The 57,671-nt window shown below is 60.4% G+C and carries 42 protein-coding genes and 1 pseudogene (1 of these 43 running past the window's edge); 37 read left to right on the forward strand and 6 right to left on the reverse strand.

The annotated features are described in order from the left end of the window. Window positions 1–106: 106 nt before the first annotated feature. Complete coding sequence (serB, locus tag DXD94_RS06640) at window positions 107–742, reverse strand: phosphoserine phosphatase SerB (RefSeq protein WP_117763591.1); 636 nt, start codon at window positions 740–742, stop codon at window positions 107–109. A gap of 256 nt (window positions 743–998) precedes the next feature. Between serB and aspS the strand changes: the two genes are divergently transcribed. Next, window positions 999–2,786, forward strand: a complete 1,788-nt coding sequence (gene aspS / locus DXD94_RS06645) for an aspartate--tRNA ligase (RefSeq protein ID WP_117763592.1) — start codon at window positions 999–1,001, stop codon at window positions 2,784–2,786. Window positions 2,787–2,905: 119 nt separating this feature from the next. Here aspS and DXD94_RS06650 read toward each other — a convergent pair whose 3' ends face one another. Beyond that, the gene (locus tag DXD94_RS06650; protein ID WP_117743182.1) at window positions 2,906–3,922 is read right to left on the reverse strand and encodes a LacI family DNA-binding transcriptional regulator; all 1,017 of its coding nucleotides are present in this window, start codon (window positions 3,920–3,922) and stop codon (window positions 2,906–2,908) included. A gap of 375 nt (window positions 3,923–4,297) precedes the next feature. Between DXD94_RS06650 and DXD94_RS06655 the strand changes: the two genes are divergently transcribed. The 8 genes from DXD94_RS06655 to DXD94_RS06690 all read left to right on the forward strand — a co-directional run bounded on the left by DXD94_RS06655 (window position 4,298) and on the right by DXD94_RS06690 (window position 13,629). Then, a complete protein-coding gene (locus DXD94_RS06655; RefSeq protein ID WP_117763593.1) occupies window positions 4,298–7,306 on the forward strand; it encodes a glycoside hydrolase family 2 TIM barrel-domain containing protein in 3,009 nt (1,002 codons plus the stop codon). A 3-nt stretch (window positions 7,307–7,309) separates the two neighbouring features. After that, window positions 7,310–7,765 carry a hypothetical protein gene (locus tag DXD94_RS06660; RefSeq protein ID WP_117743184.1) on the forward strand — a complete coding sequence of 152 codons (456 nt, stop codon included), beginning with the start codon at window positions 7,310–7,312 and terminating at the stop codon, window positions 7,763–7,765. 153 nt (window positions 7,766–7,918) lie between these two features. Beyond that, entirely contained in the window at window positions 7,919–9,382 is a 1,464-nt protein-coding gene (locus DXD94_RS06665; protein WP_117743185.1) for an amino acid permease, read from the forward strand. Window positions 9,383–9,803: 421 nt separating this feature from the next. Continuing rightward, on the forward strand, window positions 9,804–10,052 hold the full coding sequence (locus DXD94_RS06670; protein ID WP_035136856.1) for an HPr family phosphocarrier protein: 249 nt from the start codon (window positions 9,804–9,806) through the stop codon (window positions 10,050–10,052). Between the two features lie 213 nt (window positions 10,053–10,265). Further along, a complete protein-coding gene (locus DXD94_RS06675) occupies window positions 10,266–10,508 on the forward strand; it encodes a FeoA family protein (RefSeq protein ID WP_040358815.1) in 243 nt (80 codons plus the stop codon). Window positions 10,509–10,547: 39 nt separating this feature from the next. Then, complete coding sequence (locus DXD94_RS06680; protein ID WP_006234774.1) at window positions 10,548–10,769, forward strand: FeoA family protein; 222 nt, start codon at window positions 10,548–10,550, stop codon at window positions 10,767–10,769. Between the two features lie 123 nt (window positions 10,770–10,892). Then, window positions 10,893–13,223, forward strand: coding sequence for a ferrous iron transporter B (locus tag DXD94_RS06685; RefSeq protein ID WP_117763594.1), 2,331 nt, complete (start codon window positions 10,893–10,895; stop codon window positions 13,221–13,223). Window positions 13,224–13,428: 205 nt separating this feature from the next. After that, window positions 13,429–13,629, forward strand: coding sequence for a hypothetical protein (locus DXD94_RS06690; protein WP_117637971.1), 201 nt, complete (start codon window positions 13,429–13,431; stop codon window positions 13,627–13,629). 298 nt (window positions 13,630–13,927) lie between these two features. On the opposite strand, the gene DXD94_RS06695 is transcribed toward DXD94_RS06690, so the two are convergent. Together DXD94_RS06695 and DXD94_RS06700 are read right to left on the reverse strand one after the other, a co-directional pair. After that, window positions 13,928–14,632, reverse strand: a complete 705-nt coding sequence (locus tag DXD94_RS06695; protein ID WP_117583373.1) for a response regulator — start codon at window positions 14,630–14,632, stop codon at window positions 13,928–13,930. Beyond that, window positions 14,625–17,360, reverse strand: coding sequence for a sensor histidine kinase KdpD (locus DXD94_RS06700; protein WP_117734670.1), 2,736 nt, complete (start codon window positions 17,358–17,360; stop codon window positions 14,625–14,627). Before DXD94_RS06700 ends, DXD94_RS06695 begins: the two co-directional genes overlap by 8 nt. Before the next feature lie 333 nt (window positions 17,361–17,693). Here DXD94_RS06700 and kdpA point away from each other — a divergent pair, with 333 nt between their 5' ends. The 10 genes from kdpA (at window position 17,694) to ligA (ending at window position 32,970) form a co-directional block, all read left to right on the forward strand. Next, the gene (gene kdpA, locus DXD94_RS06705; protein ID WP_117763595.1) at window positions 17,694–19,517 is read left to right on the forward strand and encodes a potassium-transporting ATPase subunit KdpA; all 1,824 of its coding nucleotides are present in this window, start codon (window positions 17,694–17,696) and stop codon (window positions 19,515–19,517) included. Between the two features lie 15 nt (window positions 19,518–19,532). Then, window positions 19,533–21,593 (forward strand): potassium-transporting ATPase subunit KdpB, encoded by a 2,061-nt coding sequence (kdpB, locus tag DXD94_RS06710; protein WP_117763596.1) that lies wholly within the window; start codon window positions 19,533–19,535, stop codon window positions 21,591–21,593. A gap of 12 nt (window positions 21,594–21,605) precedes the next feature. Then, window positions 21,606–22,196 (forward strand): potassium-transporting ATPase subunit KdpC, encoded by a 591-nt coding sequence (kdpC, locus tag DXD94_RS06715; RefSeq protein WP_117763597.1) that lies wholly within the window; start codon window positions 21,606–21,608, stop codon window positions 22,194–22,196. Between the two features lie 248 nt (window positions 22,197–22,444). Next, window positions 22,445–24,394, forward strand: a complete 1,950-nt coding sequence (locus DXD94_RS06720; RefSeq protein WP_117763598.1) for an NAD(P)/FAD-dependent oxidoreductase — start codon at window positions 22,445–22,447, stop codon at window positions 24,392–24,394. 205 nt (window positions 24,395–24,599) lie between these two features. Continuing rightward, window positions 24,600–25,292, forward strand: a complete 693-nt coding sequence (locus DXD94_RS06725; protein ID WP_117763599.1) for a GntR family transcriptional regulator — start codon at window positions 24,600–24,602, stop codon at window positions 25,290–25,292. Between the two features lie 120 nt (window positions 25,293–25,412). Beyond that, window positions 25,413–26,435, forward strand: a complete 1,023-nt coding sequence (locus DXD94_RS06730; RefSeq protein WP_158564799.1) for a LacI family DNA-binding transcriptional regulator — start codon at window positions 25,413–25,415, stop codon at window positions 26,433–26,435. A gap of 141 nt (window positions 26,436–26,576) precedes the next feature. Continuing rightward, the gene (locus DXD94_RS06735) at window positions 26,577–27,914 is read left to right on the forward strand and encodes a glutamine synthetase family protein (protein ID WP_117763601.1); all 1,338 of its coding nucleotides are present in this window, start codon (window positions 26,577–26,579) and stop codon (window positions 27,912–27,914) included. 50 nt (window positions 27,915–27,964) lie between these two features. Further along, the gene (locus DXD94_RS06740; protein ID WP_006234733.1) at window positions 27,965–28,627 is read left to right on the forward strand and encodes a response regulator transcription factor; all 663 of its coding nucleotides are present in this window, start codon (window positions 27,965–27,967) and stop codon (window positions 28,625–28,627) included. A gap of 207 nt (window positions 28,628–28,834) precedes the next feature. Next, window positions 28,835–30,292, forward strand: coding sequence for a S1C family serine protease (locus DXD94_RS06745; protein WP_117763602.1), 1,458 nt, complete (start codon window positions 28,835–28,837; stop codon window positions 30,290–30,292). A 449-nt stretch (window positions 30,293–30,741) separates the two neighbouring features. Further along, entirely contained in the window at window positions 30,742–32,970 is a 2,229-nt protein-coding gene (gene ligA, locus DXD94_RS06750; RefSeq protein WP_117763603.1) for an NAD-dependent DNA ligase LigA, read from the forward strand. Window positions 32,971–33,037: 67 nt separating this feature from the next. Here the strand turns inward: ligA and DXD94_RS06755 are convergent, their stop codons facing one another. Further along, window positions 33,038–33,886, reverse strand: a complete 849-nt coding sequence (locus DXD94_RS06755) for a MerR family transcriptional regulator (RefSeq protein WP_117763604.1) — start codon at window positions 33,884–33,886, stop codon at window positions 33,038–33,040. Window positions 33,887–33,960: 74 nt separating this feature from the next. Then, complete coding sequence (locus DXD94_RS06760; protein WP_117734659.1) at window positions 33,961–35,307, reverse strand: MATE family efflux transporter; 1,347 nt, start codon at window positions 35,305–35,307, stop codon at window positions 33,961–33,963. A 267-nt stretch (window positions 35,308–35,574) separates the two neighbouring features. Here DXD94_RS06760 and DXD94_RS09830 point away from each other — a divergent pair, with 267 nt between their 5' ends. The 18 genes and pseudogenes from DXD94_RS09830 to gatA form a co-directional block, all read left to right on the forward strand. Continuing rightward, window positions 35,575–35,781 (forward strand): hypothetical protein, encoded by a 207-nt coding sequence (locus DXD94_RS09830; RefSeq protein ID WP_233505222.1) that lies wholly within the window; start codon window positions 35,575–35,577, stop codon window positions 35,779–35,781. Further along, window positions 35,772–36,110 (forward strand): radical SAM protein, encoded by a 339-nt coding sequence (locus DXD94_RS09835; RefSeq protein WP_233540337.1) that lies wholly within the window; start codon window positions 35,772–35,774, stop codon window positions 36,108–36,110. The genes DXD94_RS09830 and DXD94_RS09835 overlap by 10 nt, the downstream gene beginning before the upstream one ends. 112 nt (window positions 36,111–36,222) lie before the next feature. Then, the gene (locus tag DXD94_RS09840; RefSeq protein WP_233540342.1) at window positions 36,223–36,444 is read left to right on the forward strand and encodes a hypothetical protein; all 222 of its coding nucleotides are present in this window, start codon (window positions 36,223–36,225) and stop codon (window positions 36,442–36,444) included. Continuing rightward, a pseudogene (locus DXD94_RS09845) lies at window positions 36,441–36,521 on the forward strand (hypothetical protein); the annotation flags it as partial. The gene DXD94_RS09840 and the pseudogene DXD94_RS09845, both read left to right, overlap by 4 nt. A gap of 109 nt (window positions 36,522–36,630) precedes the next feature. After that, a complete protein-coding gene (gene mobB, locus DXD94_RS09935) occupies window positions 36,631–37,932 on the forward strand; it encodes a molybdopterin-guanine dinucleotide biosynthesis protein B (RefSeq protein WP_117763605.1) in 1,302 nt (433 codons plus the stop codon). Between the two features lie 242 nt (window positions 37,933–38,174). Beyond that, on the forward strand, window positions 38,175–38,759 hold the full coding sequence (locus DXD94_RS06775) for a histidine phosphatase family protein (protein WP_117563640.1): 585 nt from the start codon (window positions 38,175–38,177) through the stop codon (window positions 38,757–38,759). Between the two features lie 248 nt (window positions 38,760–39,007). Then, on the forward strand, window positions 39,008–39,853 hold the full coding sequence (locus DXD94_RS06780) for a PRD domain-containing protein (protein WP_117563639.1): 846 nt from the start codon (window positions 39,008–39,010) through the stop codon (window positions 39,851–39,853). A gap of 118 nt (window positions 39,854–39,971) precedes the next feature. Beyond that, complete coding sequence (locus tag DXD94_RS06785; protein ID WP_117763606.1) at window positions 39,972–41,411, forward strand: PTS transporter subunit EIIC; 1,440 nt, start codon at window positions 39,972–39,974, stop codon at window positions 41,409–41,411. A 654-nt stretch (window positions 41,412–42,065) separates the two neighbouring features. Continuing rightward, window positions 42,066–43,514, forward strand: coding sequence for a family 1 glycosylhydrolase (locus DXD94_RS06790; protein ID WP_117734657.1), 1,449 nt, complete (start codon window positions 42,066–42,068; stop codon window positions 43,512–43,514). Window positions 43,515–43,750: 236 nt separating this feature from the next. Next, window positions 43,751–45,031, forward strand: a complete 1,281-nt coding sequence (locus DXD94_RS06795) for an MFS transporter (protein ID WP_158564800.1) — start codon at window positions 43,751–43,753, stop codon at window positions 45,029–45,031. Window positions 45,032–45,241: 210 nt separating this feature from the next. Continuing rightward, complete coding sequence (locus tag DXD94_RS06800) at window positions 45,242–46,063, forward strand: HAD family hydrolase (protein ID WP_117763608.1); 822 nt, start codon at window positions 45,242–45,244, stop codon at window positions 46,061–46,063. A gap of 680 nt (window positions 46,064–46,743) precedes the next feature. After that, window positions 46,744–49,854 (forward strand): SpaA isopeptide-forming pilin-related protein, encoded by a 3,111-nt coding sequence (locus DXD94_RS06810; protein ID WP_158564801.1) that lies wholly within the window; start codon window positions 46,744–46,746, stop codon window positions 49,852–49,854. Then, window positions 49,847–51,511 (forward strand): isopeptide-forming domain-containing fimbrial protein, encoded by a 1,665-nt coding sequence (locus tag DXD94_RS06815; protein ID WP_158564802.1) that lies wholly within the window; start codon window positions 49,847–49,849, stop codon window positions 51,509–51,511. Before DXD94_RS06810 ends, DXD94_RS06815 begins: the two co-directional genes overlap by 8 nt. A gap of 114 nt (window positions 51,512–51,625) precedes the next feature. Continuing rightward, window positions 51,626–53,263, forward strand: a complete 1,638-nt coding sequence (locus DXD94_RS06820; RefSeq protein WP_158564803.1) for an isopeptide-forming domain-containing fimbrial protein — start codon at window positions 51,626–51,628, stop codon at window positions 53,261–53,263. Window positions 53,264–53,778: 515 nt separating this feature from the next. After that, window positions 53,779–54,747: a MarR family transcriptional regulator gene (locus DXD94_RS09580; RefSeq protein WP_158564804.1), complete on the forward strand. Its 969-nt coding sequence runs from the start codon at window positions 53,779–53,781 to the stop codon at window positions 54,745–54,747. 143 nt (window positions 54,748–54,890) lie between these two features. Continuing rightward, entirely contained in the window at window positions 54,891–55,808 is a 918-nt protein-coding gene (locus DXD94_RS06835; RefSeq protein ID WP_158550207.1) for a class C sortase, read from the forward strand. A gap of 319 nt (window positions 55,809–56,127) precedes the next feature. Then, complete coding sequence (gene gatC, locus DXD94_RS06840; RefSeq protein ID WP_055250987.1) at window positions 56,128–56,439, forward strand: Asp-tRNA(Asn)/Glu-tRNA(Gln) amidotransferase subunit GatC; 312 nt, start codon at window positions 56,128–56,130, stop codon at window positions 56,437–56,439. Further along, window positions 56,439–57,671, forward strand: the 5' portion of a protein-coding gene (gene gatA, locus DXD94_RS06845; RefSeq protein ID WP_117763614.1) for an Asp-tRNA(Asn)/Glu-tRNA(Gln) amidotransferase subunit GatA. It continues 282 nt past the right edge of the window; 1,233 of the gene's 1,515 nt are visible here — the first part of the coding sequence; the start codon lies at window positions 56,439–56,441; the stop codon falls past the right edge of the window. The genes gatC and gatA overlap by 1 nt, the downstream gene beginning before the upstream one ends.

The following is a 57,671-nucleotide window of genomic DNA, read 5'->3' on the forward strand; positions in this document are numbered from 1 at the left end:
CCTTCGACGGCGCAAAGTCTAGCACTCAAAGGGTATATTTCCGAACACTAAGATAAAATTGTTCGGAAACTATAGGACAGACTGATTCAATTGTTAGACGAATCGGCTAGTCACGCAGGATGATGTCCATGGCGAGCATCAGGTTGCGCTCGTCGATGGCAAACGGGGCGGCCTCGCGCGTCTTGGGCTTGGCGCAAAACGCGATGCCCGTGCCCGCGGCCTGAATCATGGGGATGTCGTTGGCGCCGTCGCCAATAGCGACCGTGTGGGCCATATCGACGCCGCACTCAACTGCCCAATCCAGCATCTGGATAAGCTTGGACTCCTTGGTCACGATGTCTGCCGCCAGTCTTCCGGTGAGCTTGCCGTCTACGACCTCCAGACGGTTGGCCAGGCAAAAGTCGATGCCCGCGGCAGCCACGATCTTATCGGCAACCTCGTGGAAACCGCCGCTTACCACGCCGACCTTCCAGCCCTTGCTGTGCGCCGAGCGCACAAGCTCCAACGCGCCGGGGGTAAACGTCACACGCTCAAAGGTGCGCTCGAACACGCTCTCGTCCAGGCCCGCAAGCAGCCCCACGCGCTCCTCGAGCGCTTGCTTAAAGTCGAGCTCGCCGCGCATGGCGCGCTCGGTAATTTGCGCTACCTGCTCGCCCACGCCTGCCTCCTCACCCAAAAGATCGATGACCTCCTGGTTGATGAGGGTGGAGTCGATATCCATAACGATGAGGCGTGCAGACATGTTGGGCCTTTCCGGGTGCAGTTGTATTGGGGCACATTGTCGCACGCGGCGCGCCTCGGCGACAGTCGCGGTGCGCCAATTGTTTCGTCTCCGTCAAGTCTTTGGGCAGGAGCTACTTTTTCGCGGCACATCGACGCGGGTGCGATAAGATAGAACGCCATGTCCGGCTGCGCGGTTTACGCAGGCCGGGCGAATCTGTACGACGCCGCCCGGAACGACACGGGGCGGCACAGATCCATAAAGGAGGATCACTGGTATGAGCCAGACCCGTCCCATCGACGAGCATTCCATGCACACCCGTACCTGCGGCGAGCTTCGCCGCGAGAACGTGGGCGAAGAGGTCACCCTCACCGGTTGGGTGAGCCGTCGCCGCGACCACGGTGGCCTTATTTTCTGCGACCTTCGCGACCGTGAGGGCATTACGCAACTCACCTTCGACCCCGAGCATTCTGACGGCGATGCCTTTAAGATCGCCGAGACCATGCGTCCCGAGTGGCCCATCAAGATTCACGGCGTCGTGCGCGCCCGTGGCGACGAGACCACCAACACCAAGCTCGCCACCGGCGAGATCGAGGTCCTGACCGACCATGCCGAGGTGCTCAATACGTCCGTCACCCCGCCGTTCCAGATCGAGGATGGCATCGAGACCAGCGAGGACACCCGTCTGCGCTATCGCTATCTGGACCTCCGTCGTCCCGAGATGATGGCCAACCTCAAGCTGCGCTCCGACTTCACCTTTGCCATTCGCGAGGCACTGCACAACCGTGAGTTCATGGAGGTTGAGACGCCCTCCCTGTTTAAGTCCACGCCCGAGGGCGCCCGCGACTTCATCGTTCCCAGCCGCATCCAGCCGGGCAACTTCTACGCTCTGCCGCAGTCCCCGCAGCTTCTGAAGCAGCTGCTCATGGTCGGCGGCGTCGAGCGCTACTACCAGGTTGCCAAGTGCTTCCGCGACGAGGACCTGCGCGCCGACCGTCAGCCCGAGTTCACCCAGGTCGATATCGAGATGTCTTTCGTGGACCAGAACGATGTCATGAGCGCGCTCGAAGAGGTCCTGTCCGATGCCTTCGGCCGCATGGGTGTCGAGATGCCCACGCCGCTGCGCCGCATGGATTACTGGGAGGCCATGGACACCTATGGCTCCGACAAGCCCGATACCCGCTATGGCATGCACCTGGTCGACCTGACCGACATCTTTGCCAACTCCAAGTTCAAGGTCTTTGCGACCGCCGCAAACGAGGAGGGTTCCGTCGTCAAGGCCATCAACGCCAAGGGCGCCGGTGCCTGGGCCCGCGCCAAGATCGATAAACTCGCCGGCGTGGCCTCCACGTTTGGCGCCAAGGGCTTGGCCTGGATCGCCTTCCGCGAGGACGGTTCCATCAACAGCCCCATCGTCAAGTTCTTCTCGGACGAGGAGATGGCGGCTCTGCGCGAGCGCATGGACGTCGAGCCCGGCGACCTCGTGATGTTCGCCGCCGGCCCGCGCCTGCTTTCCGACGAGATCCTGGGCGGCATGCGCTCCCACATGGCCAACGCGCTCGAGATCAAGCGCGAGGGTCACGACTTCCTGTGGATCGTCAACTTCCCGCTGTTCCACTGGGACGAGGACCGCAAGGCCTATGCAGCCGAGCATCAGCCCTTTACCCTGCCGACCGAGACCGACATCGCCAAGATTGAGGCTGACCCGCTGGCAGCCGGCTCCTGCACCTACGACTTTGTCATGGACGGCTTTGAGGCCGGTGGCGGCGGTATGCGTATCCACAACGCCGAGATGCAGATGTCCATGCTCAAGCTCCTGGGCTTTACCGAGGAGCGTGCCGAGTCGCAGTTTGGCTTCCTCATGGAGGCGCTCAAGTTTGGTGCGCCCCCGATGGGCGGCTTCGCCCTGGGCCTGGACCGCGTGTGCATGCTGCTCACCGGCTCCGACTCCATTCGCGACGTCATGGCGTTCCCCAAGACGGCCAGTGGCTCCGATCTCATGTCGGGCGCCCCGAGTGCCGTTTCCGGCGCCCAGCTCAAGGACGTCAGCCTGCGCCTGATGTAGGCGAGCGGCTACATATTGCCCGTAACGAGGGGAGGACGCGTGCCTTCCCTCGTTTTTTATACGCCGATGTTGCGAGGGTATGGGTTGACCGGGCATCGCGGAAAGCCCGGCCCAGTTTCCTACAGTGAGTCTCTCTGAACGAGCTGCATGTGCATGACGGTGGTGGTGGGCGCGGCACCGTTAATCATATCGAGCGCAATGCCTGCGGCCTTGCGGCCTTCCTCACAAAGCGGCTGACGAATGGTCGTCAACGCGGGGACGCTGCGAGCTGCGACCTCGTGGTCATCGAAGCCCACGACCGAAACGTCTTTGGGTACGCTAATTCCCGCTTCGTTGAATGCGGCGATAACGCCGGTTGCGATACGGTCCGATCCGCATAGCACGCCGTCGGCATGTATTTCGCGCGCGAGCAGCCGCCGCGTGGCTTGGTAGCCGTCTCCGCTGCTCCATCCGGTATAGATGACATTTTCATCTGGAAGGCTTTCGCCCAAAATTGCACGGTAGCCGCGAAGGCGGTCGACGACGGCGGGGTTATCCTGCGGCCCCAGCACGGCAACGATGTCCTTGCGCCCGCGATCTTTCATAGCGAGCGCCGCAAAGCGTCCGCCCTCTTCGTCGTCGGAGTAGACCGTCGAGAACACATCGCGATAGGGGTGGCCCTCGAGCTGGCCGCACAACACGGTGGGTACGCCCAGCTCACGCAGCACCTCGAGCAGCTCACTGCCCTTGTAGGGCGAGACGTCGATGACGGCGTCAAACGAGCGACGCTCAAAATGCTCGCGTGCGCGATTGCGCTCATGCGAGGAAGATGCCTGCAGGATCACGGGTAGGTAAGACGACTCCGAAAGTTCCTCGGTAATGCCGCTTAAAAACTCACTGTAGGTGGGATCGCTAAACAGCTCGCTCAAAGGCTCGGTAACCAGTACGGCGATAATTTCCGTGCGTCCGACGGCGAGCGCCCGGCCGCGTGCGTTGGGTACAAAATTGACTTCCTTGGCAGCCGCGCGGACGCGCTTTTTAGTTTCCTCGCTAATGCGGGGGGAGTCGTTGAGGGCACGCGATGCCGTGGAGCGCGAAACACCGGCAGCTGCAGCAACCTCGGCAAGCGTCGGTGCGGTGCGAACTGGTTGGGTCATGGTGTCTCCTGGAAAAAGCGGTCGATGTTGTCACTGATACGGGCTGGTGCGGATACAGCTTACTATAGTGCGCCTGAACAGCGTTCATGATATCCGGCCACTGGTGGCATTTCACGTTCAAGCTGCTGTTGAACATGGCTTGCAAGGGTGGGGCATAGATGGGCGCGGCCGTTGTCCGCCGCCTGGGAATGCTGTTTTGCGCTGAGTTTCGATACGCAGGGTGACATAAGTTCCGCGGTTGTACAACCGGTTGCACCGTTAATCCGGCGAAATCGACCGTTCAGCGGACAACCGGTTGCACAGGTTTTTGCATCGCCCGTAAGATAAGGACAACCGGTTGCACAAGAATCACTACGATGACGAAGGAGCATCACCATGGACGCCATTAACGATTGGGAAAACCAAGCGCTCACCCACAGGAACCGCCTGGCACCCCATGCGTACTTTATGGGTTATGAGACCGCCGATCTCGCCGCTACGTACAGCCGCGAGCTGTCGCGCGGATTTGTCCAGCTGTCCGGCTCGTGGCAGTTCCGCCTTTTTGAGGGCCCCGCGGCCGTCTCCAACGAGGCACTTTGCACGTACGAGCCCGAGTGGGATCACGTGGAGGTTCCGCACCTGTGGCAGGTAGACGGCTATGGCAACCTTGCCTACACCGACGAGGGTTTTCCGTTCCCAGTGGACCAGCCGTTCGTTCCCTCCGACGACCCCACGGGCGTCTACCAGCGCATCGTCAACCTTCCTGCCGTGCCTGCCGGCGCTCGCGAGATCATTCGCTTCGACGGTATCGAGAGCTACGGCGAGCTGTATGTCAACGGCAAGTTTATCGGCATGACCAAGGGTTCGCGCCTGTCCGCCGAGTTTGACGTAACCGACGCGCTCGTCGAGGGCGACAACCTGATTGCGGTCAAGGTTCTGCAGTACAGCGATGGTAGCTACATCGAGGACCAGGACATGTGGTGGGCATCGGGCATCTTCCGCGATGTGTACCTCATGCAGCGTCCCGCCGCGCATCTGGTCGACTTTAGGTTCCGCACGCACCGCGAGGGCGATGCCGCTCTGGTCACGCTCGATACGGTTGCCGAGGGCGCAAGCCGCGTTGTGTATACGCTCAGCGATGGCCAGAATGTGGTCGCTACGGGCGAGTGCGTCGACGGCCATGCCGAGTGCAGCGTTGCCGATGCCCACTTCTGGAACCCCGAGGACCCCTTCCTCTATGACCTTACGCTTGAGGTCTACGACGGCGACGAGGTCAGCGAGTACGTTCCGCATCGCCAAGGCCTTGCCGAGGTGACGGTCGAGGGCAATCATATCTACCTCAACGGCACCTACTTTAAGATGCATGGCGTCAACCGCCATGACCACGACGATCACAAGGGCCGCGCTGTGGGCCTCGATCGCATGCGCCGCGACCTGGAGCTCATGAAGCAGCACAACATCAACGCGGTGCGCACATCCCACTACGCCAACGACCCGCGCTTCTACGAGCTGTGCGATGAGTATGGCATCATGCTGGTCGCCGAGACCGATATGGAGAGCCACGGCTTCGAGAATATCGGCAACATCGCCCTGGTCACCGACGACCCTGCCTGGGAGCCGGCCTACGTCGACCGTGTTGAGCGCCTGGTGATGCAGGAGCGCAATCACGCCTGCATCATTATGTGGTCGATGGGCAACGAGAGCGGCTATGGCTGCAACATCCGCGCGATGTACGCCAAGGCTCACGAGCTCGACGGTCGTCCGGTCCACTACGAGGAGGACCGCAACGCCGATACCGTCGACGTCATTTCCACCATGTACTCCCGCGTGTCGCAGATGAACGACTTTGGCGAGCATCCGTTCCCTAAGCCGCGCATCAACTGCGAGTACGGCCACTCTATGGGTAATGGTCCCGGAGGCCTGTCCGAGTACCAGGAGGTCTTCGATCGCTGGGATTGCATCCAGGGCCAGTTTATTTGGGAATGGTGCGACCACGGTCTGGCTGCTGTGACCGAGGACGGCGTTGCCTACGACATGTATGGCGGCGACAACGGCGATTACCCCAACAACAGCAACTTCTGCATCGATGGCATGGTGTTCCCTTGGCAGCAGCCGAGCCCGGGCCTTACTGAGTATGGCCAGGTTATCTGCCCGGTTCGCATGGCCTACGATGCCGAGTCGGGCGAGCTGACCGTCACCAACAAGCGTTGGTTCACCACCCTCGAGGATGTTTGCCTGTCGGCCGAGACCCTGGTGGACGGCGACGTGGTCAGCCGCAAGACGCTCATGCCCGGTGCGGTTGCCCCCGGCGAGTCCGTCCAGCTGCCACTGGTGATTCGCGAGGCCGCAGTGGGCGAGACCCTGCTGACCGTGCACGCCTACACAATGGCGGCTCACGCCTGGTGCGAGCCGATGTTCCAGCTGGGTGCAAGCCAGTTTGCCATCGCAAACCATCCGGCGCCGGCCATCGCGGCTCCCATTCGTCCTGAGCTTACGGTCGAGGAGACCGAGCAGGAGATTCGCATTCACTCCCTCAACGGCGAGCTGACCTTCAACAAGGTTAACGGTACCGTGAGCGAGTGGAAGGCATCCGGCCGCGACGTCATCGCCTCCGGTCCCCAGGTTGGTTTTTGGCATCCGCTCGTCGATAACCACGCCCAGGAGTACGACTCCCTGTGGAAGGACAACTTCATCGATGTGATGCAGACGTCTACCCGCAAGGTTTCTTGGAAGCAGGATGGCAACGCGGTCGTCGTTACCGTGAGCCAGCGCATCGCTCCTCCCGTCCGTGCGTTTGGCATGCGCGTCGAGCTTGTCTACACCGTGCTTCCGAGCGGTCGCGTCGACCTCAAGGTTTCCGGCGAGCCCTACGGCGATTACTCGGACATCATCCCGCGCATCGGCATCTCCTTCGAGGTTCCCGGTTGCGATCGTGCCGTTGAGTGGTACGGCCACGGCCCGGGCGAGAACTATCCGGACTCGCTGCGCGCCAACCCGGTCGGTCATTACCGCACTACGGTCGACGACATGTTCACGCCCTACGTTATGCCTCAGGACTGCGCCAACCGCGAGGGCACCCGCTGGGTTGCCCTGCGCTCTAGCCACGGTGACGGCGTGCTGGTGACCCGTCCGGTCGATGCCGCCTCCAACCCGTTCTCGTTCTCGGCATGGCCCTATAGTTGCGAGGCCATCGATAGCGCCAAGCACGTCTACGACCTTGTCAAGGGCGATACGGTCACGGTCAACATCAACGACCAGCTGCTCGGCCTTGGCTCGAACTCTTGGGGTTCCGAGGTGCTCGACTCCTATCGCACCCGTTTTGAGAGCTTCAGCTTTGAGGTGTCCCTGCGACCGCTGACGTCTGCCGATCTGGCTCAGGCGCTGGCACCCATTAAGGAGGCATAAGTCATGCATGTATTTAACTCGCGTGCCGACTTCGACGCCCAGATGAAGTCCGTCAAGAAGTGGATGCGTACCGGACAGGCGCTCGATGGTGTTGCCGACCTGCAGCACGACGTGGCGTACTCCATCGGCGACTCGTTGGTGTACTGGTGGGTCTATGCCCGCGAGGCCGCAACCGCCGATCTGGTCGGTCACCGTCGCTACCATGCCGTGCTCGCCCCGCTCGACGGCGACCTGACCGTCGAGGTTGCCCCCAAGGCAGGCCTCACCTGCACGCGCGCCTACAGCGATATCGATGATCGTGAGCGCTTTGAGGGTACGGGGGAGACCGTGACGATTCCCGCCGGCGGCGTTGCCGTCGTCGAGATCGACGAGGCCTACCGTGTCGTGGACGATGCCGCGGATTCCCGCGTCGTGGTACTGCACGTGACGGTTGAAGGTTATTCCTTCCCCAACAAGTAGTATTCGTCCGTTTGGACGTTTGCTTTGCGCCGTTAAGGGGGATGGCTTTGTTGACTCCCTTTTCCCCATCCCCCCTAGCAGGTGTGCTGTCCACGATTGCGCTTGCAGTCCGGACGGTTTTAGATGAGATATAACGGATGATTGGGAGGGCTTATGAGCTCTGAAAAACGAGGAACGATTGGTTCGTTCGCTCTGCTGGGCATGACGGTCGCCGCCGTGTTCGGTATCAAGAACATCATCAACAACAACGCGGCCATCGGCTTGGCGGCTGCGCCGTCGTTCTTCTTCGCCACACTTTTGTACTTTGTCCCCTATACTCTGGTTACCGCCGAGTTTGTCGGTCTTAATAAGGACTCCGAGTCTGGTGTGTACGCATGGGTTAAGACTTCGATGGGTGGTCGCTGGGCGTTCCTGACGGCATTTAGCTACTGGTTCGTTAACCTGTTCTACTTTGCATCCGTCCTGCCCAACGTCATCATCTACGCGAGCTACGTGTTCCTTGGTGCCAACGCCGAGCTCTCGCAGCTGTGGATCACCATTATCGAGATCGTCGTCTTTGCTATCGCCACGTGGGTTTCGACCAAGGGCGCTAAGTGGATCGGCTCCATTTCCTCCTTCGGCTCGACCGCGGCTCTCGGCCTGACCGCTGTGTTCATCTTGCTGTCCCTGGCTGCTGCCTTTGGCGGCGTCGAGTTCGCTACGGCTCCTACCCCCGCTAACATGGCTCCCGACATGAGCAACTTCGCAACTATGTGGGGCTTCTTCGGTACGCTTGCCTGGATCATCCAGGGCGTTGGCGGCGCTGAGTCTGTCGGCGTGTTCCTTAACGACCTTAAGGGCGGCGTCAAGGCCTTCGTGCGCACCGTCGTTATCGCCGGCCTGACCATCGGCCTTCTGTACGCAGGCGCTTCGCTGCTGGTCAACCTGTTCATTCCCGAGGGCGGCGTTGCCATCTCCACCGGTATCTTCGACGTATTCGGCGCTGTCTTTGCCCACTTTGGCATTCCCATGGAAGTGTCCACGCGCGTCATTGGCCTGATCCTTCTCGCTGCCACGCTGGGCTCCCTCATGATGTGGACCTCTGCTCCCATCAAGGTCTTCTTCACCGAGATCCCCAAGGGCGTCTTTGGTAGCAAGATCGTCGAGCTCAACGAGCACGGCATTCCCGCCCGCGCCGCTTGGCTGCAGTTCGCCATCGTCGTCCCCATCCTGATCATCCCGGCCTTGGGCTCTGGTAACCTCGACGACCTGCTCATGATCGTCACCAACATGACGGCCGCCACTGCTCTGCTCCCGCCGCTGCTGATCCTGCTTGCCTACTTTATGCTGCGCAAGAACTTCGACGCCGCTCCCCGTGACTTCCGCATGGGCTCGCGCAGCTTTGGTCTGGTCGTTGCCGCATTCCTGCTTGTGGTCTTCTGCTTTGTGCTTGTCTGCGGCACCATCCCGCTCGATCAGCCGCTGTGGCTGACGCTGGTCTACAACGTTGGCGGTGTGGTTGTCTTCCTGGGCCTTGCCGTGATGTGGTACAACCGCTATATCAACCGCCTGCGCGAGACCGATCCCGAGGCCGCCGAGAGCGAGCTGCGCCCCTCCGTCCTCGACATGATGGAGTAGCGGCTAGGATTAATCTACGGCTGTGGAATAAATCGATTCCCTTTCCTAAGGAGGGGCCTTACGAGGCCCCTCCCTTTGTGTTTTGGGGCATGGTTTTGGACCCCGTGGTCAAAAAATGCCAAATATGAGTACTGTTGCAAAAGAGGTGTCATATTTTTCGGCCTGTTCTGAGCAAAAACGGGCTTAAAATCAATTTATATAACCCCCTTTAAAGGGCGTTTGACGGCTTTCAACCTCTTCGAATCGCTCAAAGGAGGCAATTTGCTCTCGATTTTGCTGCTACTAAATTGGTGACAGTACTCATATTTGCCACTTTTTGCCCACGAGGTGTTCAGAGGAGCTCTCGACAAGCATCTAACGCTACAATAACTACCACGTGTCTGGGTTTGCCAGCCGAATGAGCGATACCGCGGGAGGGGACATGGTCGAGTTTACAAAGACGATTAAAGATCCGTTGGGACTGCATGCCCGCCCGGTCGCGCTGCTCTACGACATTATCGCCAAGCATCGTAGCGACGTGTCGGTCAGCATCGGCGACCGCCATACCGATGGCCGTGACGTGATGGGCCTCATGGCGCTTTACGGCGAATGTGGCGAGGATATCGTCTTTCGCGTTTCGGGCGTAGACGAGGCCTCGTGCGTCACGTCGATCAGAAACCTCTCGCTCTAAACGCAACAAGGGACTGCGGACAGTCCCTTTGTCACATCTCTAGGAGGCGCTCTTTGCGGTGCCTCTTTTGTTTCGTATGGGAAACTTTTTCGAAAACTGAATAGAGACCCTTTCAAAAAAGTTAACCACATGTTAGTTTACTAAAGCGAACATAGACGTGGTTAACTTTTACCGCGTCGATGTTGAGGACGAACCGACGTTAGGAGCTCACTCATGTCTTGCGGACCGCAGATGCCGGCCATGCCGCTTTCGATGGTAAAGGCGGGCGAAACCGTGCGCGTGTCTCGGGTAAAGGGCAATGAGGACATGAAGCACCACCTCAAGGACCTTGGCTTTGTCGAGGGCAGCGAGATTCACGTGGTGAGCTCGAGTGGTGCCAATATCATCGTCACCGTGCTGGGCGCACGTTTTGGCATCGATTCCAAGGTTGCCATGCACATCATGACCGTCGGTTAGTCCGCAGCATTTCATTAAAACCGAAAGGGGGACAAGAGGATGAAGACGTTGGGTGACGTTAAGGTAGGCGAGAGCTCTACCATCGTCAAGCTTCACGGTGAGGGCGCGCTGCGCCGCCACCTTATGGACCTGGGGCTCATCAAGGGCACTTCGTTCAAGGTCGTAAAGGTTGCGCCGCTCGGTGATCCGGTCGAGATCAACGTGCGCGGCTACGAGCTTTCCATCCGCAAGGAGGAAGCGGCCGTCGTCGAGGTTCAGTAAGGGCTCGCGGCGTGTATTTCTGCATATAAAGTTAGGTTTTTCTAACTTAATGCAGCATCTTTGAAGCACATTATCCAACCTGCGCGGAGATGACAGCGCGGGCACACAAGGAAGAAGGATTGAATGGCGGATTCTCAGATCCATGTCGCGCTTGCGGGTAACCCCAACTGCGGCAAGACCACGCTTTTCAACCTGATCACCGGCGCCAACGGCTACGTTGGCAACTGGCCCGGCGTCACGGTTGAGAAAAAGGAAGCCAAGCTCCTAAGCGACAAGAACGTTACCATCACGGACCTCCCTGGCATCTACTCGCTTTCCCCCTACAGCCCCGAGGAGCAATGCTCGCGCGATTACCTCATGAGCGGCGAGCCCGATGTCGTTGCCCAGGTGGTCGATGCCACCAACCTCGAGCGTAACCTGTACCTGGCGCTTCAGGTTATCGAGACCGGCCTGCCCGTGGTCGTCGCCCTCAACATGGCCGACTTGGTCGAGAAGAACGGCGATAAGATCGACACGGACAAGCTCTCCAAGAAGCTCGGTTGCCCGGTCGTGATGATCTCGGCCCTCAAGAACAAGGGCATCAAGGAACTGTTCGAGCAGGTCAAGAAGTCCGCTGCTTCCAAGGGCCAGGTGTCGGAGCACAAGTTCGATTCCTCCATCGAGGACGTTCTGGACCACATCGAGAATAACCTGCCTGCGAGCGTTTCCGCCAGCAAGCGTCGCTACTACGCCGTCAAGCTGTTCGAGCGCGATACGGATGCCTGCAAACTCATCAACCTCACCAAGGAGAAGGCGGCTCGTGTGGAGCAGCTGGTCGCCCAGTGCGAGCAGGATTGCGATGACGATGCCGAGTCCATCATCACCGGTGAGCGCTATGGTGTGATCGCGCACATCGTCGATGAGTGCCTCACCAAGGCTCCGGCCAAGATGAGCACTTCCGAGAAGATCGACCGTGTGGTTACCAACCGCATTCTGGGCCTGCCGATCTTCGTAGTCATTATGTTCTGCGTGTACTACATCGCCGTTTCCACCCTGGGCGGTACGGTGACCGACTTCACCAACGACCAGCTCTTTGGCACCGACGGTTGGTACGTGCTCGGTCAGGGCCGCGACGCCTACGATGCGGCCGTCGAGGCCGTGGGCGAGGACGCTGCCGATTCGATCGACCCGGCACAGTACGGCCCGTATGTTCCGGGTATTACCACCATGGTGCACGATGCCCTCGTGGCGGGCGGCACCGAGGACGGTGGCCTGGTCGATTCGCTGGTCTGCGACGGTATCGTCGGCGGCCTGGGCGCCATCTTCGGCTTCGTGCCGCAGATGTTCCTGCTCTTTGTGATGTTGTCCTTCCTGGAGGATTGCGGCTACATGGCCCGCGTCGCCTTCATCATGGACCGCGTGTTCCGCCGCTTTGGCCTGTCCGGTAAGTCCTTTATCCCCATGCTCGTGTCCTCGGGCTGCGGCGTCCCCGGCGTCATGGCCACCAAGACCATCGAGAACGAGAAGGACCGCCGCATGACGGTCATGACCACCACGTTCATTCCCTGTGGCGCCAAGCTGCCGATCATTGCCCTGCTCATGGGTTCCATCATCGGCGATTCTTCCACCACCGCCGCGTGGATCAGCCCGCTCTTCTACTTCCTGGGCGTCTTTGCCGTCATCGCTTCGGGCCTCATGCTCAAGAAGACCAAGCTCTTCGCCGGCCGCCCGACGCCGTTCGTTATGGAGCTCCCCGCTTACCACTTCCCGGCGATCCGCTCTTGGGCGCTGCACGTGTGGGAGCGCTGCTTCGCCTTTATCAAGAAGGCCGGCACGGTCATCTTTGCGTCCACCGTCGTCGTTTGGTTCCTCTCCAACTTTGGTAGCTACAACGGCGCCTTTGGCTACCTGCCTTCCATGGAGGGCATCCCCGAGGAGTTCATGGATTACTCCGTGCTTGCCATGTTCGGCAACCTGGTCGCTTGGATCTTCGCCCCGCTCGGCTTTAGCACCTGGCAGGCCACCGCACTGACCGTCTCTGGCCTCGTCGCCAAGGAGAACGTTGTCGCCACCGCCGGCTCGCTGCTGTCCGTTGCCGACGCCGGCGAGACCGACCCGAGCCTGTGGACCGCGTTTGCGGCTATGTTCCCGACCATGGGCGCTTGCGTCGCCTTTGGTGCCTTCAACCTGCTGTGCGCTCCGTGCTTTGCCGCTATCGGCACCATCCGTAACCAGATGAACTCCGGTAAGTGGACCGCGATTGCCATCGGCTACGAGTGTGCCTTTGCTTGGGTCATCGGCCTGTTCATCAACCAGTTCTATAACCTGCTTGTTCTTGGGCAGTTTGGTATCTGGACGGTTGTGGCCATCGTGCTGCTGGCTGCGATGCTCTTCCAGATCTTCCGTCCCATGCCCAAGCATGCATGGACCGACGAGGACGAGACCAACACCGCTTCTGCCACGGTTTCCGCCTAAGTCCGAATAAGGATTAGCCCCTTTTCACGAGCCCGGGTGTCCCAGCGACACTCGGGCTTTTTGGTGCAATGGGGGACAGATTGCTTTGCTCCAGAAGTTAAGATGTGACGTTTCCGCAGATAAAACCGACCAAAATAAACCTGTCCCTTTTTGGCAGGTGGAGAATGGGGTAAAGTAAGTGGTGGTTAACTAGAGGAGGCTTTCTATGGCACCTATCGATATTGTTGTGCTGGCCGTTATCGCCATTGCGTTTGTCGCCGTGTGCGTGCGCATTTATCGCAAGGGCACCTGCGCCGACTGCGCTCAAGGTGGCGTTTGCACGGGACATTGCTCCAACAAAAAGACCTGCGCCGCACTTAAGGGCGTAGACAAAATTGCCGAAGACTTGGGCCGCGGGATCAAATAAGGCCCGGACATCCAGGCATCCAGGCGCCTCGCGAGTATCCGTTCGCGGGGCGCTTTGCACATATGGGGGCGAGCGCGGTGAGTTAAAGAGTGATTTTGGGGTATCGCTAACTATGTGGTCAACGGTCCGCTCACCGTGGTCCATGCCGTAGCGGGCGCCAAGCTCGCCGTCGAAGGCATGACCAGCTACCTGGGCCTCTAACTCCATCCCGCCCATCAGTTGCGGTGGAATACGGACTGTTTTTGCTGTCAAAGGCCTTATCTACTCCGTATTCCACCGCAACTTTTTGTGGGGTGGGCTAGAGACGCTGCATGCGGTACCCGACACCCATGTGCGTCTGAATCATCTTGGGGTGAGAGGGGTCTGCCTCGATCTTCTTGCGCAGGGTGCGCATGAACACGCGCAGGCTCGCCAGATCGCTGTCCCAGCTCGTGCCCCATATCTCGCGGGTGATGAAGGTGTGGGTGAGCACCTTGTCGACGTTTTTCGCCAGAAGGACAAGCAATTTGTACTCGGTTGGGGTGAGCGAGAGCTCGCGTCCGTCTTTCGTCGCGTATCCCGCGGCGTAGTCGATATGCAGCGGACCGTTGTCGAACGTGCTCGCTTCTGTCGACTCGCTCGACGCCATCGAGGAGCGCCTCAAATTCGCACGGACGCGCGCGAGCAACTCATCCACAGAAAAGGGCTTGGTGAGGTAGTCGTCTGCCCCTGCGTCAAGTGCTGCAATCTTGTCGGAATCTTCGGTGCGCGCCGAAATGACGATAATGGGGACTGCCGACCAGCTTCGGATCTTCGTGATGACCTCGATACCGTCAATGTCGGGAAGGCCGAGGTCGAGCATGATGAGGCTGGGGCCGTGCGACACCGCATCCATGATGGCGGCCTGGCCGTTGCAAACTTTGCTCACGACGTAGCCGTGGAGGTCAAGCGCGGTCGAAACGAGGTTTTGAACGGTCAGGTCATCTTCGACCAGGAGGATGCGTGGCTTAGCGGCATTATTCATGAATCTCGATCTCCTCGGCGGGCAGGGTAAAACGGAAGACGGCCCCATGGGGGTGGTTGTCGCGAGCTTCGATGACGCCGCCATGCGCCTCCACGATGGAGCGGCAAAGCGACAGCCCAAGGCCGATGCTTCGACGCGAATCCACGGGCTGCGTATTGCTTGAGGTGAAGAAGCGCTCAAAGATATGAGGCTTGTCGCAGTCTGCCACACCCGGCCCATCGTCTGCGACGTCCACCACGACGAACGCGCCCTCGCGACGTGCGCTGATGGTGACAGTCGAGTCCTCGGGCGTGTATTTGAAGGCGTTCATGATGAGATTCGTAAGCACCTGCATGATGAGATGGACGTCGATGCGTACCAGCAGGATGTCGTCAGTGTGCTCGATGGTGACGGTACGTCCATGCGATGCTTGGGCGACATGGCTGAGGGCGGCCTCGATGACCTCGTCGATGAGCTCGGACGTGAAGTTGAGGCGAATGGTGCCGTCCTCGACGCGTGTGATGGCGAGGAGGTTCTCCACGGTATCGATAAGCCAGAGGGAGTCGTCGTAGATGGCATCGGCAAGATCGCAGCGTTGTTCGAGGCTGAGCTTCTCGTCGCTCTTCCGAAGGATTGCCGCAGATCCGGATATAGCCGTGAGGGGTGTCCTCAAATCGTGGCCGATGGAGCGCAAAAGGTTGGCGCGCAGCTGCTCGTTTTTCGCCAAGACCGCAGCTTCTTCGCGCTCTTGCGCTGCTCGGTCGCTTTCGAGCGCCAAGGCGCATTCACCTACGATAGATAGGACGATCGAATGCTCGAAGGCTTCGATCTCGCGCCCCTCCAGGGCGATGCCGATGACACCGAATACCTTGTCGCCGGTGCGAACCGCGAGGTAGAGACAGCGCGCCTCAGGCAGGGTCCGCGTGCTTGCGCCCGCGCGCTTGTTGTTGGTGTAGGTCCAGGTTGCAACGGCGCGCTCGTAGTCGGTGAGCAGCGACGCGGATCGGTTTTCGGTGCCAGCGGACTCATAGAGCGTCTTGCCGAGCGTGCCGTGTTCGGCGGTGTAGAAGACCACGTCGAGTTTTAGCAGTTTGATGAGTTGGTTCATGGCGACGCGGGCGCACTCCTCCGCGCTATGGGCTTGCTGCAAGAGCTGGTTCGTTTCGAGGAGTACGCGCGTTTTGAATGCGTTCTCGGCGGAGGTCCGGGCGTTGTCGGCGATGCGCGCAGTTAACTCGCCGGCGACCATAGCGGTAGCGAACATGATGCCGAACGTGACCAGATAGCTTCGGTCGTAGCTGGCGAGCGAAAACAGAGGCGTGACGAAGCAGAAGTTGTAAAGCACTACAGAGAGCACGCTCGATACGATCGTGCAGATGCGCCCCGTCGTGGTGACGGCGGTCAGCAGGGCCGTGAGGATATAGAGGGATATGATGCTGGAATCGGCAAAACCCAGATGGCGGAAAGCCGTGCCGATCGCCGTGGCGACAAGAGAGAGGGCCAGCGTGCGAAGCACGTCACGGCTGCTGGGCGGCTGCAGGGCGAGCGCACGGCGGCGTTCTTCGGGCCGGGAGGGCGGAGTCGACTGGTCTGGAATGATGTAAATGTCGAGGTTCGGGGCGAATGTTATGAGCTGTTCTACGAGAGATTTGCGGCCGAAGAGGGCCTGACGGACGCTGCTACGCTCGCCCGTGCGCCCCATGACGATCTTCGAAATACCCGACAGGCGCGCGAACTCGGAGATCTGAAACGCGATGTCGTCGCCATAGACGGTTTCCATATGTGCTCCGAGCTGTTCGGCCAGGGCGATATTGGCTGCAAGCTTGGCGCGCTCATTATCGCTCATGGCCTGCGCGCGCGGGCTCTCTACGAACAGGGCGACGAGCTCGCTGCGAAACGCTTTCGCCATGCGTGCGGCGGCACGGACGATGCGGGGATTGGTCGGCGCCGGGGAGACACAGACTAAGATACGCTCCCTGGTGTAGTAGTCACGGTTTCCCAGTACGCGTGCGGCGTCTGTGAGGTAGCCGGTGCGATCGGCGCAGCGGCGCAGCGCGATTTCTCGGAGTGCGGTGAGGTTCTCGACGGTAAAAAAATGCTGTTGCGCTCGGTCGGCTTGTGCGGGACGGTAGACGAGGCCGGCGCGAAGGCGCTCAAGTAGATCTTCGGGCTCTATGTCGACGAGCTCGACCTGGTCGGCATCATCGAAGATACGGTCGGGGATTCGTTCGCTCACGACAACGCCGGTGATGGATGCAACCATGTCGTTTAGGCTCTCGATATGCTGAACGTTCACGGTCGTATAGACGTCGATGCCCGCATGTAGAAGTTCCTCGACGTCTTGATAGCGTTTGTCGTGGCGAGACCCCGGTGCATCCGTATGGGCGAGCTCGTCGACAAGGATGAGCTGAGGGGCGCGTTCGATAGCCGCATCTAGGTCGAACTCGCTGAGCGCAATGCCGTTGTGCTCGATGAGTTTACAGGGCACGTTCTCAAGCCCTTGTGCAAGATGGGCAGTTGCCGGACGTTCGTGCGGCTCGATGTATCCCGCGACGACGTCGACACCTCGCCGCTTGGCGGCGTGGGCGGCTTGAAGCATCGCATAGGTTTTGCCTGCGCCAGCAGCGTAGCCAAAGAAAATCTTGAGGTGTCCCCGGCTGGTTCGAGCGTCATCGGCGACCTCGTCTTTCTCAATTGCCTTTAGGATGAGGTCTGGATTGACGCGAGTGTCCGATGCGTCGCGCTGCATAGCGTAGCCTTTCTGAAGCGTTGTCCATGCGTGCATACGCGGCGAGGGCGCCACTGTATGCTCGCGAGGTCGAGTATAGGCGCACTGCAGCCGCAATAGTGCTTTCTACCTGCATCTTTACGGCATCTTAAGGTCGTGAGCCCCAGCCCTCACGCCTCTTTAATCCCTAGAAGCGTTTACTGTCCCCAGACGCTTGCGAGAGCAGGCGTCCGAGACATCGGACCGCGCGTGAAAGGGGCGGTAATGGACATCCTCATTCCCATTATCGGAGTCGTCTGCATTGGACTCTTTATCTATGACATCTACATTCTGATGAGGAGTGATTCGTAAACTATGGACGCTGCGATTCAGTACATCTTGTACTTTGCCGTGCTCGTCGTCCTGGCCGTTCCGCTCGGTCGATTCATGGCCCATATCATGGATGGTGAGCATACGTTCCTGTCGCCTGTGATTGCTCCTGTGGAGCGTGGCGTCTATCGTCTGCTTCGCATCGACGCGGCAGAGCAGATGGGGTGTAGGCGCTATCTGGCGAGCGTGCTGGTCTTTTCGGGGATCGGCCTCGTGGCTCTTGTGGCACTCCAGGCGCTTCAGTCCTTCTTGCCAGGCAATCCCCAGCACCTGCCGGGTGTGCCGTGGGATCTGTCGTTCAATACGGCCGCTTCCTTCATAACCAACACCAATTGGCAATCCTATTCCGGTGAGACCACCCTGTCCTACTTTGTGCAGTTCATGGGCCTCACCGTGCAGAACTTCGTTTCCGCTGGCACCGGTATCGCGGTCATGTTCGCGCTGATCCGCGGCTTCCGTCAGGTCAAGGAGCAGGGTCTGGGTTCCTTCTGGGTCGACCTCACCCGCACCGTCCTGTATGTGCTCATCCCGCTGAACCTCGTGTTCGGCATCTGCCTGGCTGCCGGTGGCGTCATCTCCAACTTCCAGCCGGCTCAGAAGGCTGAGCTCGTAGAGCCCGTCGCTGTCCAGCCTAATGCAGACGGCGGCTGGAGCGTCATCGACGGCGCCCAGATCGAGGGCGACACGGTCAAGGTCGACGGCAAGGTTGTCGAGGGCGCGCGCGTGGTCACCGAGCAGTTCCTGCCCCAGGGTCCCGCGGCTCCTCAGGTCGCCATCAAGCAGTCCGGCACCAACGGCGGCGGCTTCTTCGGCGTGAACTCCGCCCATCCGTATGAGAACCCCAGTGCCTTCACCAACATCATCGAGATGACCATCCTGCTGCTGATCCCGGCCGCCTGCTGCTTCACCTTCGGTATCGGCGTCAAGAACACCAAGCAGGGCAAGGCTATCTTTGCCGCCATGTTCATCCTGCTGGTGATCTTCACCGGCATCATCGCCGTCAACGAACATGCGGGCACCCCGCAGCTGGCCGATGGCGGAGCGGTCAATATCGAGATGACCGACGGCCAGGCCGGCGGCAACATGGAGGGCAAGGAGAGCCGCTTTGGCATCGCCTCCTCTTCCACCTGGTCCGCTTTCACGACGGCTGCTTCCAACGGCTCGGTCAACTCCATGCACGACTCCTACACCCCGCTCGGCGGGTTTGTCCAGATGCTCCAGATAGCGCTGGGCGAGGTGGTGTTCGGCGGCGTGGGCTGCGGCCTGTACGGCATGATCGGCTTCGCCATCCTCACGGTGTTTATCGCCGGCCTTATGGTCGGCCGCACGCCCGAGTTCCTGGGCAAGAAGATCGAGCCGACCGAGATGCGCTGGGCGGTGGTTCTGTGTCTCGCCACTCCGTTCGCCATTCTGGTGAGCTCCGCTATCGCCTGCATGGTGCCCGGTCTTGTCGACCAACTCAACAACGGCGGGGCGCATGGCTTCTCCGAGGTGCTGTATGCCTTCACCTCATGCGGCGGCAACAACGGCTCGGCGTTTGCAGGCATGAACTGCAACACCCCGTGGATCAATGTGCTGCTGGGTATCGAGATGCTGTTCGCGCGGTTCCTGCCGATTGTGGGCACGCTCGCCATTGCGGGCTCGCTGGCCGGGAAGGGCAAGGTCGCCGAGAGCGCCGGCACGCTTTCCACCACCAATGCCATGTTCGTGTTTCTGCTGGTATTCGTCGTTCTGCTGATTGGCGCCCTGAGCTTCTTCCCGGCGTTGGCGCTTGGTCCCGTTGCCGAATTCTTCCAGATGGTTGCGTAAAGGAGTCGCAGATTTATGGTTATGCAAAAAGACATGATGAGCCGCGCGGTGCGCGATTCATTTGCCAAGCTTGACCCCCGTGTCCAGGTCCAAAACCCGGTTATGTTCCTGGTGTGGCTTTCGGCCGCCATGACCTCCATTCTGGCCATCGCCTCTATTTTTGGGGTACAGGACGCCGGCGTCCCCACGTACTATGTGATCGCCATTGCCGTCATTCTCTGGCTGACCGACCTCTTTTCAAATTTTGCCGAGGCACTTGCCGAGGGCCGCGGTAAGGCGCAGGCAGACTCCCTGCGCGCGGCGAAAAAGGACGTCGAGGCCCATCGCATCGAGTCCGTCGAGGATAAGGACCGCTTCACGGTCGTTCCCGGTACCGAGCTCTCACGCGGGGATCTGGTGGTCGTGCGCGCCGGCGAGCAGATTCCGGGAGACGGCGATGTCATCGAGGGTGCCGCCTCGGTTGATGAGTCGGCCATCACCGGCGAGTCTGCACCCGTGGTTCGCGAGGCTGGCGGCGACCGTTCTGCCGTCACTGGCGGCACTACCGTGCTTTCCGATTGGATTGTGGTGAAAATCACCAGCGAGCCTGGCCAGAGCTTCCTGGATAAGATGATCGCCATGGTCGAGGGCGCCGCCCGCAAGAAGACCCCCAACGAGGTCGCGCTCGAGATCTTTCTGGTTGCTCTGTCCGTCATCTTCATCCTCGTGACGCTCGCACTGTACTGCTACTCGAGTTTCTCTGCAGGGCTCAACGGTATGGCGAACCCCACCGCTGTGACCACGCTCGTTGCCTTGCTCGTCTGTCTGGCGCCCACCACCATTGGTGCGCTGCTGTCCGCCATTGGCATCGCCGGCATGAGCCGACTGAACGAGGCCAACGTGCTGGCCATGTCCGGCCGCGCCATCGAGGCCGCCGGCGACGTCGACATCCTCATGCTCGATAAGACCGGTACCATCACCTTGGGCAACCGACAGGCCGCTGAGTTCATTCCGGTCGACGGTGTCGATCCGGCAGAACTCGCCGATGCCGCGCAGCTGTCCTCTCTGGCGGATGAGACCCCCGAGGGCCGCTCCATCGTCGTGCTCGCCAAGGAGCAGTTTGGGCTGCGCGGTCGCACGCTCGAGGATAAGGGCATGGAGTTCATCCCCTTCACCGCGGCGACCCGCATGTCCGGTGTGAACTACGCCGGCAGCGAGATTCGCAAGGGTGCGGCCGATTCCGTTCGCGCTTATGTGGAGGCTGCCGGAGGAGTGTTCTCGAAGGAGTGCGACGAGGCCGTCGAACGCATTGCGAAGGTGGGCGGCACCCCGTTGGTCGTGGCAAAGGACCGACGTGTGCTGGGTGTCGTCTACCTTAAGGACATCATCAAGTCCGGCGTGAAGGAGAAGTTCGCCGACCTGCGCCGCATGGGTATCAAGACCATCATGGTGACGGGCGATAACCCGCTCACGGCGGCCGCCATCGCCGCCGAGGCGGGCGTGGACGACTTCCTGGCCGAGGCCACCCCTGAAGGCAAGCTCGAGAAGATCCGCGAGTTCCAGCGTGAGGGCCACCTGGTCGCCATGACCGGCGATGGCACCAACGATGCGCCGGCGCTCGCCCAGGCGGACGTCGCCGTGGCCATGAACACCGGCACTCAGGCCGCCAAGGAGGCCGGCAACATGGTCGACCTCGACTCCAGCCCCACCAAGCTCATCGAGGTCGTGCGTATCGGCAAGCAACTGCTCATGACCCGCGGCTCGCTCACGACCTTCTCGGTCGCCAACGACGTCGCCAAGTATTTCGCCATCATCCCGGCGCTGTTCTCGCCGATCTACCCCGGGTTGGACGCCCTCAACATCCTGGGGCTCACCAGCCCGTTGTCTGCCGTGCTGTCCGCCATTATCTACAACGCGTTGGTCATCGTCGCGCTGATTCCTGCCGCCCTGAAAGGCGTGAAGTACCGCGAGCTTTCGTCCGGCCAGCTGCTGACCCACAACCTGCTGGTGTGGGGTCTGGGCGGTATCGTGGCGCCGTTCGTATTCATCAAAATTATCGACATACTGCTGGCCTTGTTCGGCATTGGCATGATGTAGACGGAGGTTTGTATGTTCAAAGGTATCGCATCGCGCGCACTTGGCGTGTTCGCGCTGTTTACCATCGTCTGCGGCCTGGGATACACGCTCGTGGTGACCGGCGTCGCGCAGCTTGCGTTTCCGTACCAGGCGAACGGATCGCTCATTACGGTCGACGGCAAGGTTGTGGGTTCCGAGCTCATCGGCCAGAACTTCGATGACGAAGCCCACATGTGGGGTCGTATCCAGAACGTATCAATTGTCGAAGGCGAAGACGGCGAGCTCATGGCGTATGGTGCCCCGTCCAACCTGTCCCCGGCGAGTGAGGAGTATCGGCAGCTGATAGATGCGCGCGTGAAGAAGATCCGCGCCGCCAACCCCGATGCCGATATGGACGCTGTGCCCGTCGATCTGGTGACGTGTTCGGGGTCCGGCCTCGACCCGGAGATCTCTCCGGATGCCGCCGAGTACCAGGTTCCGCGCCTTGCCAAGGCCACGGGCAAAAGTGAGGACGAGGTGCGCGACATCATCGCCGCGTGCACCAAGGGCCGTTTCCTCGGCATGTTCGGCGAGCCCACGGTCAACGTGCTCAAGGTGAATCTTATGCTGGACGGCGCGCTGTAGGTGAGGGGGTGGCGGATGAGGGCATGATTGACTATCTGAGCCCTCAATTCCACCCCGCCCATCAGTTGCGGTGGAATACGGACTGTTTTTGCTGCCAAAGGCCTTATCTACTCCGTATTCCACCGCAACTTTTTTGTGAGGGTCGGGATTGAAGGTGAGGAGTGCGAGCGAGTGCGGATACGGCAGTTTCTGATACGATAAGTACGTTAGCAACTGCCGCCGAGCGGCTCAAACGAAAGGAACCTTGTATGGAGTCCTCTGCCTACCCGATGCTCTTTAGCCCGATCAAGGTCGGTACGACCGAGGTCAAGAACCGCGTCTTTATGCCGCCGGTGTCTACCAACCTGGCCGATCATGGCTATGTGACCGAAGACTTGGTCGATCATTACCGCGCCCGTGCCAAGGGCGGCGTGGGCCTGATCATCACCGAGGTCGTGACGGTTGAGCCCACCTATACCTATCTGCCGGGTGACATGTGCTGCTACGACGACACGTTTATCCCCGGTTGGGAAAAGCTCGCCGCGGCCGTCCACGAGTACGGCTGCAAGATCATGCCGCAGCTCTTCCACCCCGCCTACATGGCCTTTAACATTCCGGGTACGCCGCGCCTGATCGCTCCGTCCTTTGTGGGCCCGTCCTATGCCCGTGAGGCGCCGCGCCCCATCACGGTCGATGAGATCCACGAGCTCACGCATCAGTTTGGCGACGCTGCCGTGCGTATGCAGAAGGCCGGCGTCGATGGCGTCGAGGTCCATGCGGCACACGCCCATGGCATGCTCGGCGGCTTTTTGACCCCGCTCTATAACAAGCGTACCGACGAGTATGGTGGCTCGCTCGACGCCCGCATGCGCTTCTTGCTCGAGGTCATCGCCGAGATTCGCGAGCGTTGCGGCAAGGACTTCATCATCGACGTCCGTATCTCGGGCGACGAGTACACCGATGGCGGCCTGACCCTCAACGACATGATCTACGTCTCGCGTCGCCTGGAGAAGGCCGGCGTCGACATGATTCACGTGTCGGGCGGTACCACCATCAAGCGCGGCTCTGCAATTCCCGCCGCTGGTACACAGCAGGCTTCGCACGCCGCTTGTTCGCGCGAGATCAAAAAGCATGTGAACATTCCCGTTGCCACGGTCGGCCGCATCAACGAGGCATGGATTGCCGAGGAGCTGATCGAGGACGGCGCTGCCGACATCTGCATGATGGGCCGCGCCAATCTGTGCGATGCCGAGTTCTGCAACAAGGCGGCTGCCGGCAACGCCGACGAGATTCGTCCCTGCATCGGCTGCCTGCGCTGCCTGAACGGCATCATGTTCGGCAAGCGCATCTCCTGCACCGTCAACCCGGACGTGGAGCGCGACGAGGCCGGTTACGAGCCTGCCGCCGAGGCCAAGAACGTGCTCGTCGTGGGCGCCGGCCCCGCGGGCATGGAGGCGGCCTACATTGCCACCAAGCGCGGCCATAACGTGGTGCTCGTGGACAAGCAGGATGAGCCGGGCGGCGAAATGCGCATCGCAGCCGTTCCGCCGGCAAAGCAGGAACTCACCCGCGTGATCAAGTATCAGTACCGTCGCCTGGCCGAGGCCGGCGTCACGTGCGTCTTTGGTACCGAGCTTTCGGCCGAGGACATTCAGCGCGATTACGCGGGCTACGAGGTTGTCCTGGCTTATGGCGCCGAGCCCATCGCTCCAGCCTTTATGCAGGGCTTTAAGCAGGTTATGACGGCTGACGACCTGCTGGGCGGCAAGGCCTTCCCGGGCAAGAAGATCGTCATCGTGGGCGGCGGCACCGTCGGCTGCGAGACGGCCGATTACCTGGCCCCGTTGGTCAACGACCTGTCGCCGGCCAATCGCGATGTCACCGTCATTGAGATGACCAAGACGCTCGCCGCCAACGAGGGCGGTGCCGGTCGCGCGGTGCTCATCACGCGCATGCTCTCCAAGGGCGTTCACGTGCTGACCGAGGCCAAGGTGACCGAGATTACCGAGGACACCATCAGTTACGAAAAGGATGGCCAGATCCACACCATCGCCGATGCCGATACGCTGGTGCTTGCCATGGGCTACCGCCCCAATACCAGGCTTGCCGATGACCTTGCCGCTGCCGGCGTTGTCACCCACGTGCTGGGCGATGCCCAGAAGTGCGGTAACATCCGCGACGCCATCGGCGATGGCTACAAGGTCGCCTGCGAGCTCTAGTCAACCCCTTGGTGCATGAGGGGGGCGTCTCTGCGCCATCCGATAGCAAAACAGCGGTGGTGTCCCGGGTTTCGGGATGCCGCCGCTTGTTCTTGTGATCCTGGCGACGTGAGCGCGCCCTATTTCACCGCAACTGAGGGAATGGGGGATGCGATAGTATTACGTGGTGATATTCGACAAACCGTGAGCTTCATTCGAGGGCTTTATGGAACAGCACCAGCATTATCAGAGCCTGCAAGATCAGGCATACAACGCATTGCGCTCCAAGATCATCTATGCCGAGCTCAAGCCCGGCACGCGCCTTTCGGCGATTGGTCTGGAAAAGGAGACGGGAATCGGGCGCACGCCCATTCGCGAGTCCTTTGTGCGCTTGCGTGAGCAGGAGCTGGTGGAAACGCGTCCCAAAAGCGGCACCTATGTCTCAAAAATCAGCATGGAGCGCGCCGAGAACGCCTGTTTCTTGCGAGAGAAACTCGAGAGAAGCGTGCTCATTAAATGCTGCTCTGCCGCCACGCCCGAGCAAAAGCAGCGGCTCGAGCGGATTCTTGCCGAGTCCGAGTCGCTCGACCATAGCGAAACGCGTCGCTTTTTCGATCTGGACAACCTGTTCCATGAGACGTGTTTTGAGATTGCCGGCCGCCACATGTTGTGGGATTGGATGAGGAGCGTCAATACGCATTTCGAGCGCTACAACTGGTTGCGTATGGTGTCGCAGGATCTGGATTGGGAGCCGATTCGTCGGCAGCATCGCCGGATTCTCGAGGCCATTAAGAAGGGCGATACCGACGCGGCGAGCTATTTGGCAGAGACGCACTTGCATCTGATGCCCGAGGAGCAGGGCCCGGTTATCGCCTTGCATCCCGACTATTTTGAGCTGCCTAAAGACTCGGCCATCTAACTCGCGCCCTTTATTAGCTGCGGTGAAATTAAGATCGTTCTGCGGCTCTGGTGGCGTAGGCAGTTCGTATAAATGCCTAAAATGGCTCAGGTTGCCGACAATTGGGAAACGGGGTGCGCTATGGCGCAGATGAGAATCAAGGACATTGCCGCCGAGGCGGGCGTGAGCCCGGCCACGGTTTCGCGCTACCTCAATAACCGCCCCGGGCAGATGACCGAGGAAACCCGTGCTCGCATCGCGGCGGTTATCGAGCGCACTGGCTATCGCCCACGTGCCGCCGCACGCAATCTACGCAGCTCACGCACCAACCTCATCGGCGTGATTCTGGCCGACATTGGCAACCCGTTCTCGAGCGCCATGCTCGAAGGGCTTTCCGCCAGCGCCGCCGCGCGCGGCAGCTCGCTCATGACGGCCATTAGCGGCAACGACCCCGCCAAGGAGGCAGAGTCGCTCACCAGACTTATCGATGCCGGCGTGGACGGCCTGATCGTCAACACCTGTGGTGGCAACGACAAGGCGATCGCCGCGGCCGCGGGGCGCCTGCCTGTCGTTCTGCTCGACCGCGATGTTGCCAATGGCGGCATCGATCTGGTGACCTCTAACAACCGCGAGTTGGTCGCCGGCCTGGTAGACGCCTTGGTCGCCGCGGGCAGCGAGCACCTGTGCCTGCTCACCGAGGCAAGCGACGACAGCCCCGTGCGTCGCGAGCGCGCCGAGGCCTTTGCCGACGAGCTCTCGCGTCGCGCCCCGACCGGCGAGGTCGTCACCCTGGCCGACGGTGGCGCCGCGGGTGTCGGCCGCCTGGACGAGGCCATCCGCGACTATGCGGGCAAAAAGCTCGGCCTTATCGCCGTCAACGGCCTGGTCTTTCTGCGTCTGACCGAGGCGTTGACGCAGCTGGGCCCCTCGCTGCCGGCGGGTCTCAAGATTGCGACGTTTGACGATTACCCCTGGAATCATGTGCTCTTTGGCGGCGTGACCACGGCCGCGCAGGACACCCTCACCATCGCCGAGCGCGTGGTCGAGCGTCTGTCTGAGCGCATCGATGTGGTCACCACCACGGTGGGCGATGCCGCAAAGCTCGCCCCCAAGCGCATCGAGGTCCCCGGCCACATCGAACACCGCGCTTCGACCTCGCGCTAACCATTCGTTCGTGCTTGGCACCCGCCTGTTCGCGCACGTTTTTTGAGCGCTTGATACGCTTTAACCCTGCGGAAACATTTTTCTGCGATAGTATCTGCGGTATAGACCAGTCGAAACCCGCCCGAAAGAAAGGGGAGCGACATGAACCAGCAGAACATCGATTACGTACTCCGCTCCGTAGAGCAGCGTGACATCCGCTTTGTGCGTCTGTGGTTTGTCGACATTCTCGGCCGCCTCAAAAACTTTGCCATTAGCCCCGAGGACCTCGAGGTCGCATTTGAGGAGGGCATTGGCTTTGACGGCTCGGCCATCGAGGGTTTTGCCACGCCCGAGGAAGCCGATATGCTGGCGTTTCCCGATGCTTCGACCTTCCAGATTTTGCCGTGGCGTCCGAGCCACAACGGCGTCGCCCGTGTGTTCTGCGACGTGTGCACTCCCGATCGCAAGCCCTTCGCCGGCGATCCGCGCGATGCGTTGCGTCGCATGTTCCGCAAGGCAGAGAAAGCCGGCTATCTGCTCAACGTGGGCGCCGAGCTGGAGTATTACTACTTCCCCGACGAGCACACGCCCGAGCCTCTCGACAACGTGGGCTACTTCGATCTTTCGGTGAGCGATGCCGCTCGCGATCTGCGCCGCAACACGGTCCTTACGCTCGAGAAGATGTCCGTGCCCGTGGAGTACACCTTCCATGCCGCCGGTCGCTCGCAGCACGGCATGAGCCTGCGCCATGCCGAGGCCCTGAGCATGTCCGACGCCATTACCACGGCCAAACTCATCATTAAGCAGCAGGCTTACGAGAGCGGCTGCCACGCCTCCTTTATGCCCAAGCCGTTGGCGGGCGAGGACGGCAGCGCCATGTTTTTGCATCAGTCGCTGTTCGACCACGACGGCAACAATGTCTTTTGGGGCGAGGCCGACGAGAAGTACCACCTCTCCGATATTGCCAAGCATTACATGGCCGGCATCCTGGCGCACGCGCGCGAGATCAGCGCCATCACCAACCCCACCGTCAACTCGTACAAGCGCATCACCACGGGCGGCGACTCCGTGCCGCAGTACGCCACGTGGGGCTTGCGCAACCGCGCAAGCATGGTTCGCATCCCGGTCTACAAGCCCGGCAAGCAGCTGTCCACGCGCATCGAGCTTCGTAGCCCCGATCCCATGGCCAACCCGTATCTGGTCAACGCCGTCACGCTGGCGGCTGGTCTCGACGGCATTGAGCGCAAGCTGGAGCTCCCGCCCGAGGCCACGGCCGAGACGCTCAAGCTCAACGACCGCCAGATGCTCGAGGCCGGTTATACGCCGCTGCCGCGCTCGCTTAAAGAGGCACTCGACGTCTTTGAGGGCTCGCAGTTTATGAAGGATGCCCTCGGCGATCACATCCACGGCTTCTTCCTCAAAAAGAAGCGTGACGAGTGGCATAAGTTCGAATCCACGATCACCGAATGGGAGATCAAGCACTACCTGGCGAACTCCTAATCGCGCTGGCTTGTCCCAGTACGATTGAGCTCATTTCTTTGGAGGCCGATATGTCCGAAAAGAGTGCCCTGTTCATGGCGCGCACGACGCGCTTCCACGAGTTTGCCCGCAGCTTGACGACCACCCTGGGTGTCGAGGTGAGCCTGGCCACCCCCGATTCGCCGACTGCGGCGCACGACTTTGACCTGCTGATCCTCGATTCTGATGGCATCCGCAGCGACCGCATCGATCAGATTGCCAAGTGGCTTGACGACCGCGGTGGCGTTCCCATGTTGGTGATCGTCGACGACGAGGCGCTCGGCACCCTGCGCCTGCCCAATCACGCGCATGCCGACTTTGTATGCCCCACGGCGACGCCCAACGAGCTCAAGGCTCGTGCGCAGCGCCTGATGGGCGAGGAGGAGACCGTCACCGCCGACGATGTACTCAACATCGACAACCTCGAGATCAACCTGGCTACCTACCAGGTGACGCTCGATAACGAGCCCATCGACCTGACGCTGATGGAGTACTCGCTGCTGAGCTTTTTGGCCACGCACCCCAACCGCGCCTACAGCCGCGAGGTGCTGCTGCACCGCGTGTGGGGCTTTGAGTACTGCGGCGGTACGCGTACCGTCGACGTGCATATCCGACGCATCCGCTCCAAGGTGGGCCCGCAGATCGCGGCACACATCACCACCGTCCGCGGCGTGGGCTATCTGTTTAAGGACTAGATTTCCACCACAAAGGGGACAGGCGCCTTTGTGGTGGCTTTGCCACAGGTGGGGGTCCCTTTCGGGTCTGCAACAGAACTTAAACCTTCCTAAAAGATTTCGTTCTCATACACGTTCGCCCACATATTGGGGTACAACTCAACGTGAACAATGATGGCCCGCCACATGTTTGGCGGGCCTTTGGTTATTTGACGAAAGGATTGCAGCATGAACGAGAACGATCCCCAGCGTCCCCAGGATGCGGGCAACGCCGGCGAGACTCAGCAGCAGCCGCGCGTACAGGTGGAGTCGACGCCTGCCGACGGCAACAACATTCCCTACGTGCAGGCCTACGACACGCAGACCGGCAAGCCGCTGGGCGGCCAGCAGGTTGTAAACAAGCACACGGTGGTCAAGACCAAGACCAAAAAGCTGCCGATCTTTATTACGGCGCTTGCCGGTTGTGCCTGCGGAGCCTTGCTGGTCATCGCACTCATTATGAGTGGCACGCTCGATATTGGTGGCGGTAAGAATGCCGTGACGGCGGGTGCTTCGGGTTCATCGACGCAAAAGATCACCATCGACTCCGAGGACACCACGCTGGCCGAGGCCGTCTCTGCTAAGGCCCTGCCCTCCGTCGTTTCCATCGCCGCCACTTCGAGCGGTAGCCAGAATGGCTCGCTTTCGCAGTCTGCCGACGAGTCGGATAGCTCGGGCAGCGTCGGTTCGGGCGTGGTGCTCGATACCGAGAGCCACATCCTCACCAACAACCACGTGGTCGATGGTTACGACCAGTACGTGGTGACCATGGACGACGGCACCACCTATGAGGCCGAGTTCGTGGGCAACGATGCCTCGAGCGACCTCGCCGTCATCAAGCTCAAGGATGCCGATGCCTCCAAGCTCACCCCGATCGAGATCGGCGACTCCTCCAAGCTCAACGTGGGCGAGTGGGTCATGGCTATCGGTTCGCCGTTTGGCAACGAGCAGTCTGTCTCCACGGGTATCGTGTCGGCGCTGTATCGCTCCACGGCCATGAGCTCTACCAGCGGCAATACCATCTATGCCAACATGATTCAGACCGACGCCGCTATCAACCCGGGCAACTCCGGCGGCGCGCTCGTCAACGACAATGGTGAGCTTGTGGGTATCAACTCGCTCATCGAGAGCTATTCGGGCTCCAGCTCGGGCGTGGGCTTTGCCATTCCGGTCAACTATGTCAAGAACATTGCCGACCAGATCATCGACGGCAAGACGCCGGTGCATCCGTACATGGGCGCTACGCTTTCGAGCGTCAACGCGCTCAACGCCCGCACCAACAAGCTGAGCACCGATAGCGGCGCGTATGTGGCGAGCGTCGTTGAGGATGGTCCTGCTGCCAAGGCCGGCATTCAGGAGGGCGATGTCATCACCAAGCTGGGCGACGACGAGATCACGAGCGCCGATGGCCTGATCATCGCACTGCGCAGCCACGAGGTGGGCGAGAAGGTCGAGATCACGCTCATGCGCGGCAAGGAAGAGAAGAAGGTCACGGTTGAACTGGGCTCCGACGAGGAGCTGCAGAACCAGCAGCAGGACGACAGCGCGACCGACACCGGCAACGGCGGTATTACCGACGAACAGCTGCGCCAGTACCTGGAGGAGCTGCTAGGCCAGCAGGGCCAGGGCTACGGTCAGGGTTACTAACGAGCCACTCCACACATATCGAAGCCAGAGGGGGCTGTCCCGCCAACGCGGGGCAGCCCCCTCTTTTCGCGATGATCCCTTGGGGACGGAGGAAAACGGAGCACTTGTGGCTGGCAAGAGGCTTGGTTCGGAATGGCCTGGACAGTTAGTTCAGAAACGTATAAATCTGGGGCAGCTTGGGATGCGTTTTGAGCAATTTTTGATTGGGATGGGGCTTGAATGGGTGTTTGGGAGGGAGAGCGGGACGTTTACATGGTCTCAGGGAGCCCAAATTTGTTGAAACAGGGGTGTTCGTGCCTGATCCAGCTCTAGGATTTATACGTTTCTGAACTAACTGTCCACCCCAGTCTGGCGGCTGCCGATTCGGTGCGGTTCGAGACCGCTATTCGGCCTCATTGCGACCGGTGGTACTCTAGTATCCGTTTGAAATCGAGCGAAGGAGTGCCGCTATGGAGCAATCGAGCCTGTTTGGTGACGGCGTGGACATCGATACCGAAACGCCCGCGATCGCGGAAGCCACCGCACCGACCGATGTCCGTGCCCAGGCGGCAACGCGCGCGGCCGAGCTGCGCCACGAGCTCGACTACCATGCCTATCGCTACTACATGCTCGATGCGCCCGAGATCACGGACGCCGCCTTTGACAAAATGCTCGTTGAGCTGCAGGAGATCGAGGCGGCCTATCCTGACCTGGTGACGCCCGACAGCTATACCCAGCGCGTGGGCGGCTACGTGAGCGAGCAGTTTACGCCGGTAACGCACATGGCGCGCATGTATTCCATGGACGATGCCATGGATCTGGACGAGCTCGACGCATGGCTCCAACGCACCGAGGATGCGCTCGGTGCCGGCAGCGTCACCTATACCTGCGAGCTTAAGATCGACGGTCTGGGCGTGGCGCTTACCTATCAAAACGGCACCTTTGTGCGCGCGGCCACACGTGGCGATGGCACCACGGGCGAGGACGTATCGCTCAACGTCCGTACCATCAAGGATGTGCCCATGCACCTGTCCGAGCCGGCGCTCGCCCACATGGGCGCCGACCGCGAGCGCACCATTGAGGTACGCGGCGAGGTCTATATGCCCAAAGGCAGCTTTGTACGTCTGAATGAAGAGGCCGATGCCGAGGGCCGCGGCCCCTTCGCCAACCCGCGCAACGCCGCTGCAGGATCCTTGCGCCAAAAAGACCCCAAGGTCACGGCGCGTCGCGACTTGGCCACCTTTATCTATGCCATTGCCGATACCGACCCGTTGCACGTCCACAGCCAGCGCGAATTTCTCGACTGGCTGCGCAACGCCGGCTTTAGCGTCAACCCCAACGTGGCTCGTTGCGCCACGCCGGCCGAGGTCCACGAGTTCTGTGCCCAGGCGCTCGAGCACCGCGGCGACCTGGACTACGACATCGACGGCGTGGTCGTAAAGGTTGACAGCTTCCAGCAGCAGCTCGACCTAGGTTTTACCGCCCGCGCACCGCGCTGGGCCATTGCCTTTAAGTTCCCGCCCGAGGAAAAGCAGACCATCCTGCGCGAGATTCGCATCCAGGTGGGCCGCACCGGTGTGCTCACGCCGGTCGCCGAGTTCGACCCGGTGACGGTCGCCGGTTCCACCATCGCGCGCGCCACGCTGCACAACATCGACGAGATCCGCCGCAAAAACGTGCGCGAGGGCGATACCATCATCGTGCACAAGGCGGGCGACGTGATTCCCGAGGTCGTGGGGCCGGTGCTCGACAAACGCCCGGCCGATTCGGTCGACTGGCACATGCCAGAGGTCTGTCCCGTGTGCGGCAGCCCCGTGGTCCACGAGGATGGCGAGGTGGCATATCGCTGCGTGTCCATCGACTGCCCGGCGCAGCTCAAGGAGCGCCTGCTCCACTGGGTGAGCCGCGGCTGCATGGACGTGGACGGCCTGGGCGACGAGATCGTCGACAAGATGATCGCTGCTGGCCTGATCCACGATGTCGCCGACTTCTACCAGCTCACGGTCGACGACATCGCCGGCCTAGACACGGGTCGCGTGTATGCCAGCTCCAACAGCAAAAAGGGCGTCAAGAAGGGCGACCCCATCCCGGTGGGCCTCAAGACGGCCGAGAAAATCATCGCCGAGCTCAACAAGTCCAAGAGCCAGCCGCTCGGTCGCGTACTGTTTGCCCTGGGTATCCGCCACGTGGGCAAGAGTGTGGGCGAGGTCATCGCCGAACGATTCCTGTCGATTGACAAGCTCATCTTGGCAAGCGAAGAGGACATCGCCGAGTGCGAGGGCATCGGTTCCAAGATTGCGGCAAGCGTCAAGCAGTTCCTGGCCGTACCCGAGAACCTCGCCGTGCTGGAGCGCCTGCGCCAGGCGGGCATGTCGCTCGAGGTCGACTTGGGCGCCGCGCACGCGCAAGCCGCAGCCGACGCTGGCGTGGCCGGCGAGCTCGCCGACGCACAGCCGCTCGCGGGTCTGACCTTTGTGCTCACCGGCACGCTCGTCAACCGCACGCGCGACGAGGCAGGTGCGGCGCTCAAGGTACTCGGCGCCAAGGTTTCGGGCAGCGTGTCAAAGAAGACGAGCTATCTGGTCGCCGGCCCCAAAGCGGGCTCCAAGCTCACCAAAGCCGAGCAGCTGGGCGTGCCTGTATTGGATGAGGACGCACTCGAGCAGATTCTTGCGACTGGTGAGGTGCCCCAGGCTTAAGGCGCCGATAGCCAAATTAATCAAATTGAAGAGCCTCCCGGATGGTCCGATGCTATCCGGGAGGTTTTTATTCGGCCGCAGTAACGGGCACCGTGATCTGCGTCACGTAGGTTGCTGGGTCGTCGCTGATAATGTCATCGATCAAGGCGATCTCGCGCGAGGAGCCGGCGGGTACTATGCCGTGCTCGTGCATATAGCCGAGCAACCGCTCGTAGCGTGGGGCTGCTTGCCCGTGCGTGCCGCGGAAGCTTATGGTCAGGCAGTGCGCGGCAGGTCGCGTCTCAACGTCACCCAAGTAATCATCGGTGTCATCGAGCAGCAGAAAGACCTCGTCGTAGCCATCAAAATCACCGGCGGCGAGGCGCTCGGCGCCAATCCCGACGCCCAAGTTGCCCAGAAAGACAAAGGTCTCGTGCTGCCCCTTCTGCAGTTGACGAATCTGCCACTCCAGCGCATAGGCGTCGGTGGGGTTGACGCGTTCGCGCAGCACGGCGCAGCGAAGCTCGGGTGCATCGATTGCGCAAATGGTATCGAGCTCGGTGTTCAAGGCATCGTGAAGCAGGGCAAGCCGGTTGTCAATCTTGCGCGACACGCGCTCTAGTTCGCGGCGCTTGCGTTCGATGAGCTCCTGCTGCTGAGCCAGCTGCCGCTGCATAAGGTTCACATCGCGCGTGGTCACAAACTCACGGATTTGTGCGAGCGGCAAGTCGAGAACGCGCAGGTGGCTGATGGTGTTAAGGGTGGAGAGCTGCCGTGATCCGTAGTAGCGGTACCCGCTCGCCGGATCGATGTGCGCCGGGTCCAGCAAGCCCATCTGCTCGTAATGGCGCAGCGTGCCCACGCTCAGGTTAAACATGCGCGCCACTTCGCCAATGCGGAGCAGGCCCTCGGTATGTTCAGTTGGCGTGTCGGTCATGGGACCGCTCCTTTCGGTGGGCGGGGGAACGCTGGGGCCATGCAGCGCGGCCGTCGTATGACACGAACGAGCCGCTACGCCATCAGCTTGTCAAAAGCTCCGCGACGGTTGAGTACGGTAAATGCCACCACGCAAATAATCACCGACAGAATCGACCCGCACGGCGAGGCGATGCCCATGGGGAACAGCGTGTCGGAGTAGGCGTTCGACAGCAGCCACGCGCCGGGCACGCGAATGAGCACCACTGCCAGCACGTTGTGCGCAAAGCCGATGTAGCTCTTGCCATACGCAGCGAAAAAACCGCTAAAGCAAATGTGGATGCCGGCAAAGATCGCGTCAAAAATATAACTGCGCATATAGCCGGTGCCGGCCGCAACGACCGCGGCGTCCTTGGCAAAAAAGCCGAGAAACGCCGGTGCCACCAGCCACATCAGCACCGTGATCAGGCAGCCATATATCACCGAGATGGTCATGGCATCTTTGAGCACCTGACGCGCGCGGTCGCCCTTGCCCGCGCCGGCGTTTTGCGCCGTGAGCGCGCTGACGGTGGCGCCCATGGAACTCGGCACGATAAACAAAAAACTGATCATCTTTTCGACCAAGCCCACGGCGGCGGCGTCGACGAGCCCTCGGTGGTTGGCGATGACGGTGATGAACATAAACGCCACCTGGATGCAGCCGTCCTGCACGGCCACGGGCACGCCGATCTTAAGGATGCTGCTGAGCACCTCGGGCTGGGGACGCAGGTCGCTGCGCTTGAGGTGAATGTGCGTGCGGCGGCTCTTGAGCCACACGAGCGCGAGGGCAACGCTTGCCGTCTGGGCGGTTACCGTGCCGAGTGCCGCGCCCACGGGGCCGAGTCCCATGTGGCCGATAAACAAAAAATCGAGCGCGATGTTGATGATGCACGCCACGCCGATCACGTACATGGGCGAGCGCGAATCGCCCAGGCCGCGAAAGATGGCCGAGAGGATGTTGTACGCGGCGATAAACGGAATGCCGACAAAGCAGATGCGCAGGTAGGCAGCGGTGCCTTCGACCGCCTCGGCCGGCGTGCCAATGAGCGCCACGATCTGCGGGCACAGCGCAAACAAGACGGCGGCCAGCACCACCGAGACGCCCATAAAGAGCGTGATGGTGTTGCCGATGGCGGCCTCGGCGCGGTCAAAGCGGCGCGAACCCACGGCGTGGCCGACGATGACTGTCGTTCCCATGGCCAGGCCCACGAGCGTCACGGTAATGATATAGAGCGTCTGCGCGCCATTGCCCACGGCGGTGATGCCGGCCGCGCCGCTAAACTGTCCCATCATGTACAGGTCGGCCATGCCGTAGAGCATCTGCAAAAAGTACGAGAGCATATAGGGCAGGGCAAAGACCGCAATGGTCTTAAGGACATTGCCGCGTGTGAGGTCGTGTTCCATGGGCGGGGCACTTTCTGGCTTGGGTCGTTTAGCTACCAGTGTAGTGAAAACCCTACAACGAGTGTAGAGTCAAGGTTTGAGTTGAGGACCGGGCGAAAAAGTTGCGTGCGTAGGCATTTCCAATTGAATGCAGGTGCGTTGAACCATGTCGAGTTCACGCTAGAAAACGCCATTTGCCCTGCGTCGTGTCGTACGCATGTCGACCTATTCTTCCCGTGCGGTACTATATTCCCTAAAGAATAAAGACCAGCGTGAGGGGAGGGCTGCGTGGACGGGCACGTGCAACATGACGGCTTTGGCCGCGATATCAACTACCTGCGCATTGCCGTTACCGACAAGTGCAATTTCCGCTGTATTTACTGCATGCCGGCCGAAGGCGTGGCGCCCCGCGTGCACGACGAGCTGCTCAGCGCCGAGGAAATCGCCCGCTTTGTGCGCCTGGTGGCGGGGGAGGCATTCGCCGCGTGCGCCTGACGGGTGGCGAGCCGCTGGTCGGCCGCCGTATCATCCCGCTCATTCGCGACATCCGCGCGATTCCGCAGATCGAGGACATCTCGCTTACCACCAATGGCGCCCTGCTGCCCAAGCTGGCGCCGCAGCTCAAAGACGCCGGGCTTAACCGCGTCAACATTTCACTCGATACGCTCGACCCGTGCTGTTTGAAGAGATCACCCGCTTGGGCCGGCTCGAGCAGACCATGGCCGGCATCGACGCGGCGCTGGCCTGGGGCTTTGAGCCCGTCAAGGTCAACTGCGTTGTTGTGCGCAGGCTCAACCAAGATGTGGCGGCCCTCGCGCGCCTGACCGTCGACCGTCCCATTCACCTGCGCTTCATCGAATACATGCCCATCGGCGACGAGCGTACGAGCTCTCATTGCGCCGTGGACCCTCATGCGCCCACGCTCAATCCGGCGCTGTGGGATGCGAGCGACACCGTGCCGAGCGACGAGCTACGGGCGCGCGTCAATGCGGGGCCGCCACGGTGGGCCTGGGCGAGCTCGAGCCGCTCGACATCACCGACGCTCCTGCCGGCACGGGTCCCGCGCGCTATTGGCGCTTTCCGGGTGCGGCGGGAACGGTCGGCTTTATCAGCGCCATGTCCAACCATTTTGCGCGAGCTGCAACCGCCTGCGCCTGACGGCCGACGGCAACGTGCGTCCGTGCCTGTTCGGCGATGCCGAGTATTCGGTGCGTGAGGCGCTGCGCCGTGGTGATGATATGCAGGTGCTTTCGATTTGGCGCGATGCCGTGGCCCACAAACCGCAGGAACACGCGATAATTGAGGGCACGCAACGATTTATGTCCCAAATCGGAGGAGGATCATATGGCCAAGAGCAGGTACGCCGATGCCACCAAGGCCGCTCGCAGGGCCGCGATGTCTGCCCACAAAGTCACGGCTGCGGCGAATGCTGGCAACGCCGACGCGACCGCACAGCCGTCTGCCGGAGCTGCTGCCGAGCCCGCTCGCGACGCCCGCCGCGACGAGCTAACGCATGTGGATGCCAAGGGCGAGGTTCGTATGGTCGACGTGTCCGACAAGGCCGAGACCCATCGCATCGCCATCGCCGAGGGCACCATCCTCATGCATCCCGAGACGCAGGCCATGGTGCTGCAGGATCGCGCCAAAAAGGGCGATGTGCTTGCCTGCGCGCGCGTAGCGGGCATCATGGCCATCAAGCGCACGAGTGACATCATCCCCATGTGCCATCCGCTGCTCGTTACCAAGAGTAAGTGCGATATCGAGCCTATCGCGCCGGCGGGGACGCCCGTCGAGGACGTGCCCGAGGGCTGGGCGCCGTCACGCGCAGACGGGCAGGTCGGCTTTCACGTGCTGGTCACAGCCGGTGTGACGGGCAAGACCGGTATTGAGATGGAGGCCCTGACTGGCGTGAGCGCCGCGTGCCTGACCATCTACGACATGTGCAAGGCCGTCGACCGCGGCATGGAGATCGTCGACGTACGCCTGCTGCACAAGGAAGGCGGCCACTCGGGCGTGTGGGATCGCGCCGAGCGTCAGGCCGCTGCTGTTGAGTCCGTGACCGCCGACGGTGCCGCACCCGCGAGCGCATCCGTTGCCATCGCGTCCGCAGTTCCGGCCCCGGCCGTCCCCGCGATCGCATTTATCGGCTACCAGAACTCGGGCAAGACCACGCTCGTCGAGAAGGTTATCGCCGAGCTCACCCGCCGCGGCCTGCGCGTGGGCTCGCTCAAGCATCACGGGCATCATGGCTTTGATATCGATGTTCCCGCTAAGGATACGTGGCGCCATCACCAGGCCGGATCCAAGCACGTGGGGCTCATCTGCGCCACGCGCTGGGCGGAGTATGCCGATACGCGCGAGGAGGACGAGATGCCCGCGCGCGAGCTGCTGTTGCGCTACGGCGATGTTGACGTGGTGATCATCGAGGGCTACAAGACCGAGGGCTTCGACAACATCGTGGTCGCGCGCTCCGGCGTCGATCGCCTGCGCGGCAAGAGCTCGCTCGACCTGGTCGACGGCCGCACGCTGGCGCTCGCCTGCAACGAGGCCCTGGCGCGTCAGGCCTTCGATGCGGGCTTTGCAACCCGAGCCATCAACATCAACGACGCCCGAGCCATCTGCGATCTCATCCAAGACCACCTTTAAGGCTTGACGCTGCGCCTGCCCCAAGCACCCCATCTCGCCCCTCAAGCCGTCGCTCGCGTACCAAAGTACGCGTCGCTCCTCTTTCGGGGCGACCTGGGGCACTTGGAACCGGCTCGCTGCGCTGCCATAACATGCCAAAAAGGGACAGGCATCTTTGTGGTGGTTTTTGCAAAAAAGCTTTGACTTAAAGTTAGCTCAAGGTGTCATAATCGCTGACAAACGATTGCGATCACGGAGGCCTCATGTCAAAACTGTACTTTATGCGTCACGGTCAAACGCTCTTTAACTTGCTTCGTCGCAAGCAGGGCTGGTGTGACTCGCCGCTCACCGAGCTGGGAATCGAGCAGGCTAAAACTGTCGGTGCGACCCTGCGAGGGCGTGGCCTTACGTTTGACCATGCGTACAGTTCGACGTCCGAGCGTGCGTGCGACACGCTTGAGCTTGCGTTCCCCGGTCAGCCTTACGAGCGCGTCAAGGGCCTTAAGGAGTGGAACTTTGGCAAATTTGAGGGCGCGAGCGAGGATTTGAATCCGCGCCTGCCGTACGGCGATTTTTACAAGCAGTATGACGGCGAGGGCGAAGTCGAGTTTCGCGAGCGTATGATGGCGACCATCACCGAGTTCATGCAGCGCCCTGGACATGAGAGCGTGTTGTGCGTGAGCCATGGCGCCGCAGCGGCTCAGGTCATGCGCGGCGTGGGCGTGGAGCCGCTCAAGATGAAGCACCGCATTGGCAACTGCTGTGTGCTCGAACTCGACTTTGATGCTACTACCGGCACATTTGCTCTTGCAGATTTGTACAACCCCTACGGCACCCCGCGCGAGTAACATCGGGGCATCAGCCAAAACCACCACAAAGGGGCCAGGCACCTTTGTGGTGGTTTTGCCGTTTACAGGCGATTTCCTACCGTTCAGCGGACTTTCGCACCAATGGGGCTTACGCTGCATGCAAGTTTCATCCTACAATCGCCCACGTGCTCACAAGTTTGTTACTCCTCGGGAGGCATCACTTGCGCATAATAGAAGACGAGGAATATCGCCCCGTCGTCTAGCGCCGATGTCCGAGGAGTTTTTTCATGCTCATTTTAAAGAAGATCAACAATAACGTTGCTCTCGCCGCCAGCGATGACGGCCGAGAGGTTGTTGTCTTTGGCAAGGGCATCGGTTTTCACGAGATGCCCTACGAGCTTGCCGATGAGTCGCTCATCCAGCGCAAATTCTATAACGTTCCCGAGAGCCTGCAGGATATGGTCGGCACACTTCCCGACGACGTTCTGCTCGCGGCAAGCGACATTGCCTGCTTCGCATCCCAGCAGCTTGGTTGCAAGCTGTCCGGTGGCCTGCCCTTTATCCTGGCAGATCACCTGCAGTTTGCCGTTCAGCGCGACGACGACCAGATCAGCGCTCCCAACCCGCTCGAGCATGAGGTGGCTTTCATCTACCCGCGTGAGCTCGAAATCGGTCAGGCCGCGCTCGCCATCGTGCAAAAGCACACCGGCGCCAAGCTGGGTCAGAACGAGGCCACGAGCATCGCGCTCCACATCGTTAACGCCGAGGTCGACGGCATGGGCCGCGCCAAGGACATGGACTTCATCATGAAGAGCACCCGCGTGCTTGACGAGGTAACCCATTCCGTGGAAAAGCAGCTCGGCTGCTCGCTCGACACGGCGTCGTACTGCTACATTCGCTTTCTTGCGCACCTGCGCTTTTTGGTTCGCCGCCTTGTTAAGGGCAGCTGCACGCAGACCGAGAACTCCTCACTGTTTATGCAGGCCGCCCGCGATTTTCCCGAGGCCTACCAGTGTGCGTACGCCATCAACCGCGTGTTCGAGAAAGAGTTCAAGCAGAGCTGCTCGGACGAGGAGCTCTTGTATCTGATGATGCATATCAACCGTCTGCGATCGGCTTCGCAGACCGAGTGAGTAAAGCCGCCAGCCCGGCGGCAATCGCAACAATTCTTTTTGGTTTCTAACTGCGGGCAAGGTACCGGCTCGCGGTAGGGGATATTTTTGTCGAAATTTGGAAAAGAGAGGACAGATCATGGCAGGTAAATATGACGATCTTGCTGCCCAGATCGTAGAGCTGGTTGGCGGCAAGTCCAACGTCAAATGCGTCGCACACTGCATTACCCGTGTTCGTTTTAAGCTCAAGGACGAGTCGAAGGCCAATGACGAGGCAATCTCCGAGCTGCCCAACGTCATCAAGGTCATGCACGCCAACGGCCAGTACCAGGTTGTTGTGGGCAACATCGTCGAGGACGTCTACGACGCCGTTCTCAAGGCCGGCGGTTTTAGCGACGGCGGCGCCGTCGACGCCGATGACGACGATGCCGCTCTCAAGGGCGTTACCGATGTGATCATCGACCTCATCTCGGGCATCTTCGCCCCCATGCTCGGCACCTTCGCCGCTGCCGGTATCATGAAGGGCCTGCTGGCGCTCGCTACCTTCCTGGTCCCGAGCTTTGCCAACGACGGCGCCTACACGCTGCTCTACACCGTCGCTGACGGCATGTTCTACTTCCTGCCCGTGGTGCTTGGCTTTACCGCGGCCAAGAAGTTCAAGATGAGCGAGTTCAACGGCATGGCCATCGCCTTTGCCCTGGTGTATCCCACCATGGTTGCCCTGACCTCGGGCGAGGTTGTCGGCTCCGTCGAGCTCGGCTTTGCTGGCACCTTCTCTTGGTACACCACGTTCCTGGGCCTGCCGCTCATCATGCCTGCCTCGGGTTACACCAGCTCCGTTATCCCCATCCTGCTCATGGTCTGGTTTGGCTCCACCCTCGAGCACTGGGTTAAGAAGTGGATGCCCGCTTCTATGAAGATGTTCTTCACCCCGCTGATCGTCGTCACCGTTACCGTCACCCTTGGCTATCTGGTCATTGGCCCCATCGCCACGCTCATCACCAACCTGCTTGGTGAGTTCTTCGCGCTGCTGTTTGGCCTGCCCATGATCGGCTCCCTCCTGGGCTGCACCCTCGTCGGTGCCTTCTGGATGTGCCTGGTCATCTTTGGCTTCCACTGGTCGCTCGTGCCCATCGCGCTGGTCAACCTGTCCACTCTGGGCCACGACTACATCCTGGGCTCCGTTATCGCCCACTCCTTCTCGCTGGGCGCCGTGCTCTTCGCCATGTATCTCAAGAACAAGGACGAGAAGTTCCGCGGTATCGCGCTGCCGGCCATGATCTCCGCCTTCTTCTTTGGTGTCACCGAGCCCGCTATCTACGGTGTCGCCCTGCCCGATAAGAAGGCCTTCATCAACGCCAGCATCGGTTCTGCTGTGGGCGGCCTCATCATTGGTCTCTCCGGCGCCGTGGTGTACATGTCCGGTGGTCTGGGCGTCTTCAACTGGCTGTCCTTCATCGACCCCTCCGGTGTTAACGGCATCAACCACATGATCTGGGCTATCGTTGCCTCTTTCGTGGGTGCCGCCGTGGGCTTTGCGATCGAGTTTGCCACCTACAAGCCCGAGGCTGCCAAGTAGCCCAAACGACAAAGACTCGGTACCAAGCCGGCGGGGGGGGGGGGGCGCCCCGCCGGTTTTTTTCAAAGGGGCTAGATGCCATGCGCTCGTCCGAGCGACTGCCCAAAATCAAAACCATGCCGGATTACGGGGCTGAAACGGTGAGTGCTGACCATACCCCGTTTTTCCGTAAACTGACAAGCCTCCTACCTGCGGTTTTGTCCTTGCCGTTTCTGGCATGCTCAAGGGGCACTGGTTCTGCCCCGTAAACCGGCATGGTTTTGAACCTGCCAATAAGGGACAGGTTTATTTTGGTCGGTTTTATCTGGGCAAACGTCGTCTCCGTCAGCTCCGTCCGCATATCTTAAGCCGGCATAGTTTCGATGGGTCGGTCCGTGCGCGTCCCGCAACATGCCTCGCCACGAAACCGGCCTATCTACTACGTTTAAGTGGTAGGGGCCAACCACACGGTGGTTTTTCGAAAACCGCCAAGCCGTCTACCTGCGGTTTTATTTTTGACAATTGCGGCGTGGTCGGGGGTTCACGACTAAACGTAGTAGATGGGCCGGTTTCGTGGCGGCCGACTCAACGCGAACTCCGATCGGGACGCAAATTACCTCGTGGACGCCGCTTCGGCGTCCACGCAACATCCCAACACGTACGAAAGGAGCCAACATGGCTTTTCCCGATGGATTTCTGTGGGGCGGTGCCACTGCCGCCAATCAGTGCGAAGGCGGATACAACGAGGACGGCAAGGGCCTCGGCGTTCCCGACATCATGACCGGCGGCACGGTCTCCGAGCCGCGCCACATTACCGACGGCATTCTGCCCCAGTACCACTATCCCAGCCACGAGGCCGTGGACATGTACCATCACTATCTCGACGACATCAAGCTTTTTGGCGAGATGGGCTTTAAGTGCTACCGCATGTCCATCAACTGGAGCCGTATCTTCCCCAACGGCGACGAGGCCGAGCCCAACCAGGCCGGCATCGAGTTCTACCGCCGTGTGTTCCAGGCCTGTCAGGAGCAGGGCATCGAGCCCATGGTCACCCTTAGCCACTATGAGCTGCCTTATGGTCTGTCCAAAAACTACGGAGGCTGGAAGAACCCCAAGCTCATCGATTTCTACCTCAACTACGCCTGCACCGTCATGACCGAGTACAAGGGCCTGGTGCGCTACTGGCTCACCTTTAACGAAATCAATTGCCTGCTCATGGGCGGCTTTGGCGGCGTGATGGGCGGCGGCATGGTGCCCGAGGCAACCGACACGCCCATGGCCTTTGGCGACTGCGACTGGGACGACCCGCAGGCGCGCTTCGATGCCCTGCACCATCAGTTCCTGGCGAGCGCCAAGTGCGTCACCATGGGCCATCAGATCGATCCCCAGAACAAGATCGGCTGCATGATCGCCGGCAACGCCTGCTACCCGCACACGTGCAATCCGGCAGACGTTCTGGCCGCACAAAAGCAGCAGCGCGAGATGAACTTCTACTGCGGCGACGTGCAGGTGCGCGGTGCGTATCCCTCGTGGGCGCCCAGCGTGTGGCGCCGCGAAGGCGTGCACGTGGAGGTTTCGCCCGAGGACGCCGCCACGCTGGCCGCCGGCAAGGTCGACTTCTACAGCTTTAGCTACTACATGAGCGCCACGGCCACGGCTGACCCGGTGCTGCTGGAGCAGGGCAACATCTTTGGTGGCGCCGGCAACGAGTACCTCAAGAAGAGCGATTGGGGTTGGGCGATCGACCCCGAGGGCCTGCGTTACTACCTGGAGGAGGTCTACGACCGCTACCAGGTGCCGCTGATGATCGTCGAGAACGGCCTGGGCGCGGTGGACGAGGTCGAGGCGGACGGTGCGATTCACGACGGCTACCGCATCGATTACCTGCGCGAGCATATCAAGCAGATGGAGATTGCCATCGAGGACGGCGTGGACCTGATGGGCTACACCATGTGGGGCTGCATCGATTTGGTGAGCGCCTCGACCGGCGAGATGAAGAAGCGCTACGGCTTCATCTACGTCGACAAGGACAACGACGGCAACGGCACGCTCGCCCGCAGCCGCAAGGACAGCTTCTTCTGGTACAAGAAGGTCATCGCCACCAACGGCGCCGACCTGGCCTAGCCAAGTCTCAACCAGCGTAAACGTCGCAACCACCACAAAGGGGCCAGGCACCTTTGTGGTGGATTTTGCTTTGGTAGATGTGTGGGACATGCCTTACAATCTACCAAGTAGTTCATGACGGGCGAAAAACGGAGAAAAGGGGCTTGATGCGTCCTTAATGTTTCATGCGGATAGATTGATTTGACAGACGGTGGCGAATGCCCGCCGTCCACATTCGTATGAAACAAGGAGTCTCCATGCTCGTCTCTCTTTTCTCAAAGCCTCAATCATCGCTTTCCGTGCAGGCCAAGCGCCTGGTGGCGATGCGCTTTCTCATCTACACCGGTTTTCAGACCAGCTACTTTATCGGCGTTATCGGAACGCTCACCTATGCGGACGGCGCTTCGGTCATCGCGACATCGCTGGCTGTCCTGTTTATGAATGTATTTGTGATCCTGGGATCCTTTGCGGGTGGCGCGGAGCTCGACGCCTGGGGTCCGCGCCGCCATTTCTTGCTGAGCATCATCGGCGCTCTCGCAACTGGCACGGCAATCATCGCTTTTGGTGGCGCGACCGGCGTCGTCCTGCTCGGCGCGGTGTTCCTAGGCTTTACGATGGGATTCGCTCAGCCCATTGCCACGTCCTATCCGGCCTATCTCACCAATGACCCCGTCGAGCTCAAAGACATCAACTCCGCCATTGCCATGTTCTCAAACGTGAGTATCATCGTTGGCCCCACGCTGGGCGGCTTTGTCGCGGCTGCTGCATCGTCACGCGCGGTGTTCGTGCTCATGATGCTCTTTACCGTGCTGGCGCTCGTTGCCGGCTGGGGCTTTAGGTCGCAGACCAGCCATGTCGCCGGGCATGCGGATGCCGATTCGGCAGAGGAAGGGGAGCGTGCGGGACAAAGCTCCAACCCCAGCACGTCCGCCCGCGCCACCTTCGCAGCCAGCATCAAGACAGTCTTCACCAACAGCGTCCTCGCGCTACTTTTCTGCATCATTTTTCTTTCGAACTTTGGCTACGGAGCCTTCGATCCGCTGGAGTCGTTCTTCTACCGCGATGTCCTACGCGTCGGCGTTGAGTGGATGGGCTGGCTTTCGTCGGCCTCGGGTGTGGGCGCGGTGCTGGGTGCCGTGCTCGCGCTCCGCTTGCCGCCGCACCTGGTCAACCTTAAAACACTGCTCGTGGCGCTCATGTCCGTGGGCCTGGGAAGTCTGCTCTATGTGGGGACACCGTACGTGGGCGTGGCCCTCGTCGGCCAGATCGCCCTGGGCATAGCTTGGGGTGTCGTCAACCCGCTCCACAACACCATTGTGCAAACGACGGCACCGCTTGAGCAGCTCGGCCGCGTGAACTCGGTTATGGGCTTTGGCAACATGTTCGCCGGCGTGGCCCCGCTGGCGATTGCCCCGTGGCTGGCGGCGACGTTTGGCGTGCAGCAGACGCTCATCGGAGCAGGCATGGTCGTGACGGCAGTCCCCGCGGCGTTGCTGCTGTTTGGGCGCTGCCATTTGGATCGTGCCGTAAAGCAGTAAAGACCATCACAACATTCGATGAAAATCACGATTTTGCCGAAAAACGTCGAATGTTGTGATGGTTTGGCCCGCAAACGTCACTTCCACCACAAAGGGGCCAGGCACCTTTGTGGTGGATTTTGCTTTGACGGGCCGCGCCTGCGCCTTGGTATACGATGTACGCCGTTCACGAATACACTCCACACCGCCGCACAACCCAGAAAGGCCCCCATGGACACCACCTTCAGCCACATCAAAGCCGTGTTCTGCGATATCGACGGCACGCTGCTCACGAGCCAGCACACGGTGTCCCCGCGCACCGTGGCGGCGATCCGCGCCCTGCGCGAGCGCGGCGTGCTCTTTGGCCTGTGCACCGGGCGCGACGCCCACGCGACCGAGGCCATGTACGAGCTCTGGGGCATCGAAGGCCTGGTGGACGTGCTCGTGGGCTGCGGTGGCGCCGAGGTCATCGACCGCGCGCACGATATCAACGAGCTGAGCTATCCGCTGCCGGGCGAGACCATCGCGCGCATCTGCAAGCACATGGCGGACCTTCCGGCAACGCCCGTCTGCCCCCGAGACGGCGTGTTCTACGTGCCCGAGAGCAACGCGTGCGTCGAGCACCTGTCGCGCGTCGACGGCGTGTCCTACAAGGTGGTCGATTTTGCCGAGTTTTTGCGCGAGCCGCAGCCCAAGGTGATGTTTACCATGGCACCCGAGGTGATGCCGCAGGTGATTGAGCGGGCGTCGACGTTTGCCGATAACACTGTTAAGGCGGCGGCTCTGCAAACCACGCAGCGGCTCTACGAGTTCATGGATCCGCGCGTGTCCAAGACGCGCGGCCTTGTGCGCGTGGCGGAGCTCAACGACATGGAGCTCCAGAACATCTGCGTGTTTGGCGATGCGGACAACGACACCTGCATGGTGGCCGACGCCGGCGTGGGCGTGGCCATGGCAAATGGCAGCGACGCCACCCGTGCCGCCGCCGATTTTGTAACCGCCAGCAACGACAAAGACGGCATCGCGATCTTTATCGAGGAGCATCTGCTGTAGCGCCGGGGGAGAACCACCACGAAGGGGCAGGCACCTTTGTGGTGGCCTCAGGCGATTTGGGCGAATTGATGCCTAAAATCTGCGCGAAAATTCAAATATTGTTGTCTGAACATTACGCTTCTAACTACCGATGGGTTAAAGATATTCCCATCAATTTAGTAGTCTATTCCTCCCGGTTAATGACCTACCGTTCACGGTCGATTTTCGACCGTTCACAGGACGCTTGCTCTTGAGCAAAATGTCGTGCAAATAAATAAAATGCTATTAAAAAACTGATAACTAGCTTAATTACCAGTAGAAATAGATATTTCATAGCGAATAAACGAAGGTTAATCCGAGCAAATGTCAAGAGAATTGAGAACTGGCTACAAAAATGTCGGTTTTGTTGCTCGGATGTTTAAACAACAGTTACAATAGTATTACTACGCGAGCGCAATTACAGATTGCGCAGATACGTTTGATAGTGAAAGAGCAAGATCGCGGTCTCTTGAGGAGGAGACATCGATGAAAGCAAATTCAGATAAATCTAAGCAGAGTAATAAAGCGACACATCGTGTACTAGCAGGTGTTTTGTGCGGAGCTTCCGTTTTGAGCCTGGTACTGTCGCTCGTTATGCCCCCGATCTCGCAGGCCATCGCCAGCGACACCCAGACAGTTTTTACCGAGGAAACTGTAATGGGGTGCTCAAAGTGAAGAAGTTCGCCGCATGTAGCTTTATGGCAACTGTTCTCGTAGTGAGCACTCTGTTGTCGCCGTTTAGTGCGGTCTCCACCGCAAGCGCGGAAGATGCTGTACCCCTCGCTTCCATTCTCACTCCGGGCATCTACAAGCCAACGTCCATTGGTATCGGTACGGACGTCACCACCGCGCAAAACGATCCCGGCGTTGCCACATTCGTTGGAAGGGACATGTACGTAGGAGGCAAGCCTGCGGACCCCTCCTACCTCACACGCGGCAACGTTGCAGGTTCATATGCCGTCGAGGCCGAGGGCCTTACCGTCGTGCAGGGTAAGCTTGCGCTCAATCCCCTCAAGGAGAGCTGGCCTTACACGGATTATAATAACAATGTGTCTGGCGCGGGATTTCGCTTCGGTACCGTTGGCTTTGGTGCGCAGTTTCGTCCTTCTGCGGGCAGCGTCGTTCTTGCGGTCGCGGGCTTGAGTAACGCGACCTCTATCAAAGAAATCCAGGTTGGTACAAGCAAGCCCGCATTGGCTTCCGTTGGCGCGTGGAACAAGGGTGCCTGGGTTGGTAAGCAAAAGAGCTCACATAACGCTGAAGCCATTGGCTGTGACTACACCGCGAAGATCGCCGGTCCCATTACCTATTGGAATACTAATAACGAGCGCCAGTCTGTGGTGACAACGCAGGGCAATTGGTGCGAGGGCGAGAACGCTCAGGACAGTACTCTGTTCAACCAAGTTAACTGCCTCATGGACATTAATGGCAAGGATTATTCGAATTACAGCGGAGAGACAGGCTATCTCAACACGCTTTCTAATCAGCTGAATTCGTTTGCGACGACGGGCATAGTGAGCTACGGCGTTGCTCAGGCGTGCGATAAGGACAACCGCTACATCATCAACAAGTACAACAATACGGATTGTAGCTATGGCCTGGTGTTTGATGGGTCGTATAAGACCATCAATGAGGACTGCGCCGATACGTCGCTCAATGGTAAGCGATTCAAGAATAGCGAGCGTCTTATCACGTTTAAGGGCGACAACACCTCTATGCAGCAGGTGTTCACCATCGATGCTTCTCAGCTGAGCAATACATACAACAACGAGTATTATCGTGGCGTTGATTTCGCATTCGTGGACATTCCCGAGGGCGCCTCGGTTGTTGTGAACGTTACCGGACCTTCGAATATTGAGTTTCACAATGGCTGGCGCTTTTGGTGGAACGGTACCGAGATTTCGCGTGGTTACGAAACTCAATATTCCGGCAAGGAGCTGGGCGAGGCATACGCGACGGCTTCCCAGTCCATCATGTGGAACTTCGTCGATACCACCAGCCTTACCATTCGAGGCGGCATCGCGGGAGAGGACCGCGCGGACTGGGGATACGGTGGCACAGTCCGCGGTGCTAAGTGGACTGACGACGATCCTGCGGCGGCTATGATCGGCAGCATCCTTGTACCCGATGGCAGCTTCGATGACCATGTGACCACCAGCGGCCGCGTTTATGTGGGCGTCGATTTCTCAATGAACAGCCCGAAGATTGCCGCAAAATTTGGTGAGGGAAATACAGCCTCCGTTATCGACATGGACCAGGAGCGTCACAATTTCCCGTGGTCCGGGTCGTATACACCGGACGGCTCTGCCATTGCGTGGAGCAAGGTCGATGCGGCGGACGACAAACCGCTCGCGGGTTCCGAGTGGGCCATCTACGCGACTGAGGACAATGCACGGAAGGATGAGAAACGTATCGTCTCCATTGTGGATAACGGCAAGAATGACTCCGATCCTGCCGTTGGCACCATTCAGTTCAACTACCTGAACCAGAAGGCCAATATTGGCAACCCTGATGACAAAGACTACTTCACGTACTACATTCGCGAGACTAAGGCGCCGGAGGGCTACGAGCTTTCCAATGCGATCTATACCTCGAAGATGTTCCACACGGGCGATGAACTCAACCTTGTGGGCAACGTGGGCACAAACGGCAACGAGATTTCCAGTCCGCAGAGCGCCATCCCCAACGCCAAGATTACCGGTACGGTGTCTTGGACCAAGGTGGCGGAGGGCGACACAAAACACACTCCTTTGGCTGGTTCTGAGTGGAAACTCACCAAGACTAATGACGCCGATGGTGCGGCCGTTAACCAGTCCTGGACCGTGAGAGATCAGGTGAGCGACCAGTCGACTTCGAGCGATACCACGTGGGTAGACACCGACACCGCGCCTGGCAAGTTCAAGCTCGAGGGCCTGCTGCCGGGCACGTATACGCTCACGGAGACCCAGGCTCCGTTTGGCTACGAACTGAACAAGAACACCTACACGATCACGGTGGACAGCACAAACGGCTCCATTACGTGGAAAGAGAACGAGCAGCCGAGCATCGTTAGTGGCGCTACGTACTACATCTCCGACAAGTGCAGTGCTACGTCCGTAACGATCCCGGTGACCAAATCTGTTCGCAATACGGATTGGCCTACGGCCGACGGCAACTATGTGCCGTTCGAGTTCAGCATTGAGGCTACGGGTGACTACGCAGACACATCCCCCATGCCCAAAGAGCCCAAGATTTCTGTTGCCCCAGAGGCAGGGGAGGCCGACGCCACCAAGCTCAACAACATCACGGCGACCTTTGGCGCCATGACGTTCAACAAGTCGCACCTGTCCACTGAAGCAGGCACCAATAAAGATTACGCCAAGACCTACACCTACACGGTGAAGGAGGTCGCGCCTACCACCGGTGCCATCGATAAGCTCCGCTACTCCAAGGCCGAGTACCAGGTTGCCGTCACGGTGAAGGCCGACATGAATGAGACCACTGGCAAGTACACCGGTCTTACCACCTCTACCACCGTTACGCAGATGAAGGACGACATGGGCAACGCCCTGGGTGAGAACGGGCAGGGCGTCGTGGTTCAACCCTCCGCCGCCGAGCCCAACGCCATCCCCGCCTCCACCTTCACCAACACCTACTCCACCTCTTTGCCCCTTTCTGGTATGTCGGGCGTCACTCTGACGTACCTTGCCGGCGCGGCGGTGCTTTGCGCTGCTGCGGCCTGGATGCACATTCGTCGCAAGGCGAATGCGAAGGGAGGCGAGCGTCGTGAATAAGAAAGTTTGCTCCTTCCCGATCTTGTTTGCGCTGCTTGCCCTCCTGATCGGCACCTGCGCGGTTGTGTTCCCCGCATCCGCGCAGGCCGCGCCGACCTCGAACGGTTCCATCACGGTGAGCGGCACCGTGGCGAGCAGCTACGACGCCTACCGGATCTTTAGCGCCAACGTCGTCGACGGCGACAACGACGCCAAGATCGCCACCGACCTCGCCTGGGTAAGCGACGCCGTGCGCGACGTCGCGCTGCCTGTGCTGCACGGCGCCGGCATGCCCAAATCCCGGACCACCGCGCAGGAAGCTGCCGAATGGCTCAACACCGATTCCCACCTTACGAGCGCGCTGAGCGCACAGCTCGCTCGTTCCCTCCAGAGCTCTGGCGCCGTGTTCAAGGCCCTTAATGCGGGCACGACGGCCGAGCTGCCCTGCGGCTACTGGCTCATCGTCGCCGACGACGACGCCATCGCCGAGGGCGAGGCCGGCACCGCGCCGATCATGACTCTTGTGGGCGGCAGCGCCGTCACCGTCAAGCCCAAGGCCGCGACCCCCAAGGTCGCTAAGCACGTGCTGGAGGACAGCACCGCCGCCTGGCAGAAGGCCGCCGACGCCACGGTCGCCGACGACCTGTACTGGCGCCTCTCGGCCACGGTCCCGGCGGGTCTTACCGCCTACGACACCTATACGGTGCAGTTCGTCGACACCATGAGCGCGGGGCTCGACCTCTCCAAGGTCGCCGCGAGCATGCGCGTGTACGTGGCGGCGGGCGCGGACGGCGGCTTCGACGCCGTTTCGGCTGGCAAGGACGGTCGCGCCGGCACCGAGCCCGCGAAGGGCTGGACCGACATCACGGCCCAGTGCAGGGTCTCGGTCGACGGTAAGACCTTCACCGTGCGCACCGGCGACCTCATCGCCGCGCTCGGCGGGGCCGACGCCTTCACCGCGGGCGCCCGCGTGGTCGCCGTGTACAATGCGCCGCTCAACAGCGCATGCAACCACGGCATCGCGAAGGGCAACCCCAACGAGGTCTACCTGCGCTACCCGCGCTCTCCCTTTGCCGACCAGTCCGGCGACGCCGGCTTTACCCGCACGCCGAGCGACGATGCGTGCGCCTACACCTGGGATCTCGCGCTCACCAAGCGCGGCAGCGACGGCGACAAGCCGCTTGCCGGGGCGGTCCTGAGCATCGCCGACGGCCGCGGTCGCACACTGGCGGCCGACGGCACGTGGGATGCGGAGGGCAAGGCCACCGTCACCACGGGCGAGGACGGCCGCGTGACCGTCTCGGGCGTGGACTCGGGCAAGCTGGAGGTCCGTGAGCTCAGGGCGCCCAAGGGCTACACCGCCTTTGAGGGCACGCGCTCCGTGACGGTCAAGGCCGAGGGTTTGGACGTCGACCAAGTGGCCGCCGCCAAGCCCAAACTCACCATCACGGCCGAGTCGCCCCTGCGCGCCGACAGCGCGGACGGGTCGACGGGCAGCCTGGAGGCGTCGCTCATTAACACGCCCACCGGCACACCCCCTAGCATTACCACCGGAGGCTTTATGCCCTCGACTGGCGATATGGCAATGTACGCCGCGGCCGCCGCAGCGGTCGCCGGAGCCGCACTCATCGTGGTCGCGCTCCTGGTCAAGCGGGGAGGTGGCAGCCATAAAGAGTAGCTGGCAGCCCCACAGAGAGCGGGGCGAGACGTAGCGAAGTAGATGCTAAGACACAGACAGATGATGACCGATCGAATGAGTTACAAAGTAGAAAGCAGAGGAAAGAAGATGCACATGAACAAGAACATCGCACGCCTAGCAGTAACCGCCGGCCTCACAGCAGCCCTGAGCTTCGGCGGAGTTATGGCCCCGGTCACGATGGCGTTTGCGGCTGAGGGCGTCAACACCATCACCATCACGCAGAACGCGAACAACGGAGCCACCAGGTTCAAGGCGTATCAGATCTTTAAGGCCGATGTCTTGGACAAGGACGGAAAGAAGGTCGTGTCCAATGTCAGCTGGGCGAGCGATCAGGCGGAGGCTGCCGTCCTGGGGGTCCTTAAGGGCGAGAGCGGGTCGGGTATCTCCGATGCCTCGACCGCGCAGGAGGTTGCCGACTACCTTTCCAAGACGATTGCGGATACCACTGCTACCACGGTCGTGGAGAAGGATAATCTTCTCAATAAGATTGCCCTGGCTGTCGAAAAAGCCGTGCCCCCGACCGGTGAGGCTTTTGATGCCGGTGCCGCCTTTACCGCCACGAACAAGGGGTATTACCTGTTCATGACCGACGCCGCATCGATTGGAGCCAAGGACAATTACGCCGATAAGAAGCAGACCGGTACCTCGCCGATTTTCGCCGTCGTGGGCGGCAGTGCTGTGGAGGTTGCCGAGAAGACGGACATCCCCACGGTCGAGAAGAAGGTCATGGACGACAAGTCCAACAGCAATTGGGCTGACAAGGCTGACTCCCAGATGGGCCAGGATGTTGAGTACCAGCTTACCGGTACCGTCGCTAAGAACGTCGATACATTCGATACGTATTACTATCAGTTCCATGACGAGCTCTCTGCCGGCCTGACTGCCAATCAGGCTTCTGTTGAGGTTAGGGTCGATGGGGCTAAGATTGATCCTGACAAGTACGCTGTTTCCTACGACCAGGAGAACGACAATAACCTTCTGACTGTCACGTTCGATGATCTTAAAAGTTCGGGCGCAACCGTCACGCCGAATTCCAAGATCGTTGTGACCTACACCGCCAAACTTGATCCCGACAAGGCTAAAAAGGTCGTTGTCGGTGGCGAGGGCAATGAGAATACCGTCAAGCTCATCTACTCCAACAACCCCGGCCATGATGGCAAGGGCGAATCCGTGCCCGACACCGTGCGCGACTACACCTATGCACTCAAGCTCGTCAAGGAAGACTCTGCTGATTCCGACGTTAAGCTCTCGGGCGTAAAGTTCACCATCCAGGCGACCGGCGCCGACGAGGGTACTGGCATCCAGTATGTCCAAGAGGACGGCTCTTTTGGCGATACTGCTTATGAGTTTACGACTGATGGTAAGGGCGAAATCAGCGTCAAGGGCCTCGATGCTGGCACCTATACGGTCAAGGAGACCCATACGCTCGACGGCTATAACACCCTGTCCGATTTCACGTTCACCATTACTGCCACGGGTCTTGATCAGAACGAGGGCGCGAATGCGCTGCAGGTGACCACATCCAAGAATGGCTCTGACCTCGTCGCTACCCCCTCCTTTGATAGCGGCACCGTCACTCTTACCGTCAAGAACAAGAAAGGCTCCGGCCTCCCGCTGACCGGTCTTAATGGCGTGACCTTCACTTGGATCGCTGGCAGCGCAGTGCTGTGCATCGGCGTGGCACACCTCATCCGCAGCCGTAAGCAGGCTGAGGAGTCCGAGCAGGAGTAACGCTCACTCACCCATCCCTTTGGCAGGTGGGATGTGATGGCCATGAGACTTGCGGACACTTTTCTCGTCCATCGACGTTCTTGCTTTGCTATTCTCTTTTCGGGGCAGACTCCGCACTGGAGTCTGCCCCGTTCTTTTTTGGGAGAAGGCAGCCAGCCTCCACCGTCCGATGCGGGTACGTTCGTCATCGCGTTTCTTGACTCGTATGAGGTTCGGTTTAAGGTCCGTAGGCGCACGCGCGGTGCGGACGGTAGAAGGCATTTGCGCCGCAACAAGCGCAAATAAGAATGCCCGGGGTTAGAGGCCCGGGCATTTAACAAAAGCTGAAAACTAGGCCGCCCGCGCTCCCAAACATTTACGCGGGGTGCGTCGTTTTCTATTGATATTGTATCCCGAATCGCCCAGCCGATTCGGGACATTTTGAAAACGCAAATGCGGGCCTATGCATAAGAGGAAGCTCGTTAATTCCGAAAATTATGTATAATTCCAATATAAACTGGAATCAAACGAAAACGATGGAAATGAACGAAGCGCTAATCTACTTACAAGAAGCACTAGGCCTCTCCGCCAAGACCAAAAATTGGCCTGGATCCGCGCACTTGCCGCTGCATCTGCGGGCGATTGAGGTCCGCGCTGTTGACGCAAACGGTTTTTCGTTTTTGCTTGTAAGTTTGCCTACTGGCGTCGGGCTTCCCGAGGCTAAGAGGGTCTATAGTCAGCTAGCCTTGCGCGCGGAGACTCCTGTTGTCGTTTCATTTCCTGATGCCGATGCACGTCAGCGCAAAGCATTGGTCGCACAAGGGATTCCCTTTGTCTGCCCGGGTAGACAGGCTTTTCTTCCATTTATGGGTACAGCCTGCACGGAGAGGGGCGGTGCCCGGTTTCGCAATCACGCGACCAAGATGTCACCCAACGCACAGGCTGCCGCAATCTGGGGAGCAGCCCAGGAGCCATATCGTCCCTATGACCTTTGTCGTGCGCTTGGAATCTCGGCAAGCCGCGCGAGTGAGGCCATAACCGAGCTTGTCGACAGGGGACTCGCGAGGCGCGAGCGTCGCGAGCGACGTGTCGTCGTGTTCCCTGTTGCCGTCGATCTTCTGCTCAGTGAGCACATGGCAGAGCTCTCCTCGCCTGTCTCGAAGGTCTTTTTTGCAAGGAAGACGCCGCAGATCGACTATCTTGTTGACGCCGGGGAGACGGCTCTCGCTGCGCGTTCCATGCTCGCTGTGCCGGGCATGGAACAAAAGGCCGTCTTAAGAAGTACATGGCGTCAACTGAGCGACCTCGAAGTCGCAGACGGGGAGTTGCCGGATAACGAGACGGCGATGATCCAAGTGTGGCGCTATGCACCCGTGTTTGCCGAATCCTCCCGGGTCGATGAAATTTCGCTTGCGCTATCTTTGGCGGCAATCGACGATGAGCGAATTCAGCTCGAAGTCGATCGCATGTTTGGAAAGGAATATCCATGGCAAGAAGCGCTGTAGAAGGTCTCCAAGAATTCGAACCGTAGGCGGCGTTTCGGTCCTAGCTGCGTTGCCCGCGGCAGAAGTTCGCTAATCGGCTATTATTTGTTTAGACAACTTGAGTTGTAGAGGAGTGACCGGCGATGGTGCAGGGCGCCAAACATATGAAGAGCAATAACGCCGCGGCCAACGGTGGCTCAAGCCCTCAGCCCAAACCTCAACCAAAGTCCAAACGCCGTCGCAAGCGACTGCCGCGCTGGGCCGATCGGCTCATCACCATCGTCATCATCCTTATTGGCGTGGGTCTTATGACCTGGCCGTGGATCTTGGACCGGCTCGAGGCCTCGGGCGTGTTCAACCAGATCAGCACCGTGTCCAGCACCGTGGACGCGCTGTCTGCCGAAGAGCGCGAGCGCATTCTGCTCCAGGCGCGCTCCTTTAACGAGCAGCTGGCGGGCGAGGCCACCGAGCTTCCCACCGACCAGATCGAGCCCTACGCTCAGCAGCTCATCTTTGACCGCGACCCCATGATGAGCTGGGTCGAGATCCCCTCCATCGACGTGAGCATGCCCATCTACCACGGCACGAGCGAGGAAGTCCTCATGGCGGGCGTCGGCCACCTGGAGGGCACGAGCCTGCCGGTTGGCGGCACCTCGACGCATTGCGTGCTCACCGCGCACTCGGGCATGCGCAACCTGAGCATGTTCGACGACATTCACTCGCTGGAGCCCGGCGACCTGGTGCTGCTGCACACCATGAACAAGACGCTCGCCTACAAGATGGTGGACTCCGAGGTGGTGCTGCCCGAGGAGATGGAGTCGCTGACCATCGAGCCCGGCGCCGACAAGGTGACGCTCGTCACCTGCACGCCCTACGGCGTGAACGACCATCGCCTGCTGGTGCATTGCGTGCGCACCAAGTACAACAAGAAGGACGTCGACAAGCAAAAGTCGCTGGCCGGCCGCCACTGGGGCAAGCGCGAGTTTGCCGTGCTTATTGTAGTCGTGGCCATTGTGCTGTTGCTGCTGGACATCGTGATCCACGCGGTCCGCAAGCGCCGCAAGGCCAAGGCCTCGGCATAAGACATTCTTCAGAACCACCACAAAGAGAACCACCACAAAGGGGACAGGCACCTTTGTGGTGGTCGGGACTTCTAAACCATCACAACATTCGATGAAAATCGCGATTTTGACGAAAAGCGTCGAATGTTGTGATGGTTTTCGTTGTGGGCGGGACGGTATTCACTATGGACGGTGCGGTTTCGTTGCAGAACCGCCGGCCCGCAGCCTGCCAACCGCCGCCCTCGTTACGTTTTCGCTGCATTTGGGTAAAGCGTCTGCTCCAAGCCGGCGTTGCCTTGTATACTAGAGCGGTTTATCTGTTATGCGGAAGGGAGCGCCTATGGCACTCAGCGAGAAAGACGTGCGCGGCATCGCCGAGTACGCAAAGATCGCACTGACCGATGACGAGCTCACCCAGATGACGTCCTACATGAACGACGCCGTCCAGATGCTCGAGCCCGTCTTGCAATATGACTTGCCCGACGTGGAGCCCACGTTCCATCCTATCGGAAGCCTGTCCAACGTGATGGGCGATGACCTGCGCGAGCCCGAGCGCGACCTGCCGCTCGACGTTGCGCTCGAAAACGCTGGCAGCGCGCGCGACCGCTACTTCCGTGTGCCGTCCATTTTGGGAGAGGGGGAGAGCGAGTAATGGCGCAGAGCTTCGATTCCCTTACCGCCGCCCAGATCGCCGCGGGCGTTGCCGCCGGTGACTTTACCGCTACCGAGGTGGCCCAGGCCTCTCTTGCCGCCATCGAGGCGCGCGAGGGCGGGGTCCAGGCATTCCTGCAGGTGTCGCCCGAGCTCGCGCTCGAGGCCGCTGCGCGCGTGGATGCCGACCGTGCCGCAGGCAAGCCGCTGCCCCCGCTCGCGGGCGTGCCGCTGGCCATTAAGGACAACATGAACCTCGTGGGCACGCGCACCACCTGCGCTTCCCGCATGCTCGAGAACTACAAGAGCGTCTACACCGCCACCTGCGTCCAGCGCATGCTCGACGCCGGCTGCCTGCCCATGGGCAAGGCTAACATGGACGAGTTTGCCTTTGGTAGCTCTACCGAGAGCTCGGCGTTCCACCGCACCAACAACCCCTGGGATACCGAGCGCGTGCCTGGCGGCTCCTCGGGCGGCTCCGCTGCCGCCGTCGCCGCGGGCGAGGTCGCTCTCTCGCTGGGTTCGGACACCGGCGGCTCCATTCGCCAGCCGGCGTCGCTCTGCGGCGTGGTGGGCTTTAAGCCCACGTATGGCGCCGTGAGCCGTTACGGCGTGGTTGCCTTTGGCTCGTCGCTCGACCAGGTGGGACCCTTTGGCCGCACGGTCGAGGATGTCGCGCTGGCCATGAATGCGCTTACCGGTGCGGGTCACGATCCGTACGACTGCACCAGCCAGGATTGTACCGTCGACTTTACCGAGCATCTCAACGACAGCATCGAGGGCAAGCGCGTGGGTATCATCCCCGCGTTTATGGAGGCCGAGGGCCTGACGCCCGAGGTCAAGGCCGCTGTTGAGCGTGCCGCCCAGGAGTTGCAGAACCAGGGCGCCGAGCTCGTGGAGGTCGACCTGCCGCACCTGGACGCTGCCATCGCCGCCTACTACGTCATCGGCCCGGCCGAGGCGTTCTCAAACCTGGCCCGTTTTGACGGCATTCGCTATGGCTACCAGGAGGAAGGCTGCGCCAACCTGTCCGACCAGAGCTCGCTCAGCCGCGCCCACGGCTTTGGTGCCGAGGCCAAGCGCCGCCAGATGCTCGGCGCCTACCTGCTCTCCTCGGGCGTGTACGACAAGTACTACTATGCCGCACAAAAGGCTCGCACGCTCATCACGCAGGACTACGACGCCGCGTATGCCAAGGTGGACACCATCCTTATGCCCGCCTCGCCGCGCACG

Origin of the sequence: Collinsella sp. TM10-22 (assembly GCF_003466125.1) — a bacterium.
In the GTDB taxonomy this organism is placed as follows: domain Bacteria; phylum Actinomycetota; class Coriobacteriia; order Coriobacteriales; family Coriobacteriaceae; genus Collinsella.

Excerpts from the sequence above, each read along its gene's own strand:
- serB (WP_117763591.1), bottom strand. The coding sequence starts at position 742 with ATGTCTGCACGCCTCATCGTTATGGATATCGACTCCACCCTCATCAAC.
- aspS (WP_117763592.1), top strand. The coding sequence starts at position 999 with ATGAGCCAGACCCGTCCCATCGACGAGCATTCCATGCACACCCGTACC.
- DXD94_RS06650 (WP_117743182.1), bottom strand. The coding sequence starts at position 3,922 with ATGACCCAACCAGTTCGCACCGCACCGACGCTTGCCGAGGTTGCTGCA.
- DXD94_RS06655 (WP_117763593.1), top strand. The coding sequence starts at position 4,298 with ATGGACGCCATTAACGATTGGGAAAACCAAGCGCTCACCCACAGGAAC.
- DXD94_RS06660 (WP_117743184.1), top strand. The coding sequence starts at position 7,310 with ATGCATGTATTTAACTCGCGTGCCGACTTCGACGCCCAGATGAAGTCC.
- DXD94_RS06665 (WP_117743185.1), top strand. The coding sequence starts at position 7,919 with ATGAGCTCTGAAAAACGAGGAACGATTGGTTCGTTCGCTCTGCTGGGC.
- DXD94_RS06670 (WP_035136856.1), top strand. The coding sequence starts at position 9,804 with ATGGTCGAGTTTACAAAGACGATTAAAGATCCGTTGGGACTGCATGCC.
- DXD94_RS06675 (WP_040358815.1), top strand. The coding sequence starts at position 10,266 with ATGTCTTGCGGACCGCAGATGCCGGCCATGCCGCTTTCGATGGTAAAG.
- DXD94_RS06680 (WP_006234774.1), top strand. The coding sequence starts at position 10,548 with ATGAAGACGTTGGGTGACGTTAAGGTAGGCGAGAGCTCTACCATCGTC.
- DXD94_RS06685 (WP_117763594.1), top strand. The coding sequence starts at position 10,893 with ATGGCGGATTCTCAGATCCATGTCGCGCTTGCGGGTAACCCCAACTGC.
- DXD94_RS06690 (WP_117637971.1), top strand. The coding sequence starts at position 13,429 with ATGGCACCTATCGATATTGTTGTGCTGGCCGTTATCGCCATTGCGTTT.
- DXD94_RS06695 (WP_117583373.1), bottom strand. The coding sequence starts at position 14,632 with ATGAATAATGCCGCTAAGCCACGCATCCTCCTGGTCGAAGATGACCTG.
- DXD94_RS06700 (WP_117734670.1), bottom strand. The coding sequence starts at position 17,360 with ATGCAGCGCGACGCATCGGACACTCGCGTCAATCCAGACCTCATCCTA.
- kdpA (WP_117763595.1), top strand. The coding sequence starts at position 17,694 with ATGGACGCTGCGATTCAGTACATCTTGTACTTTGCCGTGCTCGTCGTC.
- kdpB (WP_117763596.1), top strand. The coding sequence starts at position 19,533 with ATGGTTATGCAAAAAGACATGATGAGCCGCGCGGTGCGCGATTCATTT.
- kdpC (WP_117763597.1), top strand. The coding sequence starts at position 21,606 with ATGTTCAAAGGTATCGCATCGCGCGCACTTGGCGTGTTCGCGCTGTTT.
- DXD94_RS06720 (WP_117763598.1), top strand. The coding sequence starts at position 22,445 with ATGGAGTCCTCTGCCTACCCGATGCTCTTTAGCCCGATCAAGGTCGGT.
- DXD94_RS06725 (WP_117763599.1), top strand. The coding sequence starts at position 24,600 with ATGGAACAGCACCAGCATTATCAGAGCCTGCAAGATCAGGCATACAAC.
- DXD94_RS06730 (WP_158564799.1), top strand. The coding sequence starts at position 25,413 with ATGGCGCAGATGAGAATCAAGGACATTGCCGCCGAGGCGGGCGTGAGC.
- DXD94_RS06735 (WP_117763601.1), top strand. The coding sequence starts at position 26,577 with ATGAACCAGCAGAACATCGATTACGTACTCCGCTCCGTAGAGCAGCGT.
- DXD94_RS06740 (WP_006234733.1), top strand. The coding sequence starts at position 27,965 with ATGTCCGAAAAGAGTGCCCTGTTCATGGCGCGCACGACGCGCTTCCAC.
- DXD94_RS06745 (WP_117763602.1), top strand. The coding sequence starts at position 28,835 with ATGAACGAGAACGATCCCCAGCGTCCCCAGGATGCGGGCAACGCCGGC.
- ligA (WP_117763603.1), top strand. The coding sequence starts at position 30,742 with ATGGAGCAATCGAGCCTGTTTGGTGACGGCGTGGACATCGATACCGAA.
- DXD94_RS06755 (WP_117763604.1), bottom strand. The coding sequence starts at position 33,886 with ATGACCGACACGCCAACTGAACATACCGAGGGCCTGCTCCGCATTGGC.
- DXD94_RS06760 (WP_117734659.1), bottom strand. The coding sequence starts at position 35,307 with ATGGAACACGACCTCACACGCGGCAATGTCCTTAAGACCATTGCGGTC.
- mobB (WP_117763605.1), top strand. The coding sequence starts at position 36,631 with ATGGCCAAGAGCAGGTACGCCGATGCCACCAAGGCCGCTCGCAGGGCC.
- DXD94_RS06775 (WP_117563640.1), top strand. The coding sequence starts at position 38,175 with ATGTCAAAACTGTACTTTATGCGTCACGGTCAAACGCTCTTTAACTTG.
- DXD94_RS06780 (WP_117563639.1), top strand. The coding sequence starts at position 39,008 with ATGCTCATTTTAAAGAAGATCAACAATAACGTTGCTCTCGCCGCCAGC.
- DXD94_RS06785 (WP_117763606.1), top strand. The coding sequence starts at position 39,972 with ATGGCAGGTAAATATGACGATCTTGCTGCCCAGATCGTAGAGCTGGTT.
- DXD94_RS06790 (WP_117734657.1), top strand. The coding sequence starts at position 42,066 with ATGGCTTTTCCCGATGGATTTCTGTGGGGCGGTGCCACTGCCGCCAAT.
- DXD94_RS06795 (WP_158564800.1), top strand. The coding sequence starts at position 43,751 with ATGCTCGTCTCTCTTTTCTCAAAGCCTCAATCATCGCTTTCCGTGCAG.
- DXD94_RS06800 (WP_117763608.1), top strand. The coding sequence starts at position 45,242 with ATGGACACCACCTTCAGCCACATCAAAGCCGTGTTCTGCGATATCGAC.
- DXD94_RS06820 (WP_158564803.1), top strand. The coding sequence starts at position 51,626 with ATGAACAAGAACATCGCACGCCTAGCAGTAACCGCCGGCCTCACAGCA.
- DXD94_RS09580 (WP_158564804.1), top strand. The coding sequence starts at position 53,779 with ATGGAAATGAACGAAGCGCTAATCTACTTACAAGAAGCACTAGGCCTC.
- DXD94_RS06835 (WP_158550207.1), top strand. The coding sequence starts at position 54,891 with ATGAAGAGCAATAACGCCGCGGCCAACGGTGGCTCAAGCCCTCAGCCC.
- gatC (WP_055250987.1), top strand. The coding sequence starts at position 56,128 with ATGGCACTCAGCGAGAAAGACGTGCGCGGCATCGCCGAGTACGCAAAG.